General features: G+C 60.5%; 58 protein-coding genes (2 of these 58 only partly in view). 39 read left to right on the plus strand and 19 right to left on the minus strand.

Translation table 11 applies throughout. From position 1 onward, the window contains the following. The 4 genes from KF814_11995 to KF814_12010 all read left to right on the plus strand — a co-directional run. Positions 1–90 carry the 3' end of a glycosyltransferase gene (locus KF814_11995; protein ID MBX3236866.1) on the plus strand. The gene continues 1,212 nt to the left of window position 1, outside the view, so 90 of the gene's 1,302 nt are visible here — the last part of the coding sequence; its start codon lies beyond the left edge, outside the window; it ends in the stop codon at positions 88–90. 57 nt (positions 91–147) lie between these two features. Next, the gene (locus KF814_12000) at positions 148–855 is read left to right on the plus strand and encodes a hypothetical protein (GenBank protein MBX3236867.1); all 708 of its coding nucleotides are present in this window, start codon (positions 148–150) and stop codon (positions 853–855) included. Positions 856–897: 42 nt separating this feature from the next. Next, positions 898–1,116, plus strand: a complete 219-nt coding sequence (locus KF814_12005; protein ID MBX3236868.1) for a hypothetical protein — start codon at positions 898–900, stop codon at positions 1,114–1,116. A 175-nt stretch (positions 1,117–1,291) separates the two neighbouring features. Beyond that, positions 1,292–2,632 (plus strand): ArsB/NhaD family transporter, encoded by a 1,341-nt coding sequence (locus KF814_12010; protein MBX3236869.1) that lies wholly within the window; start codon positions 1,292–1,294, stop codon positions 2,630–2,632. Positions 2,633–2,666: 34 nt separating this feature from the next. Here KF814_12010 and KF814_12015 read toward each other — a convergent pair whose 3' ends face one another. Continuing rightward, the gene (locus KF814_12015; GenBank protein MBX3236870.1) at positions 2,667–3,491 is read right to left on the minus strand and encodes an HAD-IIB family hydrolase; all 825 of its coding nucleotides are present in this window, start codon (positions 3,489–3,491) and stop codon (positions 2,667–2,669) included. A gap of 459 nt (positions 3,492–3,950) precedes the next feature. Here KF814_12015 and KF814_12020 point away from each other — a divergent pair, with 459 nt between their 5' ends. From KF814_12020 to KF814_12040, 5 genes are all read left to right on the plus strand, one after another. Beyond that, a complete protein-coding gene (locus KF814_12020) occupies positions 3,951–8,687 on the plus strand; it encodes a tetratricopeptide repeat protein (GenBank protein MBX3236871.1) in 4,737 nt (1,578 codons plus the stop codon). 297 nt (positions 8,688–8,984) lie between these two features. Then, positions 8,985–9,602, plus strand: coding sequence for an RNA polymerase sigma factor (locus tag KF814_12025; protein ID MBX3236872.1), 618 nt, complete (start codon positions 8,985–8,987; stop codon positions 9,600–9,602). Next, complete coding sequence (locus KF814_12030; GenBank protein MBX3236873.1) at positions 9,599–9,958, plus strand: hypothetical protein; 360 nt, start codon at positions 9,599–9,601, stop codon at positions 9,956–9,958. Before KF814_12025 ends, KF814_12030 begins: the two co-directional genes overlap by 4 nt. Beyond that, positions 9,936–10,256: a hypothetical protein gene (locus tag KF814_12035; GenBank protein ID MBX3236874.1), complete on the plus strand. Its 321-nt coding sequence runs from the start codon at positions 9,936–9,938 to the stop codon at positions 10,254–10,256. The genes KF814_12030 and KF814_12035 overlap by 23 nt, the downstream gene beginning before the upstream one ends. Further along, complete coding sequence (locus tag KF814_12040; protein ID MBX3236875.1) at positions 10,253–10,786, plus strand: DUF3106 domain-containing protein; 534 nt, start codon at positions 10,253–10,255, stop codon at positions 10,784–10,786. The genes KF814_12035 and KF814_12040 overlap by 4 nt, the downstream gene beginning before the upstream one ends. A 10-nt stretch (positions 10,787–10,796) precedes the next feature. Here KF814_12040 and KF814_12045 read toward each other — a convergent pair whose 3' ends face one another. From KF814_12045 to KF814_12055, 3 genes are read right to left on the minus strand one after another with little or no spacing between them, the layout of a single operon-like run. Continuing rightward, on the minus strand, positions 10,797–11,777 hold the full coding sequence (locus tag KF814_12045; protein MBX3236876.1) for a diguanylate cyclase: 981 nt from the start codon (positions 11,775–11,777) through the stop codon (positions 10,797–10,799). Then, entirely contained in the window at positions 11,774–12,610 is an 837-nt protein-coding gene (locus KF814_12050) for an HDOD domain-containing protein (protein MBX3236877.1), read from the minus strand. Before KF814_12050 ends, KF814_12045 begins: the two co-directional genes overlap by 4 nt. Further along, complete coding sequence (locus KF814_12055; protein ID MBX3236878.1) at positions 12,607–12,936, minus strand: hypothetical protein; 330 nt, start codon at positions 12,934–12,936, stop codon at positions 12,607–12,609. Before KF814_12055 ends, KF814_12050 begins: the two co-directional genes overlap by 4 nt. Positions 12,937–13,418: 482 nt before the next feature. Here KF814_12055 and KF814_12060 point away from each other — a divergent pair, with 482 nt between their 5' ends. Next, on the plus strand, positions 13,419–13,670 hold the full coding sequence (locus KF814_12060; protein MBX3236879.1) for a response regulator: 252 nt from the start codon (positions 13,419–13,421) through the stop codon (positions 13,668–13,670). Positions 13,671–13,690: 20 nt separating this feature from the next. On the opposite strand, the gene KF814_12065 is transcribed toward KF814_12060, so the two are convergent. Further along, positions 13,691–14,038 (minus strand): hypothetical protein, encoded by a 348-nt coding sequence (locus tag KF814_12065; protein MBX3236880.1) that lies wholly within the window; start codon positions 14,036–14,038, stop codon positions 13,691–13,693. A gap of 248 nt (positions 14,039–14,286) precedes the next feature. On the opposite strand from KF814_12065, the gene KF814_12070 reads away from it, so the two are divergent. The 9 genes from KF814_12070 to KF814_12110 all read left to right on the plus strand — a co-directional run bounded on the left by KF814_12070 (position 14,287) and on the right by KF814_12110 (position 22,700). Next, positions 14,287–14,970, plus strand: a complete 684-nt coding sequence (locus KF814_12070; GenBank protein MBX3236881.1) for a TIGR00266 family protein — start codon at positions 14,287–14,289, stop codon at positions 14,968–14,970. Between the two features lie 240 nt (positions 14,971–15,210). Then, the gene (locus tag KF814_12075; protein MBX3236882.1) at positions 15,211–16,338 is read left to right on the plus strand and encodes a M48 family metallopeptidase; all 1,128 of its coding nucleotides are present in this window, start codon (positions 15,211–15,213) and stop codon (positions 16,336–16,338) included. 9 nt (positions 16,339–16,347) lie between these two features. Next, positions 16,348–16,839 (plus strand): metallophosphoesterase family protein, encoded by a 492-nt coding sequence (locus KF814_12080; GenBank protein ID MBX3236883.1) that lies wholly within the window; start codon positions 16,348–16,350, stop codon positions 16,837–16,839. Positions 16,840–16,978: 139 nt separating this feature from the next. Then, complete coding sequence (locus KF814_12085; GenBank protein ID MBX3236884.1) at positions 16,979–17,485, plus strand: DUF3015 domain-containing protein; 507 nt, start codon at positions 16,979–16,981, stop codon at positions 17,483–17,485. A gap of 58 nt (positions 17,486–17,543) precedes the next feature. Then, positions 17,544–19,445 carry a DUF4105 domain-containing protein gene (locus KF814_12090; GenBank protein MBX3236885.1) on the plus strand — a complete coding sequence of 634 codons (1,902 nt, stop codon included), beginning with the start codon at positions 17,544–17,546 and terminating at the stop codon, positions 19,443–19,445. A 298-nt stretch (positions 19,446–19,743) separates the two neighbouring features. After that, positions 19,744–20,070: a TRL-like family protein gene (locus KF814_12095; GenBank protein ID MBX3236886.1), complete on the plus strand. Its 327-nt coding sequence runs from the start codon at positions 19,744–19,746 to the stop codon at positions 20,068–20,070. Between the two features lie 104 nt (positions 20,071–20,174). After that, a complete protein-coding gene (locus KF814_12100) occupies positions 20,175–20,807 on the plus strand; it encodes a porin family protein (protein ID MBX3236887.1) in 633 nt (210 codons plus the stop codon). Between the two features lie 36 nt (positions 20,808–20,843). Further along, positions 20,844–21,605: an alpha/beta hydrolase gene (locus KF814_12105; GenBank protein ID MBX3236888.1), complete on the plus strand. Its 762-nt coding sequence runs from the start codon at positions 20,844–20,846 to the stop codon at positions 21,603–21,605. A gap of 165 nt (positions 21,606–21,770) precedes the next feature. Next, positions 21,771–22,700 carry a VacJ family lipoprotein gene (locus KF814_12110; GenBank protein MBX3236889.1) on the plus strand — a complete coding sequence of 310 codons (930 nt, stop codon included), beginning with the start codon at positions 21,771–21,773 and terminating at the stop codon, positions 22,698–22,700. On the opposite strand, the gene KF814_12115 is transcribed toward KF814_12110, so the two are convergent. Both KF814_12115 and tdh read right to left on the minus strand, forming a co-directional pair. Then, the gene (locus tag KF814_12115; GenBank protein MBX3236890.1) at positions 22,697–23,887 is read right to left on the minus strand and encodes a glycine C-acetyltransferase; all 1,191 of its coding nucleotides are present in this window, start codon (positions 23,885–23,887) and stop codon (positions 22,697–22,699) included. The genes KF814_12110 and KF814_12115 overlap by 4 nt on opposite strands. Before the next feature lie 52 nt (positions 23,888–23,939). Then, complete coding sequence (gene tdh, locus KF814_12120; GenBank protein MBX3236891.1) at positions 23,940–24,974, minus strand: L-threonine 3-dehydrogenase; 1,035 nt, start codon at positions 24,972–24,974, stop codon at positions 23,940–23,942. A gap of 88 nt (positions 24,975–25,062) precedes the next feature. On the opposite strand from tdh, the gene KF814_12125 reads away from it, so the two are divergent. The 5 genes from KF814_12125 (at position 25,063) to KF814_12145 (ending at position 29,630) form a co-directional block, all read left to right on the plus strand. Beyond that, entirely contained in the window at positions 25,063–26,205 is a 1,143-nt protein-coding gene (locus KF814_12125) for a TonB family protein (protein MBX3236892.1), read from the plus strand. After that, positions 26,205–26,816: a polyisoprenoid-binding protein gene (locus tag KF814_12130; GenBank protein ID MBX3236893.1), complete on the plus strand. Its 612-nt coding sequence runs from the start codon at positions 26,205–26,207 to the stop codon at positions 26,814–26,816. The genes KF814_12125 and KF814_12130 overlap by 1 nt, the downstream gene beginning before the upstream one ends. 122 nt (positions 26,817–26,938) lie before the next feature. Continuing rightward, on the plus strand, positions 26,939–27,940 hold the full coding sequence (locus KF814_12135) for a zinc-dependent alcohol dehydrogenase family protein (protein MBX3236894.1): 1,002 nt from the start codon (positions 26,939–26,941) through the stop codon (positions 27,938–27,940). A gap of 47 nt (positions 27,941–27,987) precedes the next feature. Next, positions 27,988–28,581, plus strand: a complete 594-nt coding sequence (locus KF814_12140) for a hypothetical protein (GenBank protein ID MBX3236895.1) — start codon at positions 27,988–27,990, stop codon at positions 28,579–28,581. Positions 28,582–28,691: 110 nt separating this feature from the next. After that, positions 28,692–29,630, plus strand: a complete 939-nt coding sequence (locus tag KF814_12145) for an SUMF1/EgtB/PvdO family nonheme iron enzyme (GenBank protein MBX3236896.1) — start codon at positions 28,692–28,694, stop codon at positions 29,628–29,630. A gap of 29 nt (positions 29,631–29,659) precedes the next feature. Here the strand turns inward: KF814_12145 and KF814_12150 are convergent, their stop codons facing one another. The 3 genes from KF814_12150 to KF814_12160 form a co-directional block, all read right to left on the minus strand. Further along, complete coding sequence (locus tag KF814_12150) at positions 29,660–30,451, minus strand: uroporphyrinogen-III synthase (GenBank protein MBX3236897.1); 792 nt, start codon at positions 30,449–30,451, stop codon at positions 29,660–29,662. Between the two features lie 31 nt (positions 30,452–30,482). After that, a complete protein-coding gene (locus KF814_12155) occupies positions 30,483–30,875 on the minus strand; it encodes a four helix bundle protein (protein MBX3236898.1) in 393 nt (130 codons plus the stop codon). Positions 30,876–30,973: 98 nt separating this feature from the next. Further along, positions 30,974–31,819 carry an SUMF1/EgtB/PvdO family nonheme iron enzyme gene (locus KF814_12160; protein ID MBX3236899.1) on the minus strand — a complete coding sequence of 282 codons (846 nt, stop codon included), beginning with the start codon at positions 31,817–31,819 and terminating at the stop codon, positions 30,974–30,976. A 158-nt stretch (positions 31,820–31,977) separates the two neighbouring features. On the opposite strand from KF814_12160, the gene KF814_12165 reads away from it, so the two are divergent. From KF814_12165 to KF814_12180, 4 genes are all read left to right on the plus strand, one after another. Next, a complete protein-coding gene (locus KF814_12165; GenBank protein ID MBX3236900.1) occupies positions 31,978–32,427 on the plus strand; it encodes a VOC family protein in 450 nt (149 codons plus the stop codon). Between the two features lie 60 nt (positions 32,428–32,487). After that, a complete protein-coding gene (locus KF814_12170; protein ID MBX3236901.1) occupies positions 32,488–34,116 on the plus strand; it encodes an MBL fold metallo-hydrolase in 1,629 nt (542 codons plus the stop codon). 32 nt (positions 34,117–34,148) lie between these two features. Then, entirely contained in the window at positions 34,149–35,789 is a 1,641-nt protein-coding gene (locus tag KF814_12175) for a Gfo/Idh/MocA family oxidoreductase (GenBank protein MBX3236902.1), read from the plus strand. 102 nt (positions 35,790–35,891) lie between these two features. Further along, positions 35,892–36,914 carry an NAD-dependent epimerase gene (locus tag KF814_12180; GenBank protein ID MBX3236903.1) on the plus strand — a complete coding sequence of 341 codons (1,023 nt, stop codon included), beginning with the start codon at positions 35,892–35,894 and terminating at the stop codon, positions 36,912–36,914. Between the two features lie 6 nt (positions 36,915–36,920). Here KF814_12180 and KF814_12185 read toward each other — a convergent pair whose 3' ends face one another. After that, positions 36,921–37,733: a polysaccharide deacetylase family protein gene (locus KF814_12185; GenBank protein ID MBX3236904.1), complete on the minus strand. Its 813-nt coding sequence runs from the start codon at positions 37,731–37,733 to the stop codon at positions 36,921–36,923. Beyond that, on the minus strand, positions 37,730–38,851 hold the full coding sequence (locus KF814_12190; protein ID MBX3236905.1) for a glycosyltransferase family 4 protein: 1,122 nt from the start codon (positions 38,849–38,851) through the stop codon (positions 37,730–37,732). Before KF814_12190 ends, KF814_12185 begins: the two co-directional genes overlap by 4 nt. A 206-nt stretch (positions 38,852–39,057) precedes the next feature. Here KF814_12190 and KF814_12195 point away from each other — a divergent pair, with 206 nt between their 5' ends. Further along, positions 39,058–39,486, plus strand: a complete 429-nt coding sequence (locus tag KF814_12195) for a hypothetical protein (GenBank protein ID MBX3236906.1) — start codon at positions 39,058–39,060, stop codon at positions 39,484–39,486. A gap of 21 nt (positions 39,487–39,507) precedes the next feature. Here the strand turns inward: KF814_12195 and KF814_12200 are convergent, their stop codons facing one another. Next, positions 39,508–40,233, minus strand: coding sequence for an HAD family phosphatase (locus KF814_12200; protein ID MBX3236907.1), 726 nt, complete (start codon positions 40,231–40,233; stop codon positions 39,508–39,510). Positions 40,234–40,379: 146 nt separating this feature from the next. On the opposite strand from KF814_12200, the gene KF814_12205 reads away from it, so the two are divergent. Further along, on the plus strand, positions 40,380–42,404 hold the full coding sequence (locus KF814_12205) for a cation:proton antiporter (protein ID MBX3236908.1): 2,025 nt from the start codon (positions 40,380–40,382) through the stop codon (positions 42,402–42,404). A gap of 207 nt (positions 42,405–42,611) precedes the next feature. On the opposite strand, the gene KF814_12210 is transcribed toward KF814_12205, so the two are convergent. Then, complete coding sequence (locus KF814_12210) at positions 42,612–43,700, minus strand: aromatic ring-hydroxylating dioxygenase subunit alpha (protein ID MBX3236909.1); 1,089 nt, start codon at positions 43,698–43,700, stop codon at positions 42,612–42,614. 231 nt (positions 43,701–43,931) lie between these two features. Here KF814_12210 and KF814_12215 point away from each other — a divergent pair, with 231 nt between their 5' ends. The 6 genes from KF814_12215 to KF814_12240 all read left to right on the plus strand — a co-directional run bounded on the left by KF814_12215 (position 43,932) and on the right by KF814_12240 (position 47,885). Next, complete coding sequence (locus tag KF814_12215) at positions 43,932–44,462, plus strand: DsrE/DsrF/DrsH-like family protein (protein MBX3236910.1); 531 nt, start codon at positions 43,932–43,934, stop codon at positions 44,460–44,462. Between the two features lie 35 nt (positions 44,463–44,497). After that, positions 44,498–44,740 (plus strand): sulfurtransferase TusA family protein, encoded by a 243-nt coding sequence (locus KF814_12220; GenBank protein MBX3236911.1) that lies wholly within the window; start codon positions 44,498–44,500, stop codon positions 44,738–44,740. A gap of 147 nt (positions 44,741–44,887) precedes the next feature. Continuing rightward, the gene (ftcD, locus tag KF814_12225) at positions 44,888–46,459 is read left to right on the plus strand and encodes a glutamate formimidoyltransferase (protein MBX3236912.1); all 1,572 of its coding nucleotides are present in this window, start codon (positions 44,888–44,890) and stop codon (positions 46,457–46,459) included. Between the two features lie 23 nt (positions 46,460–46,482). Next, a complete protein-coding gene (gene rpsU, locus KF814_12230; GenBank protein ID MBX3236913.1) occupies positions 46,483–46,677 on the plus strand; it encodes a 30S ribosomal protein S21 in 195 nt (64 codons plus the stop codon). A 66-nt stretch (positions 46,678–46,743) separates the two neighbouring features. Beyond that, entirely contained in the window at positions 46,744–47,403 is a 660-nt protein-coding gene (locus tag KF814_12235) for an endonuclease III (GenBank protein MBX3236914.1), read from the plus strand. An 89-nt stretch (positions 47,404–47,492) separates the two neighbouring features. Then, positions 47,493–47,885 (plus strand): hypothetical protein, encoded by a 393-nt coding sequence (locus KF814_12240; protein ID MBX3236915.1) that lies wholly within the window; start codon positions 47,493–47,495, stop codon positions 47,883–47,885. Position 47,886: 1 nt separating this feature from the next. Here KF814_12240 and KF814_12245 read toward each other — a convergent pair whose 3' ends face one another. Next, positions 47,887–48,306 (minus strand): hypothetical protein, encoded by a 420-nt coding sequence (locus tag KF814_12245; protein ID MBX3236916.1) that lies wholly within the window; start codon positions 48,304–48,306, stop codon positions 47,887–47,889. A 21-nt stretch (positions 48,307–48,327) separates the two neighbouring features. Continuing rightward, positions 48,328–48,687, minus strand: coding sequence for a hypothetical protein (locus tag KF814_12250; protein ID MBX3236917.1), 360 nt, complete (start codon positions 48,685–48,687; stop codon positions 48,328–48,330). A 121-nt stretch (positions 48,688–48,808) separates the two neighbouring features. On the opposite strand from KF814_12250, the gene KF814_12255 reads away from it, so the two are divergent. The 3 genes from KF814_12255 (at position 48,809) to KF814_12265 (ending at position 52,406) form a co-directional block, all read left to right on the plus strand. Beyond that, the gene (locus KF814_12255; GenBank protein ID MBX3236918.1) at positions 48,809–49,243 is read left to right on the plus strand and encodes a hypothetical protein; all 435 of its coding nucleotides are present in this window, start codon (positions 48,809–48,811) and stop codon (positions 49,241–49,243) included. A gap of 91 nt (positions 49,244–49,334) precedes the next feature. Then, positions 49,335–51,980 (plus strand): DNA polymerase I, encoded by a 2,646-nt coding sequence (gene polA, locus KF814_12260; GenBank protein MBX3236919.1) that lies wholly within the window; start codon positions 49,335–49,337, stop codon positions 51,978–51,980. A gap of 39 nt (positions 51,981–52,019) precedes the next feature. Then, entirely contained in the window at positions 52,020–52,406 is a 387-nt protein-coding gene (locus tag KF814_12265) for a metallopeptidase family protein (GenBank protein MBX3236920.1), read from the plus strand. Positions 52,407–52,653: 247 nt separating this feature from the next. Here KF814_12265 and KF814_12270 read toward each other — a convergent pair whose 3' ends face one another. From KF814_12270 to KF814_12280, 3 genes are all read right to left on the minus strand, one after another. Then, the gene (locus KF814_12270) at positions 52,654–54,333 is read right to left on the minus strand and encodes a glycosyltransferase family 39 protein (GenBank protein ID MBX3236921.1); all 1,680 of its coding nucleotides are present in this window, start codon (positions 54,331–54,333) and stop codon (positions 52,654–52,656) included. A 101-nt stretch (positions 54,334–54,434) separates the two neighbouring features. Continuing rightward, the gene (locus KF814_12275) at positions 54,435–55,688 is read right to left on the minus strand and encodes a hypothetical protein (GenBank protein MBX3236922.1); all 1,254 of its coding nucleotides are present in this window, start codon (positions 55,686–55,688) and stop codon (positions 54,435–54,437) included. A 72-nt stretch (positions 55,689–55,760) separates the two neighbouring features. After that, positions 55,761–56,186: the 3' portion of an LPP20 family lipoprotein gene (locus tag KF814_12280; GenBank protein ID MBX3236923.1), read on the minus strand. It continues 114 nt past the right edge of the window; 426 of the gene's 540 nt are visible here — the last part of the coding sequence; its start codon lies beyond the right edge, outside the window; its stop codon occupies positions 55,761–55,763.

Consider the following 56,186-nt stretch of genomic DNA (forward strand, 5'->3'; position numbering starts at 1 on the left):
GCCGAAGGCCGTATTGAGGCATTATCGCAGGCGTTTGAGAAGGACAAATCCTATCTGGTAGCCCGGTGGAACGAACCGCCGGGGAACTGAGGAAACCCGCTCCATCCATCTGAAGGCAGGCTACGGTATGAGCCGGAGGAGGAGACCATGAAGGAATTCTTGGAAAAGGGCTTGTTGGACCCGCTGGAACTGATGGCCCGGCAGGTTCTGGCCGTGTTGCCGAGCATCCTGGCGATGTCGATCATTTTCTTTGCCGGGTTGGTCGTTGCCTGGACGTCCAGTCAGGCCCTCGAGCGGCTGTTGCGCGTTGTAGGGTTGGATCGGTTGTGCGATAGGTTAGGCGTGACCGGAGCGCTGCTGCGCGGCGGAGTGAAGACCGATCCGTCTCGACTCGTCGGGCAGGCGGCCTATTGGTTGGTGATGATTTTCGCGACCGTGGCAGCCTTGGGGGCGCTCAACCTGCAGCCGATCAACGACTTCGCAAAATCGTTCCTCGCCTACGTACCGCATCTCGTCACGGCAGGCATCATCCTGGTCGCCGGGTGGTTGCTCTCCAACTTCGTCTCTCAAGCGGTATTGATTGCGGCGGTGAATGCAGGCTTGCCGCCCGCCCGGTTGGTGGGGACCTGCTCGCGCTGGGGGATCCAACTTCTCGCGGTGGCCATGGCCTTGGAGCAATTGGGCATTGCTCAGAATATCGTGGTGGTGGGTTTCGGGATTACCCTCGGCGGGCTTGTCATGGCCGGTGCGATCGCCTTCGGGCTTGGAGCGAAGGATCTGGCCAAAGATTACCTCGAGCGCGGATTGTCCGTTCGGTCGCGTGATCGAGCCCCGGACGATCTGCGTCATATGTAGTGATTTGGAGAGGAAACGATGTTGCAACGAGAAGGATTGCGAATGGATAAGAAGCCAAGGGATTCCGAGTCAGACGCGAAAGCACGTTTGTGGTTGGGCGGGGAGGCGGTGGTGCCGAAATATCCACGGCGGCGCCAGTGGCCCGTCTTGTTCAACCGGTCATTGACCGGTCTCATGGTTCTGGCCATGGGAGTCGGGTTTGCCGGAGGACTGCTGGTAGGCCTCAAATCCTGCCGGCGCAGCAGTTCTTCTTCCCGCTGAGGCGTGGGGCCTGCTTCGTGCCGGGCTCGCGCCGTTGTCTGTCCCTGAGCGGATGGCCGTTCAAGGTGATCCGCCGATTCTCCTCGACACCCGCAGGATTCCATGGCACCGTCGGCCACGGTGCGTTGGCGGGGAGTTCTGCCCGATCGCTTCCGTCAGCGCCTCGACGTGACCTATGGATGACGTAACCCTTGCGCTTCTCATCTTCATCGCGGCCTACCTCGCCATCATCAGCGAGCGTATCCACAAGACGATCGTGGCGCTGTTGGGCGCCTCGTTGATGATCGTCTCGGGTGTCCTAACTCAAGAGGAGGCTTTTCATTCGCCTGAGCATGGGGTGGACTACAACGTGGTCTTCCTCTTGATTGCGATGATGGTCATCATCAATATCGTCCGAAAGACCGGATTGTTCGAGTGGTTGGCCGTCTGGGCCGCCAAGCGCACTCAAGCGCGGCCGTTTCCGATGATGGCGCTGCTCTGCACGATTACGGCGGTTCTGTCGGCGTTCCTCGACAACGTGACGACGGTGTTGTTGATGGCGCCCGTCACGCTCGAGTTGGCCAAGCGGCTGCAAGTCGAGCCGGTGCCGTTTCTGGTCGGCGAGGCGCTGTCTTCGAACATCGGCGGCACCGCCACGTTGGTGGGGGATCCGCCGAATATCATGATTGCCAGCAAAGCCAGCTTGGGCTACCTGGATTTTCTCGTCATGCTCGGGCCGGTGACGATTGTGATCTTTGTCCTATTCCTGCTGGCGATCTGGATCTTCTCGGGTCGTGGGATGAAGGTGTCGCCGGAGCTGCAGGCTCAGGTCTTGGCGCTCGACGAGGGTGAGACGATACGGGACGCACGCCTGCTGCGCACGTCCCTATGGCTCTTGGGTCTGACGACGGTGGGGTTTTGTTTCCACGGGGTGCTGCACGTGGAGCCGGCCACGATCGCACTGCTGAGCGCGAGCATTTTCATGGTCGCGGGACATGGACGCGGATCGAACAGCGGTGAAGCGGAACTCGACTACCTCACGGAAGTGGAATGGAAGACGATTTTTTTCTTCATCGGCCTGTTCATTCTGGTCGGTGGGCTCGTCAAGACCGGCGTGATCGGACTGTTGGCCAAGCAGTTGATCGTACTCACAAAGGGGAGCGAAGTCGGAACGGCCATGGCGGTCTTGTGGGGATCGGCCATCATTTCGGCGATTGTCGACAACATTCCCTATGTGGCCGCCATGAATCCGCTCATCATCGACCTCGCCAGATCGCTGCATCCCTCCATCAGCGATCCGGTGGCCCTGGTCCATCAACCAGACATTGTGCCTCTCTGGTGGGCCCTGGCGCTGGGCGCTTGTTTGGGTGGCAATGGCACCGTGATCGGCGCTTCGGCCAACGTGATCATCGTCGATCTCGCACGCCGGGCCGGCTATCACATCAGTTTTGGGCGGTTCATGCTGATGGGAGTTCCGGTGATGCTTGGCTCGATGGTCGTGAGCACCCTGTACCTCTGGCTGCTCTTTTTTCGATAAGCAGGTCGGGCGTTCACGCCGGCCCCGAACGCCGTCAGATGCGCGTCAGCACGTCCAGCACGCTGCGATTCCACCCGACGGGTCCCACGCCCGGGGCCTGAATGAGACCGGACATCCGCACGTCCGGATCGTACGAAGTATCGGGCTTCTGCACGAGGATCGGATAATCTACGAGGGCGAGCATCGGCGTATCGTTGAGACTATCCCCGATGCCGATCGTCACGAGCGCCTGCCCCTCCTGCTCCGCGAGCCGACGGTAACATCCAAGCAGAACACGGCTTGCGATGCCCTTATCGCTCGCTCCCATCAAGTGGTAAAACCGCCCGCCTCTGGTGCAACGAAGGTTGCGCGCAGCGGCCGCCTGGCATAACCGTTCCCAAGGTACACCGGGCTCTCGCATGACGAACGGTTCATCGTATTCCCGCTGTTTCGAGAGGAGCGCATCGGAAACGGAGAGACCCGTCAGCCGGGCTATGTCCTCCGCGGATAGATCACCGAATCCCACGAGCCGGCAGTTCAAGGTCTGCCCGAGTTCTTTCAAGGCCAGCCGAAGTCCGGCATAGGGAGAGCCGATTTCAACAACTTGGTACTCGCCTCGCAACACGGACTGTTCGATCGGAAAGGGGAAGTAACCCTTCGGCATGAACAGGCCCCCGCCATTTTCGACCACGAACGGATGCTGATGGTTGAGGCGGAAGCGCAGCGGTTCGATTTCTGAACGTGTCTTGCTGGAGACAAGGATCAAGGAGGCGCCGATCCCTTGGATCCGTGCGAGAGCTTCGTCGGCGGCATTGTAGGCATAGGTGTCGGCATCGAGCAGGCTACCGTCCAGGTCGGTCAGGATCACGATTCGGGCCATAAGTGGAGATGCTCCTTTGACCAGGCAGTATACGGAAGTTTGGCGGTGGGGCAAACCGGCCCCGCGAGGAACCCACCTCTATCGGTTGAAGGCCTCCACACTTAACGGGCATGGGGGCTGGGACCGTCACGCACGACGCGATTCGACGTGTAATTGACGGGGGGCTAGGCGTCCAGTTCTGACACAAGAGAAACCCCGATTTAGGAACGGGCGGCTTTTGCCGAAGAATGTGCAAAATTGGTTGGTGATGATGAGCAGAGGGATCCAGGGGGACTCGAATTCCCGCTAAATTTGAGGGCTGCTCAGGGCAAAACCATACAGTCGATGAGGCACCCGGCTTGCATCGTTCTGATTGTTTTTTCTTCACCTCCTGCTTTGGACTCAGCACTGCCACACCGTACTGGTTGTCCCGAGGGGCGGCGAAATAGCCAAAACCCTGGAATCTGCTAAGGTTATACTGTGCGATCCGACAAGAAATCCCCCCTCAAATCCGACAAAAAGACCCCTCCTAAGATCCAGAAGAAGGGCGTCGTCGGCTACAACAAAAAGTCGGCGTTGTTGGAAGACGCGATTACCCAAATGAATGCCGGCAAATACGGCCGGGCGTCGTCTGCCTTGAAGGAACTCCTAGCCCTCGATCCCCACAATGCCGAGGCCCGGCGTCTGTTTGCCACCTTGCATCTCCGGCTCGGCAGCCTGATGAGCGCGCGTACCGCATTTGAATCTCTCGCCCGCGAGGCCTTGGAGCGGCAGGACTATTGGTTGGCCGAATCCCTCCTGAGGGAATATCTCGTGGCCGGGCCCCGCTGTGTACCGTTCCTCGACATGTTGGGCCATGTGTACGAGGAAAAGGGCGACGCGATGGCCGCAGTTGCGGAGTACGGGAAGGCCGTCGAAGTCCTGTTAGAAGATCCGGATCCGGACAATCCAAACCGGGCCAGTGATCTCTTCGCCAAGATTCGGGAATTGGCTCCGGCCAGCCCCGTGGCATTTCGCTTTGCCGCCATGTTCGATGCCACAACCGGGCTGTTGATCCAGCAGGCGGTACCTCCTGCCGCAGACTCCATTACTCCTTCGGCTGAGCCGGCTGTGTCCGGCGACCTTCCTGCTGATCTGCCCAGCGAGCCGGGTTCTGCCCCCGAAGTTCACAGTGCGAACCTTGAGGTGACCCCGGCAGAGCAGCCTCCGTCCGTCGCAATCGAGCAATCGCTTGAAGTTGCCGAACCAGTCCTGCCGGACACTGCGGCTCCTGTTGAGACGGCGACAGCGGAGGGCAAGAAGCCTCAGACCGAGCCGCCTGCTTTGGCTGATTCGATTTCCATCCCCGAGGGTCACCTCCAAACAGTCTTTGCTGACTCCTCGGAATCAGCGTCCGCTCCGTCGCTTTCGGCAGCGTTGGAGTCAACGTCCGAGGCCATTCGGTCAGTCGAGCCGGTGGCCCCCGCGCAGCCGGTGATGCCCGTAGAAGCAGGGATGCCCGCAGAAGCAGTGGCGCCCGTGGAATCAGCGATGCCGATCGAAGCAGCGGCTCAGCCTGCCAGTGTCCAGCTGAGTGAATCGATCGCGGACCAGACCATCGAGGCTCCAGCAGAGCCGATTCCCTCGCCCATCGTGCCGGAAGTTCTATCCCAGCCCAGCTCAGAGCCGATCGCTGCCGCTCCGTCGAGCCCGGCGCCGATGCCGTGGGACCAAGTTCAGGAAGTCGCCGCGGAGTTGCCGGCTGCTTCTGCTCCAGAAATGAAGGAGGAAGCGCCGGTCGAACCGCCGCGTCCGTCCCTCGAGCTCATCTCGCAACCCAGCCCGTTCCCGATTGCGACAGCGCCGACTGTTCCGGCAGCGATGCCGTGGGATCACGTTCAGGAGTCGCCGGTTTTGGTGTCGCCGCCGACCGATGCGACCTCGGATCGGGTTGAACCGATTGCTCCCTCCGCGCCCTCGTCCGCGGTCTTGGCAGGCGATCAAACGATTCCCCCGATCGCATCGAGTGCGGCCCTTTCGTGGGATGAAATTCTCAAGGCCGTTGAGCAATTCCGAACGGAAGCTTCCTCGCAGCTCGCCGCCCCGCCCGTTCCGGCCGAGGAGCCGACTGCTGGTGCTCCGCGATCTGAAACGATGCCGAATCTTCCGGCGCCAGCTGAGATGGAGTCCCTCGGCGCCGATCACCAGATTGACATGCCGCCTGCTTCTCTCCCGGAAGTCGTCCTCGACGCAACGCCACTATCCGCTCCGATGCCCTGGGAACAGGTTGAGCATGACACCGTAGCCATTCCACGCCTGGAGCGCGAGCCTGAGTTCGGCTCCATGCCCGTCGTGCCGAAGCCGGACACGCAGGACCCGACACTCATTCTACAGCCGCCGCTGGATCAGCCTGACAGCCCCTCGACCGCGCAGGCAGGGCAAGCACCGGATGTCACGAGCGACGCCCCGCCGGCCGAGCCAGCATTGCGAATCCTATCGCTCGATACCCCAGTTGCCGCTCCGTCGCCCATTGAAAAGACGATCCACATTCCGCCCGTAGCCCTGGAACCTGCCGAGGAGGTCCCGTCGGCGGCATCTCCAGAATCCAAACCGGTCTTGGCCGAAGCCGGGCCGGTGTTGGAGTCGGTGGTTGAGCAGCCGGCCGCGCCTATAGACGCACCTGCCCTTGCAACTGCGAAGATTGCGGTAAGTGAGCCGGCACCTACGGTGATTGACAAGCACGAGCCAGTTCCAGCAGTCGCGCAACCCTCTGCGGCTGTGCCGTCGCCCGTCATAGAGCCACCGTCGGAAGACACCTTTACACTCGCAGTCGAAGCGCCCCTCGCAGTTTCACCAGCTGAGCCGGTAGTAGTCGAGCCTGAGGAGGTTGTCCCCGAGCCGCCTGCCTTGCGGCTGGCTACTGAACCTGCCCCCGAACCAGTTCCATTGCCGAAGGCAACGCCTGCACCGCAGCCGGCAGTGATGGCAGCACCGGCCTTTACGTTGGCTCAGCCGGGGGCGAGTGAGCAACTGACACGACCGGCACCGACCTCGCCTGCACTGCCGGAAGCTGTACCTCCTCCGGCGCCTGAGGCAGCAGCGCCGCCGGAGTCAGTCGTTGTCGAGTCTCCGGCCCTCGTGCCGCAAGCAGCAGCCGAGCTCATTGAGATTGCTCAATCTACCGAGGTGCTGTCTCCGCCGCTAGAAACTGCAGCGGTGGAATCGCCAGTCGAGATCGTTCAGGAGCCAACTCAGACTGAAGTCAGCAGGGCGGTGGTCGAAGTAGTTGAAGAGCCGGCGCAGGTGGTCGAGCCAGTCCCAGCGGCAGCGGCACCGGTAGAAGCGATTGAGGTCCAGGCGCTTGAGCCTCCCCCCGCGACTATGAGCCCGCTCGAGGTCCCGACTCCGGCTCCGCCCCAGGCCGCTTCGGTTGCAGAGCCCACGATTTCGGCAGAGCCCGTGGCTCCGCCGCCGCAACCGATTCCTGCTCCGGCAGCAGAAGACAATATAAAAATTCTCTGGAACGATTCTTCAGGACGCACTGCCCCGCGTTCATCCAGTGCCGGCTTGTTTGGCCGATGGCTCAAGAAGCCAAGCGAGGAACCCGCTCCGGAAGCACCGGTGGTCGAGGAGCCGGTCAGCGAAGTCCCCGCTGCAGTGTCCGAAGCGGATTCCAGTGTCATGCGCCGCGAGGCTGCCGCATCGGCTGTTGATGTGCTCTTCGACCGCACCAGCGGACCGCAACCGGCATCGAGTGAGGAGTCGATTGCCAAACCGAAACCGAAAAAGCGGACGGGCGGACGGGCAGCCAATCAGGCGCGCATGGCCGTCACGGTCTTGCTGGGAACCTGCTTTTCCACGACCCGGTCGTTGGTGTTGTCGCTCGTTGCCCTGGTCGGGCTGGTGATCGCGCTGGCGGCTATTGGGATAGGTGCTGCGGGTCTGACGTGGGTGTTCCTCGAAGAACAGCCGAACGGGGCCTATCACAACATGACAGCCGTGCCGCAACGCACACTGCAGGATGCCTCGAAGAACGGGTATTTCATGCTGCTCGGCTTCAGCCTCCCGACCAACCAAGATCCGGTTCTGGCGGGTTTTGAGCGGAAGGTCGATGACTCCGATGCGGAATTTGCGCGGGGCTGTCTGGCCGGGGACGGCGGCAGCGGTGCCGTGCGACAGGGTGCTTCCGCCGACGTGCTGGGAAAATGGTACCGCGCGGGCGACCCGGCCGCTCAGATGAGTGGCGAGCCCTCCGGTGTGAAGGCGTGGATCGGCCAGGCGGATGTCTCGATGGGCCGCTACAGGCAGTGGCTCAAGATGCCGTTTGAAGACTGGGGTTATGGCGAAGGCGCAAGTCCGAATTGTGGCGTGATCTTGTATGCGCACCGGCTCTACGTCGCCGAAGGGTTTGCCCAGGACCAGGATGCCGGGGTGGATCGGTTGGAAGCCGACCTGGGAGCATGGCGTGCCGTGCTTGGTCATGCCAAGACACTGCCGATCAAGATGCTGGCTACGTCCGCCATGAATGACGACATCGCGGTCGTCAGCGGCCTGCTCCTGCGTCCTGATCTCGAGGAGCGCCTGATCGGCCGATTGGCGAAGATGGCCCGCCCGCTCGATCAGGTGGAACAGTCGATGCGTTGGCCCATGCAGAGCCAATTCGTCCAAGCGACGAAAACCATCGATCAAGCCTTGAAGCATGACAAGGGCGAGACACGGCCGTTCTACGTATCGGTCGCTGCTGCGATGCCGCTTCCCAAACAGCGTCGGTTCAACGATTATGCCGAGTATTACGAGGCGGCCGGAAAGGTAGCGTCGGAAGGCCAGTTCAGCCACATTCCCAAACGCGGCCAGTTCGTTCGCACCCCGGCGGATGGGTTCACGGATTACCTCGTGAATCCAATTGAGCACATCATCGGACTTGAGCCGTTACCTGCCTGGGAAACCTACGGTGGGCTGGTGCTTGAGACCGATGCGAGGTTGAGATTGGCCGGGCTTCAAGCCTGGCTGAGACGTACCTCACCGGAGCAGGACCTTCTCACGCGCGTGGCAAAGGCGGGCCAGGCATTTTACGATCCCTTCACGGGGCTTCCCATGCTGGTCAATCTGAAGCGGGGATTGTTTTACAGTGTCGGTCGCGACCTCAAGGATAGTGATGCCTCAGCCCCGGCAGACGTGGTGGCCTCCATCCCTTTGATGCAAGGGCAGGAAGGCAAGCGCAGCGGTAAGGCCAGGTAGCCCTCCCTCAGGCAGTCGTAAGTCCTCACTCTTTGCGGGTGAGTTCTCGCCCGCAACCTCCTGTCAACCAAATGCCTCGTCGTACGTTGTTCATGCCGGGGTCAGATTGCCCTTCAAGGGCTGGTCTTGGACGAAATGCGGCGAACCATGGCACACCAGCGGTCAGGAGAATGGGTTGAGGCGGTCGAGCCGGAATTGTACGGAGTGGTCCGACGGCTTGACGGCGGAGACCGTTGGGCTGAGAATCGGCTGAGTCCGAACCCTGTCCTTGTCGGCAAGGAGAGGGGGTAGGTGGCGATGGACGGGATACAGTCCCGACTCCTGGCCCCCGCGCAGCCCGGCAGCCTCTGCCTGGGCGGGAGGGCGATACTGCTGGAGCAGACCCAGGCATTGGATCGATTTCTTGCGGGGATCGAGCGCCGCGCGTTTCGGATGGCTCATATTGCCACCGGAAACGAGGACGAGGCGATGGACCTCGTGCAGGATGCCATGCTCAAGCTGGTCGATCGCTACAGCCATCGGCCTGAGTCGGAGTGGGGCCCGCTCTTTCATTGCATCCTGCAGAGCCGCATTCGAGATTGGTATCGTCGAACGCGGGTCAGGAACCGATTCCGGGAGTGGTTCGGGGGAAGTCAGGCCGAGGACGATGAAGAAGATCCGCTCGATCGGCTGCCCGATACCTCGGCTGTCCCGGCGGATGAGGAATTGCGGCGGAAGCGTGCCTGCCTGGCTCTTGATCGGGCGCTTCGCACCTTGCCGTTGCGCCAGCAGCAGGCCTTCCTCCTTCGAGCCTGGGAAGAATTGGATGTTGCCTCGACGGCGGCAGCGATGGGCTGTTCGGAAGGAAGCGTGAAGACGCATTTTTATCGAGCGGTGCAGGCCCTGAGAAAACATTTGGGGGAGCATTGGCCATGAGTAAGCGCGTTGACGAAACGGTCGACCCGCTCTCGGCGTCGGCTAAACTGGTACTGGATGATGCTGTTCAGCAACTCGATCGGGACACGACGCTGCGACTCCAGCGGGCCCGCATGCGCGCCCTTGAGGGGGCTGCTCATGGTCGGCCGTGGCTGGCATGGGCCGGCGGGTTGGTGCTCGCATCGGCGGCCATTCTCACGGTCGTACTCTGGGAGGCTCCCACGGCGATCGAGCCCCATAGCCATATGCATTTGCTGGAGGATTTGGACTTGGTGACGTCGACCGAGAACGTCGAAATCTCCGAGGACCTCGAATTCTACGATTGGCTCGCCGATGCCACTTCGACGATCGGGTAATTGGGCGCTGGTCGCAGTTTGCGTGTGGGTTCCCGTAGTCCTCCAGGCCGCGCCGCAAGCGGTGGCGCCGAGTGAAGCCCTGGAGGCAGATTTTCTCGATTTTCTGGAATCCTTGGAGCAAGAGGACGAGCTTCGCGGCGATCCCTTCCAGGAGCCACCGGTCGAACCATCACCTGAAGCGCCTCATGCTCGAGGCCGGGCCGACAAGGAGAAGGCCCTGACGCCGTCCCGGAAACCAGCGCCGCCGGCGCCGGTGAAGCAGGGCTCGGCCACGACAACACCGCAGTCAAAGCCATGATTCGCACACTCTTGCTTCTGCTGGTCATCGCTACCTGTCTTGCCGGGCCTGTCTGGGCGCAGCGGGACGCGAAGGGGGTGCCTTGGAACCAGCTTTCTCCGGATGAACAAACCGCCCTGCAACGGTTCAGCGAGAAGTGGGACCAGTTCCCACCGAATAAGCAGGAGCGATTGCTCAAGGGGGCGCGCCGCTGGAATGCGATGACGCCGGAGGAACGGAAAGACGCGCAGAAGCGGTTTCGTGCGTGGCAGAATATGCCGGATGACCAGCGGCGGCAAATGCGGGAACGGTTCCAACGTTTTCGGGATCTCTCTCCGGAGGACCGCGAGGCGGTGCGGAAGGCGCGCAGGTGGTTCAAGTCGTTGCCGGAGGAGCGCAAGGAGGAACTGCGGAAACAATTCAAGGGAATGTCGCCGCAGGAACGCCGCGCCTATCGAGAGCAATTGCGCCGCGATATGATGGAGAAGCCGGCTGGTACGCCTTCCCCTGCCACTGAACCCTCCCCGAAGTCCTCTGCCGCCGAGGATTGAGCAGGAGGTCTCACTGCTTCGAGGCGGATTCTTCCTGGTGGGTACCGACCCCGGTTCCCCGCTGGTCTTTCACGTAGACGCTGCCCTTCTTCGCCTTCGCGACCTTTTTCAATTCAGACGCGATCTTGCTGACGTCACCGGGGTGTGAAATCTCGCGATGTTGGTTGGTCACGACGGCGATCGAGAGGCTCATGACGGCAAAGCGCTCGTGGTTGCCCTTGCGATCCACGGAATCGATGTAGCCCTTTTGCCGATCCTCCGGGTCGTAAAAGTCCGGAATGACGAGGTCGAAGCGTTTGATGAGGGTTTGGCAGATGGCGTCGATCGTCTGTGGCGCGCTCATGAAGACAAAGTCGTCGCCGCCCACGTGGCCGACGAAGCCGTCGGGGCCCGCCAGTTCACTGACCACCGTGGTGAGGATGCGGCAGGTCACCACCAGGACTTCGTCTCCACGGGCATATCCGTACCGGTCGTTGAACGACTTGAAGTTGTCGATGTCCAAGTACGCCAGCGCGAACGGGGCCTTGCTCTCGATGCGGGCGGTCGTTTCATGCAGGATGGTAGTGTTGCCGGGAAGTCGCGTGAGGGGATTGGCGTCGAGCGACCGCGCCAGTCGGCTGAGGCACAGTCGCACCCGCTGTGTGACTTCTTCTGCCCGGTAGGGGATGGCGATATAGTCATCGATGCCCAAGGCCGTCCAATCCAAGTCACCGACCCGAATGTCACGGATAAGGAAGACCAGCGGCAACCGACCGAGGAAGGGATCAGCCCGGAGGTCGCGGGCCAAGGTTTCGGCCGATCGACCGTTCGTGCCCTCGGCGGCGAGTACCAAACCGGGAGGATCTTGTACCAGTTCGTGTAGGGCGAGCCCCGTTGCTTCACCCACCACGACGTTGAATCCAGCTTTGGCGAGCCACGCCGACAGCCGCTCGATTTCACCCGGATCATTGTGCAGCAGGAGGATGCGTCGGTTGGTGGGCGGGTGGCTCATAGGTAATCGTCGATCGTCTGGAATTCCTCGCTCGCCTTGGCCAGGCAGTCGGCAAGGCTCTGCTCATCCAGGCCGACGAGTTTCCATGCCGCCTGGGACAGCGGCGGGACCAGGTCATCGCCGGAATGGCCGCAGGCCATGCCTTTGACGAGAATGTCGGCGACATGGACGATGGCCGTTTGGAGCTTCGCGTCTTGGGCAGCGGTGGGGGTGTGATGGAGCATGATCGGTTCGCGCAGCGTGATGGGTAGGTGCCAGGCCGACGCCAGCCAGCCGCCGACGTCGGCGTGGGTGACCTCGAACAGCTCTTGCTCCGTTTCCATCAGATAGCGGTCCTGTCCCTTGTTGGCCGCGGTGATCTGGCGGCCGACGTCAGGCCATTTGACGTACAGCACGACCTTCCCGATGTCGTGCAGCAAGCCGGCTACGAAGGCCTCTTCGGGATTCTTCATCCCCGCTTTGGTGCCGAGAATGTGGGCTGTGATGGCGACGCCGAGCGAATGACGCCAGAGTTGATGCATGCCGGCCGTCTTCATCATGTCGAAGGCGGTGGCGCAGAGGGTCAACCCCTTCACGACATTCAAGCCGAGCACGACGACGGCATGGGCCACGGAGGCGATGCGGGAGGGAAAACCGTAGAAGGGGGAATTGGCCAGGCGCAGCACTTTCGCGGAGAGAACTTGGTCCTTTTCGATCAGGATCCCGATCTCTTCGGCCGAGACATTCGGCCGACCGATCATCGAGGCGAGCTTCTGCACGACGTGGGGCAAGGTCGGCAGCTCGCCGACCTGCTCGATGCGTTTCTTGAGATCGACTTTCGTGGTTGGGCTCATGAGGAAGAACCTGAGGCTTCGCCGACGCCGTGCGTGTTTCGCAGGTGTTGCCGGATCGCTTCAAGAATCAGGCGTTGCTGAGGATCTTGGTTGACGCGGGAAAAGCGGCTGTCGAGATCGGCTTCGAGTTCGGCCAAGGTCTTGCCGTCGGACGAGCCGGCCTCGCCCTCGATGTAGACCGAGGCGAGTCCCAGTTGCCGGAGCCGGCCGATCGTCGCGTCGTCGAGTGCGGCCCCTGAGGCCAGCACGACCATCCCTCCGGAATTCGTGACCGGCTTGGCCAAGACCATGCCCGGCGTCAGTTCTTCGAGCACCACGCGCTTCATGCAGCGATATCGTCCATTGAGCGGCGGGCTGCCGAGGCCGCTATCACGGGCCGCGGGAGATCGCGCAGGTCATGAATTCGGGTTCGTGGTGCGTTATCGGTCGAATCCGCCCAAATCTGTAGGGACCCTGAGACGGTCGGTCATTGAAGGTTGATGGGGATCGCCGGCTGGGGTAGCCGAGCGAGGCTCGCCATGAGCCGGGACGGCACGGACATTACTAGGTTATAGGGCCATTTGATTTCTTGACCGTCCAGGTGTCGTTCCCCACACTGCCCCCCATTCCTAACTGCTAGTACTTACTGTGCACGACGTTGCTCCGTGCCTTCAGGGCCTGCCGATGATGCTGCAACCTGAACACCGCCCGGACGAAGCCGGGCACATTCTGGTCGTGGACGACCAGATCTCAATTCGGGAGATGATGAGTGAGTTTCTGAGACACCTTGGCTACGGCGTGACGCTGGACGAGGGCGGGCATCGGGCGATTGCCCTCTATCAGCAGCGGCCGGTTCGATCTCGTGTTGCTGGATGTCGTGATGCCGGGCATGACCGGGATCGAAGTATTTCGTGTGATTCGGAAGTTCGATCCCCAAGCAAAGGTGATTCTCTTCTCGGGGCAACCGTTCGCTCAGCCGTATCGGGAACTGCTCGACGAGGGGCTCCGCGGTTTCATCAAGAAGCCATTCGACTTGGATGATCGATCCAGCCTTTTGGCGGCACAGCTCCATCAGCGGTGACGAATCGAGCACAACGCCCGTCAGTCATTGCCTCGGTGGTCAGGCATCACTGAGAGCATTCCGGCCGAATAAATGCTTGAGCTGTGCCTGGTAGGATGGGCAGACCGTGCATCGCACCGGTAGGGGAGGCGAAAGGATCGACCTGTGCGGGTGACCCAGGCATGCAGCTGCCGGTAGAACGTGCGGGTCGTTCCTCCGGCGATATGCTGCAGCACTGGGGTGACGACGATGGAAGGCCCGGCGCAATCTTCCGCGCCGAAGCATTTGGCGCCCATGTCCCACGCCTGATCCACGGAACGGATCGGGAAGTGATCGTCCAACTCCAAGACAATGGAGTCGGGCTCACGTGGGACGATTGCAGTGTCCATGGCGGCCGGCCCCTACGCCGAAAATGTGTCGTGATGCGCGGATCTTGCCAAGCACGAGCACGGAGTGACCGACGAAGTCGCGGGCGGGATGCGCGTGACTTGACAGGATCACGGACATTCTCGAGAATCGGCTTGCTGTACTCCGCTGTGAAATTTGTCAGCGAAACAATTCTTCAACGGGAGAGCAGAAAGACCGTGTGCCTTCTCACCTCCGGTCTCTGGCAAGCCTTGAGCAAGGAGAACATCGCATGAAGAGTGAAATCTTGTATCCGGGGGCGTTCCCGATGGTTCGGGTGCATCTGAACGACGGCGAGACGGTCAAAGCAGAGTCCGGTGCCATGGTCGGTGCGTCCCCCACGATCGACATCGAAAGCAAGATGGAAGGCGGGTTCCTCGGTGCCTTGTCCCGCAAGATGCTGACCGGCGAGAAGTTTTTCTTTCAGACCCTCCGGGCAGCCCGCGGCGCCGGTGAAGTGCTATTGGCGCCCACGGTGCCCGGTGAGATCGTCATCATGGATCTCGACGGCGTGAACGAATATATGGTGCAGAAGGACGGGTTTCTGGCCGGGGCAGAAGGCGTGAAAATCGAGAGCAAGATGCAGAGCCTGACGCGCGGGCTTCTCGGTGGAGAGGGTTTCTTCATTCTGCGCATCAGCGGGACCGGCCAGTTGATCCTGAACAGCTTCGGCGCGATCCATAAGATCGAGCTCAAGCCGAACGAAGAATACATCGTCGACAACAGCCACCTGGTGGCCTGGACTGCCACGACGACCTACAACATCGAGAAGGCGGCGTCCGGATGGATCGCGAGCCTGACGTCGGGAGAAGGGTTCGTCTGCCGATTCCGCGGTCCGGGGTTGGTGTATATCCAAAGCCGCAATCCGGGGAGTTTTGGGGCATGGATCAGGCAATTCATCCCTGTTTCGGAATAGCGGCTGATGAAAATCCCTCTCTACATCGTTCTCGGCTTCCGACAAATCCTCAATGTCCTCGGAGAGTACACCTCCGGTTTGCGTTCGCCTGTGGCCTTGTCTAGGAGGATTTTGATCGGCCGCTTGAACAGGTGACCGTATTCTCGGGTATCCGAAAGTGGCGTGTGAGCGATTCAGTGAGAATCTGGTCTTCTTATCGGCGGTCGCAAGAAGTTCGATATTGGTGTTGACCGACCTGTCATGATGTCGCCAGCCAACGCGTTGTGTTTTGGTGAAGGTCTTCCCGCCGCCGGCGTGCCTTGCCATGCCGTGGTGACAAGTGATGGGCTGCTCCTCTCGGGAGCGGCCGGGGTGGCTGACCAGTCGATTTCGTTTGCTCAGATCACGGTTGCGGCAGGCGGGCTGGACCATGACCATCTGGTAGTGTCGTGGAGCGACGGTCCCGCAGCGTATACGCTCTACCTAAAGGATCCTTCCGTCATTCTGGCATTTCGTCGCACGGCTCCGCCCGAACTGACTGCGCACCTCGATCGCGCGGCGGAAGAGGTGCGGCGTGCACGTCACCGCCACCGCACCCTCTGGACGGTTGCCGCCGGCATTGTGGTTGGGTTGGGGGTGTTCCTGTGGTTCGGTTCAGACCTGCTGGTGGAGTGGGCCGTCAGCCGTATTCCAGTCGAATGGGAACAAAAGCTGGGCGAGGCCGCCTATCACGATTTTCTTTCCGGCCAGACCGTTACCAAAGAAGGAATGGGAGTGGAGGCCGTGCAGGAAATGACGCGACGGCTGGCGGAGAAGATTCCGAACAATCCTTACAAGTTCGAGGTGTCGGTCGTACAGAGTCCCGTTGTGAATGCCTTCGCGCTGCCGGGCGGATATGTCGTCGTGTTCACCGGCCTTATGAGAAAGGCCGAAAGCGGCGAGGAAGTGGCTGGCGTCTTGAGCCATGAACTCAACCATGTGCTGCAGCGTCACGGGTTGGAGCGGATCGTGAAGACACTGGGACTGGCCGCGGTCGTGACGATCATCTTGGGGGATCAATCCGGCTTGGTCGGTCTGGCAAAGCAACTGGGGGTTGAGTTGGTGACCCTTCGGTTCAGCCGTGAGCAGGAGACCGAGGCCGACCTGACCGGCATCCATCTGCTGCATGAAGCCCGCATTGCGCCGGACGGAATGATTCGCTTTTTTGAACGATTGTCGGAGAAGGACAAGGAACGGCTGGAGTTGTTTTCGACGCATCCCATGAGCGCCGCACGGGCGGAGCGATTGAAAGCCGAACTGGCGGCCCTACCGAAACGAAGTCCGGAGCCCTTCACGTTCGACTGGAATAAGGTTCGCGAGTCGTTGGGGCCGGTAGAGGCCGGAAAGTAACCGGGAGCCATGGCGATGCGACTTGGCGTGGTGTCGGATACGCATGGGTTGTTCGATCGGGCCCTTCTCCGACACCTGGCCGGGGTGGAGAGGATTCTCCACGCGGGCGATATCGGCCGTGCGCAGGTGATTGGACATTTGGAGGCGATTGCGCCGGTCACGGCTGTGTCCGGCAATGTCGATGGCTTCGAGGAGAGCGGATTCCCCGTCGAGCAAGTCGTCGAGCTGATGGGGCATCGGATCGCGCTGTATCATCGGCTGTACGAGGGCGGGCGAATGACCAAAGAGGGGTGGCACTTCCTCGATCGCGTGCGTCCCGACGTCTGCGTGTACGGCCACACGCATCAGCCAAAGGCGGAATGGTTGGACGGCATGCTGCTGTTCAATCCCGGGTCGGCTGGTCCGAAGCGATTCACGTTGCCGCGCGCCGTCGGGCTTCTTGTCCTTGGGACCGATCGGGTCGAGCCGCAACACATTCTGTTGGAGGATCGCGCGGAGTGACCGCTGATTCCATTAGGGAATCGGCCGCAAACTTTTTCGCTCAACATGCCTTGGGCGATTTGGTTATAATGCCGCGCGTGGTGCTCGATGTTTAATTGATTGCACAGGCCTATTCACTCTCATCCGAGGAGGACGTGATATGAAGAAGCTTCTTATGGTGGTAGGGGCATTGATGTTCGTCTCGCAGGCAGGGTTGGCCATGGCTGCCAATCCCGATACGGGGCCGGGGTGCGGTTTGGGCAAGCTGGCCTGGGCCGATTTCAAGAATCAAAAGAATATCGCGCCGCAGGTGATGATGGCGACCACCAACGGCAGTTTCGGCAGCGGGACTTTCGGCATCAGTTCCGGGACCTCCGGTTGTACGAACGACGGACAGGTGTGGGCCGACCAAAGGACCACGATGTTCGCGCTGCTGAATTTTGAAAACCTCACGCAGGAAATGGCGCAGGGGAAGGGAGAGCACCTTGCTTCCTTGGCGACGCTCATGGGCATTCCCGAAGAGCATCACCAGGCGTTCTTTTCGCTGACGCAGGAGCGCTATACGTCGCTGGTACAGACCGGCGAGACGTCATCCGTTGCGCTGGTGAAGGCGTTGAACGATGCCGTGAGCCAGAATCCCGTCCTTGCTCAAGCGGTCACTCGCTAATCTTTCCTGAACGGGGCTCCGGCCTTGCGCCGGGGCCCCGTTGTGTTTGCGCCCCATCGTGCATCTTTTCCTCACGTTCCTGATCCTCCTCCTGTCCGCCTCCGTCGTGTGGGGTGAGGAACGGGTGACCCCCTATCAAGACCGATTGATCGAGGAAGCGACCGCGCGTCGTCTGGCGGATCAGCGGGAATGGCGCCTGCTCCTGCATTATCGAGATGGCTGGTTCGGCGGAATCGAAAGCGAGCAGGACGATCCTGGGTTTTTCCTCTCGCCGAACGGGAAACGGGATCCGGAAGCCGAACTTGCCGCGACGTTGAAGCAGTTTTTCAGCGAGGAGTCGGTCGGCCGTTCGAAGCAACCGGCCCAGTGCGCGTTCATCGCCCGGTATGCGTGGTTGAGCGAGCAACTGCAGTTCGATCCGGCTCAGCTGAAGCCGCTTTCCTGTGAGCGGTTCAATCGCTGGTTCGCCGAGTTTCATGCGAAATCCATTTCCCTGATCTTTCCCGCCGCCTTTCTGAACAATCCGGCATCGATGTTCGGGCACACCTTTCTCCGGATCGATCAGGAAGGCCAGACCCCGCAGACCAGGTTGCTGGCGTACACCATCAATTACGCGGCTGAGGTGGAAGCAGGGTCCGACCTCCTGTATCCGATCCGCGGCATCTTCGGCGGCTATCGGGGGCTCTTTTCGACGATTCCCTATTACTTAAAGGTACAGGAGTACCGGGATATCGAGAACCGGGATATCTGGGAGTATCAGCTCAACTTTACGGAAACCCAAGTTCGGCGTCTCCTGATGCATGCGTGGGAAATGGGCAATGCGTCGTTCGATTATTTCTTCTTCAAGGAGAATTGCTCCTATCACCTATTGGCGTTGCTGGACTATGCGGATCCGTCCCTGCATCTGACGGACCACTTCGTCTTATGGACCGTGCCGGCCGATACGGTCCGACTTCTGTCGGCTCAGCCGGGTTTGGTGGCCGATCGGGTTTACCGGCCGTCCCGGGTGACCCTGATTCGACGGAAACGGGAACGATTGGGAGACGAAGAGTTCGGCTTGGTCAAGCAGCTGGTGGATGATCCGGCGGCGCTGAAGTCCGAGACGCTGACTTCACTGCAACCGGCGCGGCAGGCCTTTGTGTTGGACGTGGCCTCGGATTATTTGCGGTACCGGAGCGAAAACGATCCCGATCGCAGTCCCCTGTATCGTGATCGCAATCGGCAGATTTTGACGGCGCGCAGCGGACTGCGCATTCCCTCGGAGGACATCGAGATCGCCCCGTTCGCTAGGCAGCCTGAATTGGGACATGCCACCTCGCGCGCGGCAGTCGGGGGCGGATGGCGCAATAACGACACCTTTGAAGAACTCACCGTCCGTGCCGGCTATCACGACTTGTTGGACGCTGAACCAGGCTATACCCCGGATGCTCAATTGGAGCTGGTCTCGCTGACCCTGCGCCATTACGACAGGGCCGACCAGGCGCGGATCGAACGGGCGACCCTTGCGAACATCATGTCGCTTTCGCCGATGGATCGACTGTTTCATTCCCCGTCCTGGAAGCTGAATATCGGTCTGCAGACCATTCGGCATGGCGACTGCAAGCTCTGCAGCAACGGCGTGGCATCAGGGGGGATCGGGGTGGCGACTGAAACGCATGTGGTCAGACGCGAAGTGTACTTTGCGTTTGCCGAAGTGGAAGCTAATTACAGCAAGGCCTACGAGGAGCGCCATCGTGTCGGGGGCGGCGCATCCGCCGGCATGTATGCCGATCTGGCGGAACGGTGGCGATTCATGGTGACGGGTACGTATCTTCGATATGCCTTGGGAGACAAGTCGGACGATGTTCGCTGGACGGTGGGGCAGCGTTGGACACTGGCGACGAATTGGGCGTTGCGCCTGGAATATAGCCACCGGGACCACGACAACGACGTGCTGTTTTCCCTGCAATCGTTTTTTTGAAGCGGCCCGACGAGAACAGAATGTTTGAAGGAGCTAGTTGCCTGATCGAGTTGATTAATGGTGACGCATGCCTGAGTGCTGTTGAGCATGTGTCTCGGCTTGTCCGGTCGGTGATGTCTTGCGTCGTCGTTTCACGGCCCTAGGGAATCTACTGCGCCGTCTCCGCTTCTCGCGTTTTTATCCGAAGGCCATTTGACAAGATTCATGAGGTTACCTATACTCCGGCGTCGTAGAGCCCGGCCCTGCGTGGGATAAAGGGCGTGGGCAACTAACCGCTAACCTCGAAGAGGGAGGACTTATGAGGAAGTTTACCGTTCTGTGTTCTCTGAGCCTGATCACTGCTGCGTACCTCAGCCTCACCGGCTGCCAGATCGTAGCGTCCCCGATGGCGGGCGGAATCTACAACGAAACCAAGTACGGCGATGTGGCTACGACCCACAACACGGCCACGAAGGAAGGCAAGGCCTGCGGTCAGTCGATCCTCGGCTGGGTTGCCACGGGTGACGCGAGCGTCTCGGCGGCGAAAGCGGCCGGCGGCATCACCACGGTGGCTTCGGTCGATCACTCGGCGAAGAACATCCTCGGGATCATCGGCGAATGGTGCACGATCGTTAAGGGCAGCTGATCTCCCGGTTCTGTGTAATGGGAAAAGGGTCTTCGGGCCGATGGTCCGGAGACCCTTTTTCTTTCTTCGCCCAGTCCCTCCCGGCATGGTACGGTTAGTTCAGTATGTGGCTTGTTGCCTGCGCCGCCGGACTACTTCTCCTCCTCGGTTTCCCGCCGACGGGTCTGACCGCCGAATTCGGTGACATCGAGCTTTCCGCTTACGCGCTCGGCAGTTGGCCGCGGGATAACGGGATCTTCAACCAAGGTTCGACCGTCGACGTTTCGATCAAGCAGGGCTTCGGGGCCGGGCTGAAAGCGGGGCTGTTCCCGCAATTCACCAATCGTATCCTGGGGCTTGAACTCGATTCTTCCGGCCATGGCGGCGCCTTATCGTTTCCCAACCGGCCGAACAGTCAGGATCACGGCACGGGCCGCTCCAATCTCTTGGTCCTCAATACGATGTTCAATTTGATTCTCCGGTATCCTGGAGAGACGGTCCGGCCGTATGTGGGGATCGGCGCCGGCTGGTCTCACGGCACGTTGCTCAACCCCAATATCATCGGCCGCGCCGACAAGGATTTCGAAACCGCGCGGGCCCTGGGGCATCAATATGTGGGAGGGGTGCAAATCGCGGTTACCCCGAAAGTCTTTGTCTTCGGCGAATACCGGTACTTCTCGGCCAACTATCACTGGGATGGGTTAGCGGTGGACTTCCGTACGCACTATGGGTTGATCGGCGCCGGTCTTCGGTTCTGACAAACTGCATCCGGCCTGAGGCATGAGGGAGATGCCATGAGCTTTCTGGATTCCTTCTTTGTGTATCATCCCGCTCCGTGGGAAGATCGCGACTGGGCGAAGGTCAGCGGCGTTCCCATCGATGAGGTGTGGTTCCAGGCGGCGGATGGGACGAGGTTGTTCGGATGGTACGCCGAAGGGACGGCGACGAACGCAGTCTTACTCTGGTGCCATGGGAATGCCGGCAACATGATCCACCGTCTGGAGAATCTCCGCGCGCTGTACCAAGCGGGGCTATCCGTGTTCCTGTTCGACTACCGCGGATACGGTCGGAGCCAGGGACGGCCGACAGAGGATGGACTCTATGCGGACGCGGTCGGCGCGTATGACTACCTGACCCGAGGGCGCCGCATCAGGCCGGAGCGGCTGGTGATTTTCGGCCGTTCGCTCGGCGGCGCGGTAGCAGGAGAATTGGCGGTGCAGAAGCCGGCTATGGGGCTCGTGCTGGAATCCTGCTTCCCTTCGATTGAGACGGTCGCACGCCACTTTTACATGGGGCTGCCGGTGCATTGGTTCTTGGGGGCGGCGTTTCGGCTCGAGGATCGACTCCGACGGCTCTCTTTGCCCAAGCTCTTCATTCATGGCGACCGCGACGACGTTATTCCAATTGAGTTGGGGCAACGCGTCTTCGCGGCGGCAAAACCGCCGAAGGAGTTTTACGTGGTGCGCGGGGCCGATCATAACAACGTGCCGTCCGTCGGCGGGCAACCCTACTACGAACGATTCACAGGTTTTTGCACATCGGCCCTGCGGCAATAGCGTGTGCTCCTACCGAGGTCTCTTGCCGGTTGGAATGCGACATCTTCCTCGAAAATATGGCGGGTTCCCATACAATTTGATACAGTGCGCCACCGATGATTCGGCGCGCTGCGGCGCGCCATGGGAATAAACGAGGGAATAGTGCAAGGAGGCATGGTGAATCGGATGGGGCGGCGTTGGGCCGGCGCGCTTGCCGGTGCGGTGGGTCTATGTGTGATGGTGGGTTGTGCGGGCACTCAGGCCGGGAAGGTCAATGCGCAGACCATGCCGTCTGCGATGGAGACGAGCGAAAAGGATTCCGACACAATCCTGCCGGCTCCGCCGACCGTACGCCTCGTGGCCAACAAGCCTGCGTCTCCGCCCCCTGCGGCCTCGGCGCCGCCGGAAGATCCGTTTTATGACCCATTTGCCAAGGCCGATGAGGGGGGAGCGGAAGAGGAATACGATCCCTGGGAACCTTTTAATACGAAAATCTTTGAGTTCAATCGTCAGGTCGACCGGTGGGTGTTGAAGCCCATCGCGAAGGGCTACAATTTCATCGTGCCTGATGCCGTACAGATCGGGGTCAGCAATCTTTTCTACAACCTCCGCTTTCCTTCCCGCTTGATCAACAATGTCGCGCAGGGCAAGTGGACCGGCGCCAGGATGGAAGTCGGCCGCTTTCTTCTGAACAGTTCGTTCGGCCTTGGCGGGTTGGTCGACGTGGCGAAGTATCTCAACGTGACGACGCCGGAAGAAGACACCGGTCAAACTCTCGGATACTACGGGGTGAAGCCGGGGCCCTATCTGGTGTTGCCCTTTCTTCCGCCCTTCACCGTGAGGGATTTCGCCGGGTACATGGGGGATATTGCGTTGAATCCGATCAACTGGCTGGTGTTCCCCTTCATCGAGATCGAAGGGGTGCCCTCGCTGGTGGCGCACCATAACCGCGCCACCTCGACGATCGTACAGTTCAGCGGCCGCGTCGGGGAAATCGTCAACGACCGCTCATTGAATCTGGAAAAATTCCAGGGGGTGGAGGAGGCGACGCTGGATCTCTATACCGCCGTGCGAAACGCCTATCTCCAGAAGCGGGCAAGAATGATTCGGGACTAGCGGATGACGCCCAGTTCCTTGCCGACCTTGGCGAATGCGGCGACGGCCCGTTCCAAGTGTGTGCGGGTGTGGGCAGCGGACATTTGGACACGGATGCGAGCCTGCCCTTTGGGCACGACCGGATAGCTGAACCCCACCACATAGATGCCTTCTTGCAGCAAGCGCTCGGCCATTTGTGAGGCCAGCCTGGCCTCGCCGAGCATGACCGGAATGATGGGATGGTTTCCCGGTACCAACGTGAAGCCCGACTCGGTCAACCGGCTGCGGAAGAATTCAGCGTTGTCCTTCAGCGTGGCCCGGAGCGCATCTCCCTGCGCGACCAGTTTCACGGCCTTGAGTGCGGCGGCGGCAATCACAGGCGGGAGGCTGTTTGAAAACAGATACGGACGCGAGCGTTGGCGCAGCAGCTCGATCACTTCCTTGCGCCCGGTGGTGAACCCTCCGGCTGCGCCTCCCAACGCTTTTCCCAGGGTGCTGGTGACGAGATCCACCTTGTCGGCGACGCCGAACAGGTCCGGCGTCCCGCGTCCATGGCGGCCGAGGACACCGGTGGCATGGCTGTCGTCGACCACGACGGCGGCATCGTATTGCTCGGCCAGTTCTACGATTCGATCCAACTTCGCCACGTCTCCGTCCATCGAGAACACGCCGTCGGTGACGATCATTCGGACTCGGCTCGCACGCGATTCGGACAAGCGCGACTCCAATTCCTCCATGTCGCCGTGCGCGTAACGAAGCCGTGCGGCTTTGCAGAGGCGAATGCCGTCGATCAGGCTGGCGTGGTTGAGCGCGTCGCTGAGCACCGCGTCCTGCTCGTCGAGCAGCGTTTCGAAGAGGCCTCCGTTCGCGTCGAAGCAAGAGCTGTAGAGGATCGTGTCGTCGGTGCCGAAAAAAGTGGAGAGGGCGTTCTCCAGCTGCTTGTGCAACCGTTGCGTCCCGCAAATGAAACGCACCGACGCCATGCCGTATCCCTGCTCGGCCAGTCCGTCGGCCGCGGCTTGCTTTACGTCCGGATGGTTCGCGAGTCCGAGGTAGTTGTTGGCGCAGAGGTTGATGACTTCGCCTTGCGCGACACGGATCTCGGCGCTCTGGGGCGAGAGGAGTTCGCGCTCGCTTTTGTAGAGGCCGGCCGACTTGATATCGGCCAACTGCAGCTCGACTGCTTTCTTCAGCGCGGAGTACGCCATTGATGCCGTCACACGGAAGACGTGAAACGAAGAACGCGGGTTCTCGATGTCACTATGGAAACAGGACTACTTTGCCGCATTGACCGGACTTGATCAACTCAAATCCTTTGGCAAAGTCCTTGAGGGGAAAGGTGTGGGTGATGACTGGGCGAATGTTGAGGCCGGCTTTGAAGAGTCCGGCAAGGCGGTACCAGGTGCTGAAGAGGCGACGGCCCGTGATGCCGTGGACGCGGATGCCCTTGAAGATGACCTCGTTGGCCAGGTCGAGCGTGACGGGGTCGCTGGGAATGCCGAACAGGGTGACGCGACCGCCGTTCTTGACGGAGCGGAACGCATGGTGCAGCGCGATCGGGTGGCCCGACATTTCCAAAGCCGCATCGACCCCTTCTCCTTGGGTGATGTCCTGAATGGCTGCGGCAACCGCATCGGCGCCGTCGGTCTTGGTGTTGAGCGTGTGGTCGACCCCGACTTGTTTGGCCAAGCCAAGGCGGTAGTCGCTCACGTCGGTGGCGATGATGGTGGCGGCGCCGGCGGTGCGCGCGACCGCCGCAGCGAAGAGTCCCGTGGGTCCGCAGCCCGTGACCAGCACCGTGTGTCCCGTGAGGTCCTCGACCAGTGCCGCGTCCACCGCATTCCCCAGCGGTTCCTGCACCGAAGCCAACTCGGCGGGAATATCCGGTGAGGTTTTCCAGAGTACGGTTTCCGGGAGCACGATGAACTCGGCGAACGAGCCGTCCAGATCCACACCCAGAATCCGGTAGCGTTTGCACACATGCGCTTGGCCGGTTCGGCACTGGAAGCAGGCACCGCAGGTCAAATGGGATTCGGCCGCCACGTAGTCGCCGACTTTGACGAGCGTGACGTCTGCGCCGACCGCCACGACCTCGCCGCACATTTCATGGCCGATGATGCGCGGCGGGTGAATCCGGCTGTGCGCCCAGGCATCCCAATTGTAGATATGGGCATCGGTGCCGCACAGCGACGTGGCCTTCACCCTGATGACGGCGTCGGTGGGGCCTGGGCTGGGGTCGGGGCGGTCGGTGTAGGTGAGTCCCGGTTGCGGTGCCGATTTGACCAGGGCCTTCATGGCTCCATTATAGCAAGCGGGTGGGAAATGCCCAGTCCTCGAGAAAAAACGGGTTGCACTGATCTCAGCGGCTGAGTAGGATGCCATCATGCCGTTCTGTTGCTTCATTACGCGCCGTTTCCCTTCGGCCGGATCGGCCCTCATTTTTGCGTTGTGCCTGGCGGTTTCTCCCGTCTTCGCCGGCGCACCGTCCTCCTCTTCCACCGCGCCTGCCGCCAAGCGATGGGCTCAGTTTGACTTAGTCAACACCGAGGCCGATGGCACGGTGCAAGCGGGTAAGGATTTGGTGCTTAGTCTGACGTTCGGGGGGGTGCCTGCCGGAACGGAATCCGTCATGGCGATCATCGAGTCCCCCGGCTTTCAGAGCCAGATCGTGTCTCTCAGCGAGGACGAAACGCCTGCCGTGTACCAGGGGACGGCGATCTTGGAACCCAATTCGGTGTTGAAGAGCCGGACGACCGTGCTGCCCAAGGCCGTGCGGGTGCGGGTGACTTTCGCGCGCGCTAAAATTACCGGACTCGAAGAATATCTGAAACGTGATGTCTACGTAACCTTGGGAGACCGGCCTCCGGAGGAAGAAGAGGCCGAAACGGCGCCGGCCGCAGAAGCTGAAACGGCCGAGACAGACTCCGTCGCGGCGCAGAAGGCCATGGAGCATGTACTGACGGTCAATGCCACGATTCCCGAAGAAGACTTGCTGCCGCTCCCGGCACCGGGTGAATCCAAAGCCTACTGGAAACAAGTCGGCGATTTGATCAGCCGGAACTGGGCGCGCCACGTTCGCGCGATCCGGCGGGCTCCCAGCGGCGAGGTCGTCCGGGTGAAGTTCCGGATGTATGCCAGCGGGGTGGCGCAGCTCATTCAGATCGAGCGCGGGTCCGGCGCGCGGGATATCAACGAGGCCGGGCTTCAGGCGGTCATCCATGCGCATCCCTTTCCACCGGTACCGGCCGATTTGGGCAACGACGCGGTGGATGTGCACGTGCGGATGCGAACCGGCGCCAAGGTCGCGGCGCAGGACGTTCAGACCACCGTGGAAAAGCGGCCTCTCAAGGCGACGACGGTTCCTGGTAAGCCGACTGAGAAGCCCGCCGCCGACAAGGCGCCGGCCGAAAAAGTGTCCCCGGATAAGACCGTCATAGAGAAGGGTGCCACGGAGAAACCGCAGGCAGACAAACCGGCAGTGGACAAGGCACCGGCCGAGCCCGGCGCAACAAAGGAGACTCCATGATGCGAGCGAGAGTGAGGGCCAGTGCGCTGGGTGGACTGATTGTGACGCTTTTCGTGGGCAGCATGACAGCCCAGGCGGAGACGGCCCGATACGATGTCGATCTCGATCACTCCATCGTTGAATTCAAAGTCGCGCACATGGTGGTGTCCAAGACGACCGGACACTTCAAGGACTATACCGGGTTCATCGAGATGGATCCGGAGGCCGGTACGGTGAAGGCGCTCGAAGCCACGATCAAGACCGCCTCCGTCAACACCAACCACGAGAAGCGGGACGCGCATCTGCGTGACGCGGACTTTTTTGAAGTCACGAAGTACCCAACCATGACCTACAAGATGAAGAGTTACAAGAAGACCGGCGACGGGTATACCGCGGTCGGCGACCTGACCCTTCATGGGGTCACCAAAGAGATCACGTTGGTGGGCAACTTCAACGGTGTGGCCAAAGATCCCTGGGGCAACATTCGGGCGGGCTTCAATGCCGAAGGGAAGATCAACCGCAAGGACTTCGGGATGGTCTGGAACCGGACGCTCGATACGGGCGGGTTGGTGGTCGGCGACGAGGTGTTGATCAAGCTCGATATCGAATGCATCAAGGCCAAACAGCAATAACAGTCTGGTAATCGTGCCCGTTCCACCGCACAGGTGAAGGGTGCGGCGGAGCGCGCAGGCTACGAAGCGCGGCATGCCCCGGACGGGCATGCCGCTTCCTTCCTTCCATTCAAGTCGATCCCATGCAAGCAATGGTGTTATGCCGGTCCGACGATGTGGCGCGCCACCCGTTGGAGTTGCGTCGGGTCCCAGACCCGGCACCGGGGCCTGGCCAGGTGTTGGTGCGGGTGCGGGTGTGCGGGGTCTGTCGCACCGACCTGCACGTCGTGGAAGGGGAGTTACCTGATATCAAGCCGGAGGTCGTTCCGGGCCATGAAATCGTCGGCGTGCTGGAACAGCTCGGGCCGGGGGTGTCTGGTCTCCGTTCCGGTGATCGAGTCGGCGTTGCTTGGTTGCAGGAGACCTGTGGGAGGTGCGAATACTGTAACAGTAGCCAAGAGAATCTCTGCCAAGGAGCTCGCTTTACCGGGTACCAGGTGGGCGGGGGCTATGCCGAATATGTCGTGGCCAACGCCCGTTATGTGTATCCTATACCATCGGCGTTTACGGATGAGGAAGCTGCGCCGTTGCTCTGCGCCGGCATCATCGGATATCGCGCGCTTCGACTGAGCGGGATTCGCTCCGGTCAGCGCCTGGGGCTCTACGGGTTCGGGGCATCGGCCCACATTGCCATTCAAGTGGCGCGACATTGGGGCTGTTCGGTCTATGTCTGTTCACTGAAAGAGGAGCATCGGGCCTTGGCCCGTGAGCTGGGGGCCGTTTGGGTCGGCGAAGCTGCCGCGATGCCGCCGGAGACGTTGCAAGCGTCGATCATCTTTGCACCGGCCGGTGAGCTTGTCCCGCCCGCCTTGCGGGCGTTGGCCCGAGGAGGGACGCTGGTTCTGGCCGGCATTCATATGTCGCCCATTCCCTCCCTGGACTACGACCGGGAGGTGTTCGGAGAGCGGGTCATCCGAAGTGTGACCGCCAACACGCGTCAGGATGGACTGGATTTGCTGCGGGAGGCGGCAGCCATTCCCATCCATACACATACAGAACCATTTCAATTGGCCGAAGCCAACGAGGCGTTGAGATCCCTGAAGGCCGGAACGATTCGCGGGGCAGCGGTGCTGAGGGTGACATGATCAAGGAAACTGGAATTGTGAAATCGAGGACCGGTAGGATGCATCGAATGTGGCGGCGGGGAATCGTCGGCGGCGGGTTGCTCTGCAGCCTGCTGTTGAGCGGAAACCTCTGGGCATTGGAGTTCACGGCGGATCAAATTACCAAGATCGACGGGAGAATCTCGAAGTCCAACATTTACTATCGCGACAACATGTGGCGGATCGAGCATCACACGATGGGGCCGGTCAACGTCAGCATTGTGCGGAAGGACAAGCGGGTCGTGTGGCTCCTGCTGTCGAAAATGAAGCACTTCAAAACGGTGCCCTATCGGCCGGAGCAGGACCTGCAAGTTTTCGAGAAGCTGGACGGTGAGGTGTCGAGGGAGGAGATCGGGACTGAAACGAGGGAAGGCCATCCGACCACGCTCTATGAAGTGACCGTGAAGCATGGCGAGCAGACGGAGGTCTATTACCAGTGGCTCGCCACCGATATCCATTTCCCCATGAAGTTGGCGAAGAAAGATGGGAGCTGGATCGTCGAATATCAACACGTGAAGCTGCGGGCCGTGACGGATTATCTTTTCAATCTGCCGCTGAATTTTCAGCCGTTGGAAGAGTTCCAAAACCAGGCACCCGCGGAAACAGACAAGCCGAATATGTAGGAGACCAACGACTGGACCGTCGAAGGCGTGAGCCAATCGAATGGTTCGTCGAAGGGAAAGCAATCGGGCAGTGACAGTCTAACCAGCGACGAAGGAGGCATGTCGTGCGAATGGCCGGGTTCGCAAGATTTGGTTTCGTGGTCGGACTCTGTGCATGGGCGGGGTCCGTGTGGGCTTTGGATGTCGGGGATATTCGACAACAGTGGACGCCGCAGGGGAAAAAATTGGCGCAGGAGCGGATCAAGCTGCCTGCCTACGACGAAATGGTTCGGATCCCTGCAGGCCCCTTTACGATGGGTAGCGATCGGAAAGTCGATCGAGCCGCGTATTTGGTCGAGTTCCCACAGCGCCAGGTGTATCTCGACGCCTACGACATCGACACATACGAAGTGACCGCCGTGCAGTACCTGAAATTCGTCCTGGAGACCAAGCGGCCTCCCCAGGTCGATTGGAAATTCGACGGGGGCAACTTTCAGGAGACGATGGCAGGTCATCCCATCATGCACGTCACCTGGCATGAAGCAGACGAGTATTGCCGATGGGCGGGAAAGCGTCTCCCGACGGAAGCCGAATGGGAAAAGGCTGCACGGGGAGACAAGGATGTACGGATTTACCCCTGGGGCAACGAAATGGCAGGGCTGAGCCGAGCCAATTTCGGACGTGGAGGTTTGTCGGGACCGGTCCGTGATCGACCGGAGCGGCTGCTCCTCTATCCCCCCGTTATCTCCGTATTCAAGTACGACAATTCCGTGAGCCCTTATGGCCTGTTCCAGATGGCCGGTAATGTGGCCGAGTGGGTCTCCGATTGGTACGAGAAGGATTATTACAAGACGGCTCCGGACAAGAATCCTAAGGGACCGGAGCACGGCACGCAGAAGGCATTTCGCGGCGGCGGCTGGATCGACAGCACTCCCAGCGTGCGGGTCTCACAACGGAATGGGACAGATCCCAAGACTTCCATGAACTGGCTGGGATTCCGCTGCGCGCGGGACGCGAAGGACGATTCAGCGGTGTCGGAGGCTGCCTCGGCGCAACCCAGTCCCCATTGATGAAGTGGAGGTCGGCGGAGGCTTCCGCATCACCGATCGGCTTTGCGGGCCACGAGGTTCTGCGACTGCTCGGCCGTTTCTTTCACCAGGATTCCCATCTTCGGATGGGAGGGTTCCAGGTCGATCGGAAGGCCGTGGCTTCGCAGCCGCTCGCTGGCAGTGGGCCCAATTGATGCGATGACTGTGTTTCGACAGGCTGCCGTGAAGGCCATCGCCTTTCCTTCCCGTTCCGCTAGTTGCAGGACGTGATCGATTTGAGCGGCGTTCGTGATCAAGATCACCGAGACGCGCCCGGCAATGATCGCGTCGATCAGGCTGCTCAGCGGAGCCGTGTCCTCCGGTAGCATCCACTTATAGACCGGGACGGGAAACACCTCAGCGCCCCTCGTTCGCAGCGCTTCGAGCAAGTCCGGGTTCGACACACCATATTCCTGCACCGCCACACGCAATCCCTTCACCGGCCGGTACTCATCCAACGTGGAGACGAGGTCCACCCAGGTATTGGGTTCGGGAACGGTGAGGGTCGGGGGGTAGCCCAGGGCCTTGAGTGCCGCCACCGGCTTGGGGCCGCGCGCAATCAGCACGGTGTCTTTCAGAGCTGTTCGAATGGCGTCCTGGGGATGGCGTCTGTAGAGGATCTCGAACAGGCTGGTTGTACCGGCTCCGGTGAGCAGAACCAGGACATCGATCCGCTCGGTCAGGAGCTTGGCGCCGAACCGTAACGCGACCGAATTGTCCTCCAACGGAATTTCCCGCAACGCCGGCGCCACGAGCGGTCGCCCGCCGTACCGCTCGATCAGCCGTGTCATTTCAGCCGCCATGCGGCTCTCGAATGCCGCGACCACCAGGCCGTCAAAGGATGATTTGGTGATCTCGTGATTTGATGAAGTACCCGGCATCGTGAAACCGCCGCGGATTCAGGATTTGCGAGCCCTTGTCGTGCGCCGAGAGGCTGAGAAGATTGCGAGAGGTTCCCCTCGCCTCGCTGACAATGGAAGTCAGGTCCTCGTGCGAGACAAGGCCGGCTTCCTCGACAACAATTCCAAGTTTTGAAACAAGCGCTGCACGTGACTGTGCCCGGCAAGCCCTCCGATAGTTGGCCGCGACGGATGCACCTGATCGAAGGAGTCGATTGCCGATGATTCTTGCTCCTGGTCCCTTCGCGAGCAATTGGGACAATCTCACGATCTGGAGTGCGAATGCCTTGGTTCTGCTTCTGAGGTCATCCGTTGGGAAGGTCCCCACGCAACACCAAATCCCGATCGCCGAGTACGACTAGGACCTGCTTCGAGGTCCTAGCCGGCTAATTCTCGCAGTTCACCAGATCACCGCCTCACCAAATCCTACTTGGCCGGTGCGACGTCGGCGGCGCAGCGGAATCCCGTTGACTCATTGCGGACAGTGGGATCGCTCTCCACCCGCGTGAAGATTCTGATGGTGGGGGTCTCGTTCTGCCAACCGGCTCCGCGAATAACGCGTTTGTCGCCGCTGTCCGGCCCTGTCGGGTTCTTCTCCGGACTCTTCTCGTAATACCTGGCATCGTAGTAATCGTTGACCCATTCCCACACGTTCCCTGCCATCTCGTAGGCCCCATAGGGACTCTTCCCCGCTTCATAACTGCCGACGGGCATCAGGGTCTTCTCGCCGATCCACTTTTGATTGAAGTTGAGGTGTTTGTTGGTCGGTTCCACGTTGCCCCAAGGGAAGCGGTAATCGTTGTTGCCCTTGGCAGCCTTCTCCCATTCGGCCTCGCGCGGTAACCGGCGACCGGCCCACTTGCAGTAGGCATCCGCATCGCTCCAATCCACATTGATGACCGGCCGATCGGCGAGGGACTCGGAAATGGAGAGGCCTTCCCACAAGTTTCTGGTGGGGTTCTTCGGATTCTGAGGGACGCGGTGGCTCGTGGCTTTCACGAATTCGAGGTACCGGCCGTTGGTGACCTCGAACTTGTCGATGTAGAAGTCGTCGATGTGGACGATGTGCCGCGGGTACTCGTCACGGCCCCCATCGCGATCTCCGGGGGGCACGCCCATTGGAAAGGGGCCGGCGGGAATCAAGACCATCGGAGCTCCGTCCTTTCCCTTGATTTCCTTGGGAAGACCGGAGTCTGCGGCTAAGACGTGTGATGTAGAGTCGGCGACGATACTCAGAGCGACGAAGGCTGCCACTGCCAGATGTGCGAACATGCTGCTCACTCCTTTGGTTCGAGTCCCAGGAATCGTCTGATCGTATCACAGGCACTGAGGGCGGCGACATGGGGAGTTGCGGGAAACAGCGTACGGCTTGGGAGGATTGACGCGATGCCAACCCCCCACCTACTATACGGCAATCGATGAGCCATCCTATGCACCGCGGACTTCGCCACCTGGCCTTGCGTGTCACCGACCTGAAGCGGTCGCGGGCGTTCTACGAACGCTTCCTCGGCATGCGCGTCGTGTGGGAGCCGGATCCCGAGAATGTGTACTTCAGCTCCGGCAGCGACAACCTGGCTCTGCACCAGATTGCAGCGGGAGAGCTGCCGGACTATCAGCCGGCGAAGGCGCAGCTGCTCGACCATGTCGGCGTGATCCTCGACAGTGCTGAAGATGTGAAGCGCTTGTACGAGGACGTGGCGCCGGCAATCGGTTCGTTCGGAGGGATCATCGTCAAGCCGCCCAAGCAGCATCGGGACGGCAGTTTTTCATTTTACTTCGCCGATCCGGACGGCAACGTCATCCAAGCCCTCTATGAACCCACCATCAGCCGGCTGGAGTGGGTAGAACGTGGAAGAAAAGACGAAACGCGTGAGACGTAAGACGCAGGATTCTCCCACGGAGCATCACGTTCCCCGTCTCACCTCTCCGCTCTAACAATCATGAGTATCTGGGACAAACTGCCTCGCGATCAGTATGTAAGCCTCGTGCCCTGGTGCTGGGTGCAGCTCGAAAGCGGGCAGGAGCCCGGTCCTTTTCCGTTCGTCGCTGGGGTGGCTCCGGAGGTCGTCGCCGGGCTCCACGAGGCGCACAGTCTGCTGGCCAGTTCGATCGACACCGCCATCAGCGATGTCTTTTCCAGACGCGCCTCAGTCGAGGATTCAGGGCGGCGTCGTCGGTTGGAAGATGCCTATGCGGAGTTGGTGAACGCCCGGCCCTATCTTCGACAGCACATCCGTTGCGGCCGTAAGGCGGACGGGACGTTTCAGTGGGAGTTTCCGACTGATCCGACCAAATCCGCCACAGTGACCAACGGGGGATTGCGGATCTTCCATTCCGTCAAGCGGCAGGCCATTCCGATCGGCTTCGATCAACGGCCGCTGGGCCCGATGGTCGGCAAGCTGCTGGGCATGCTCGACGGCACCCATCGCGCCGAAGAACTGAAGACGATCGTGCAGTCGTCGCCGCGCGAAGCGCAGGGCCTGCTGACGCATCTGATGGAGTCGCTGCATCAGTACGACTGTTTGGCCGTTGCTCCGCAGGAAACCGTCCGCACCCACTGGTTCAATGTCGTGGGAGACCGGGATATGTTGCATCTGGGCCATGCGGCTCTGCTCTATCGCCAGCGCGACCAGGTGCTGCTCTTCGACCCTTGGCTGCTCCCGTGGTTCGCCGAATCCTCGGTGCCCTCGCTCTGGGGTTCGTTGCTTCCCAAACCGGCCGCGGTCTTCCTGACCCATGACCATGACGACCACGTCGATCCGCGTACACTGCTCCACCTGCCGAAAGACACGCCGATCATCGTGCCGAGCCGGCGCAATCGCAAGAAGCTGTACTATGACTACTTGGCCTTGTTGCGCGAGCTGGGATTTGGTCGAGTCATCGAGCTGGCTCACGGCGAGAAATGGAGCTTCGAGGGCGGCGCGGTCGTGTCGGTGCCGTTTTTCGGCGAGGACCCCTGCGATCTGGAGATGCCCCGAAATTGCTACCTGATCACGGATCGGGGCCGAAACGTGCTGGTGCATGCGGACAGCGGCCCGACGAACAGCGGACGCTCAGCCCTGAAAGAAGGTGTGATCGCCCAGTTGGTCGGGCAGTATGGACCGATTCCTCTCTTATTCGCCTCGCAACAGCAGTTGTTAGAGCTTCGGAGCCATGCCGCCCATGCCGCCCTGTCACATCCGGGTCAGTGGCTCGAGGTCGGGGAGAACGGGTATCTCACCAATCAGTACCTCGCCGACCTCAGCGCGGCGGCTCAGTCGCGACTGTTCGTGTCCTATGCCACCGGGGGTGCCGATTGGTATCCCGACCACCTCTCCTTCATGTTCAGCCACCGCAATCCGGCGCGCACCGCGCTGCTCACCGCCAATTGGGAACCGCCTGAAAAGCTGAAAGAACTTCTCGCTCCGCAGGGTTGCGGGTATCATTATGCTCGCGCACTGGATCTCTTTCGGTCCTCCGACGACGGGCAGGTTCAGGTCACGTCGGCTGCCGACTCCCTTTCCCCCCTGTCGCTGTATCGGCGGGATCATGGGGATCCACCGTTCATGAAATCGGGCGGGCGCGCCTAGAACTCCGCCCCCAACCCCAAAACGGTGTCTCCATGTCGAGCGATCTCCCTACGGCGTCCGTGCCGCGTGTGGCCGTCATCGGCTCAGGCTACTGGGGCAAGAACCTGGTCCGCAATTTTCACGATCTCCGAGCGCTGGCGGCCATCTGTGACAGCAACGACGAAACGCTTCAGCAATTCGCGCAGCAATATCCGGGCTGCCGCACCTTCCGTTCCTTCGGCGAAGTCCTCCGGGACGAATCGATTCAAGCCGTAGCGATCGCCACTCCGGCCGAAACCCATGCCAATCTCGTGCGCGAAGCGTTGTTGGCCGGGAAGGATGTCTGTGTTGAGAAGCCCCTGTGCCTGTCGGTGGAAACAGGGGAGTCGCTCGTCAAGCTGGCGCAGGATCGAGGCCGAATCCTCATGGTCGGCCATCTCCTCTGGTATCACCCGGCCGTCCTCGCGCTAAAGGCGCTCATCGACAACGGTGACTTGGGGCGGATCCAGTACATCTATTCCAATCGGTTGAATCTGGGAAAGATCCGTCGCGAGGAGAACATTCTCTGGTCCTTCGCGCCGCATGATATCAGCGTGATTCTGGGTTTGCTGGAGGAGATGCCGGATGCCGTGCATGCGCAAGGCGGCAACTATCTCCATCAGCGAATCGCGGATGTGACGGTCAGCTTGTTGTCGTTCCCGAGCGGCGTGAAAGCTCACGTGTTCGTCTCATGGTTGCATCCGTTCAAGGAACAAAAGCTGATCGTCGTGGGTGACCGCAAGATGGCGGTCTTCGACGACCTGGACAAGACGAACAAGCTCATCCTCTATCCGCATTCGATCGAGTGGAAGCATCAGCAGCCGGTGCCGAACAAGGGCGAAGGGCAGCCGGTCGCATTGAATGCCACGGAGCCGCTGCGGGCCGAATGCCAACACTTTCTCGACTGTGTCCGCACCAGGCAGAAGCCGCGCACCGACGGCCGTGAGGGCTTGCGCGTGTTGCGCGTGTTGCAGCAATGCCAGGGGTCGCTCGACGTGCGGCCGTTCCTGTCCGACCCCGCGAAACAGGCGCCTGCGCCGGCCCAGCCGAAGCGTGCCTACTTCGCTCATGAATCGGCCTTCGTGGATGCCGGGGTGGAGATCGGAGAAGGCAGCAGCATTTGGCACGTCTCGCACATCTTGAAAGGAAGCCGGATCGGTAAGAATTGCAAGATCGGGCAGAACGTCGTCATCGGTCCCAATGCGGTGGTGGGCGACGGGGTCAAAGTACAAAACAACGTATCGGTGTATGAGGGCGTCACGCTCGAGGACGGCGTCTTCTGCGGTCCGTCGATGGTGTTCACCAACGTCTTCAACCCGCGCAGCGAGATTCCCCGCATGAACGAGCTGAGACCGACAGTGGTTCGGCGCGGGGCCACGCTTGGGGCGAATTGCACGATCGTCTGCGGCCACACGATCGGCCGCTATGCCTTCGTGGGAGCGGGAGCCGTGGTGACGAAGGACGTGCCGGACCATGCGCTCGTGGTTGGATCACCGGCGCGCATCACCGGTTGGATGTGCGAGTGCGGCGTGAAGCTGAAGGTGAAGGGGGCGAAGCTTGACTGCCCCGTCTGCGGCAGGCAATATCGCAAGGCCGACCAGCGGGTCGTTCCGTTGGCGGATCCTCAAGCGCCGGCCAAGAAGTCCGTCGCCTAGCAGGATGGTGACGAGCGGTTCGATGACTCCGCTGGTTTCCTGCGTCGCGAGGCGTAGCGGATTTCATCGACGACTCTCTTCTTAGAAAGCTAGACAGCCAGGATGGGACAGGACAAGGGATTGGTGTTGGTGACCGGCGCAGCCGGGTTCATCGGATTTCACCTGAGCAAGCGGCTCCTGGATCGCGGCGATCGTGTCCTCGGGCTCGACAACCTCAACGATTATTACGATGTGCGCCTCAAGGAAGCCCGCCTGGCGCAACTGCGCCCGCATCCGCAATTCCAGTTCGTGAAGCTGGAGCTGGCCGATCGGGCCGGGATGCAGCAGCTCTTCGCACAACAGCCGATCAGGCGTGTCGTCAATCTGGCGGCCCAGGCCGGCGTGCGCTATTCCTTGGTCAACCCCCATGCCTACACATCGAGCAATGTCGAGGGATTTCTCAACATTCTGGAAGGCTGCCGCCACCACAAAATCGAGCATCTGGTCTATGCGTCGACGAGCTCGGTCTACGGCGGCAATACGCACATGCCGTTCTCGGTGCACGATAACGTGGACCATCCGGTCTCGCTCTATGCCGCCACGAAGAAGGCCAATGAGTTGATGGCCCATTGCTACGCGCATTTGTATCGGCTCCCCATTACCGGCTTGCGGTTTTTCACCGTCTACGGACCGTGGGGCCGTCCGGACATGGCGCTGTTCCTGTTTACCAAGGCGATTCTGGAGGGGCGGCCGATCGATGTGTTCAACCACGGCAAGATGCAGCGGGACTTCACCTACGTCGACGACATCGTGGAGGGCGTGATTCGGACGTTGGACCGTCCCGCGCAGGCCGACGCGAAATGGTCGAGTGAGAGGCCTGACCCCAGCAGCAGTTCGGCTCCCTATCGCCTCTACAACATCGGCAACCACCAGCCGGTCGAATTGCTCCGATTCATCGAGGTGTTGGAGCAGACCCTGGGAAAGAAGGCCGAAAAGAACTTCTTGCCGCTTCAACCAGGCGACGTGCCGGCGACCTATGCGGATGTCGCGGACCTGATGCGGGAGACAGGCTTCAAACCGGCCACGCCGATCGAAACCGGCATCGCCCGCTTCGTGGAGTGGTACCGCAGCTACTACAAGGTGTGACGTCCGTCAGTCTCGTCGCGGTCGCGACGGTTCGCCGGCGAGGGCTGTCCAGCCGACTTCCGAGACCCATCCGGTTCTCAACCGGGAAAGAAATCGACAGAGGATGGTGAATTGCTCCATGCGGTCGGCCACCTCCATGCAGAGGGGGTGCGCCAGGATCGTTGCCGTGCCGCCGTGCGCTTCAATCGTGTCCACCTGCCGTTCCACGGTTTCCCGCCAGTCTTGTACGGTCGTCCGTCCCTGGAGTCGGTTGTAGGTCGTCCTTCCCACCAGATACTTCCCATGCAGCAGCCGCTCATGGTCCGGTAGCGTGTTGATCGGCAGCGACAGTAGATCTTGGCCGATCCGTTCAGCCGAGCCTTCGACGCCGGTGACGCGGTCCGAGATAATGCGAATGCCACGAGCCGCGAGCATCGGGTAGGTGTGCTGGTCGTGCTTGTAGGCATGGTTGCGCCAGCTGAGGAGCGGCTTTCCGGTGACGGCCTGAATAGCCTCCATGGTGCGGTCGATGTCGCGTTGCTGAAGCTGCTTGGAGCCCAGGTGCGAGCCGGTGAGCTTGCGGGAGAGCCAATGGCGAAAGGACCGATAGGCCGAGAACGTATGGCCGCCGATCTCGCAATGCGGTAATCCGGCGAGCCGCTCGATCGTGTCTCGTTCCTCGATGCAGGCCTTGCCGGTTACGAACAACGTGACCTTAACGCCGAAGTCCGCGGCGATCTCGCAATATCGTAGGGCCAACTGCGCTTCGGATTCCTTCGCGTAGCTGGTGTCGACGCCGCGGTAGGACCGCTGGTGCACATCTCCCGTCAGGCAGATCATCGCAGCTCCCGGTAGACGGCCTCCGTTCGGTCGATGGCGCGCGCCAGGGAAAAATCCGCCAGCACTCGTTGCCTGGCCCGATCGGCCCGCGTCTGGGCCGCCTCGCGATGTTCGAGCATCCACAGCACCGCGTCGGCCACGGCAGCCGGATCTTCCGGCCCGATGAGTGTGCCGGTCTCGCCGTCGGTAAGGAGGTGGGGGATGCCTCCCACGCGAGTGGCGACAATCGGTTTGGCCATGGCCATCGCTTGGAGCAGCACCTGCGGCGTCCCTTCGATTTTGAAGGAGGGAAACACCAAGCAGGTCATCGCGGCCAAACATTCCGGCACGTCGGTGCGGAATCCGGCCAGCACGGTATGGGACCGGAGATTCAGCCGATCGAGCAGCTCATCCGCAGTCTGCCGATCCCAAGGCGGGCCGTCGCCGATGAAGAGAAATTTGGCGTGGGGCCATCGCGCGAGAATCGCCGGCGCGGCTTCCATCACATACCGGAATCCCTTGCCCCGCTCCAATCGGCTCACATAGCCAATCACCGGCTGCGTCGGGTCCAGGCCGAATTCCTTCAGTACGTCACCTCCGCTCACCGTCGGGGCAAACCGGTTCAAATCGATGCCGGCCGGTATTTCGATTACGTGTTCAGGTCGCAGGGAGGGGATCCGTAGGAGATCCCTTCTGGTGTCGCCTGAGGAGGTGAGAATGCGATCGGACAGCGAGGTATAGATGAGGCTGGAGAGGGGATTCGTTTTGATCGGCGTCCCGATATGCCTAGTCCGTACGATCGGAACCCCTCGCAGCCTGGCTGCTGGTCCGCAGATCCAGTGATCCTTCGACGTGTGGGTATGCAGCACGTCTACCTTGTGGCGCCCCAGGAGCTTCCAGAATCGGAGCATGGAGGGGAGCTCGTAGGATTGCCGCATGGAGAGTGTCACCGTGGCGATGCCTTGCGTCTGGGCGCGCTCTGCGAGCTGGGCTCCACGGTTGCAGACGAACGTTAATTCATAGCCTCGAGCTTTGAACTCCGCGGCTTCCTCAAGCATACGGATCTCCAGCCCGCCGAATCCCATCGAGGCGCTGGTGTGCCAGACTCTCAGACGAGGAGTAGATTGGGTGGCGTCCATGCTGGCTGGTGGTGGAGGGAAGTCGTCCTGTGCCTATGCATAGCCTAGGAGGGACAAATGACGCAAGGGGAGATCGAGAGTGAGACACACCTGACACATTTTCGAGACAGCCTCGCGACTGGAGTCGAGTTCGAGCCCGCAGATTTATCAAAGATTTTCGCTTGGCCTGCTTGTTGCTCTCTTTTTCGATGTTGTAGAGTGTGACTATGCACGATCACGTTCCTCAGCCCGCTTCATTCAGTATGACCGGTTCCGCCCTGGTTCGGGGTTGCTGTCTGTTCTTGGCCGTGGTCGCTGGAAATGGCCTCGCATCGGCGGAGGAGGCAACCTCGGAGTATCCGGCCCTTTCGGGACTGCGCAGTCCGATCGGGGCAGAGGGAACCGACAGCCCTCCCGCAGTGGAAGCCAGGCAGGACCTCGTCCGCCAGGCCCCATCCATCAGCGGCAAATTCCAAGTGCGCGATCAGACCTTTCTGCCTTTTGTTGGGGCCGGGTTCAGTGCCGGCTATGCGTCGGAGCGGGATCGCGCTCTAGGGACCGACCTCTCTTCCCAATCCTCAGGTCTGCTCGGAAACGGGCTGTCGAAGGGATTCATGCCCAACGAGTTTCAAATGGGAATTAAGATTCCGTTCTAGCCACTGTCGGCCTCGCCTGCCTCAATTTGGATACCCATTGCCTCGCGTCTCGATTTCTTTCAGGACTTGGCTTGGATCCGCTCCCGCCAGAGTCTTGAGCACGAGCGTGGCTTCTCCCAGTTGCGCGGCAGGGTAGGTGGTCGCCAATGCCAAGACCGGCATCCCGGCCCGCAGCGCTGCCTGAATCCCGGCGCGGGAATCCTCGACCACCAGGCATTCATCGACTCGCAAGAGCGGCGGCTTCGGCGACCGGGCGTTCAATAGGCGGAGCGTATAGTCATATATCGCCGGGTCCGGTTTGCCGATTGGGCAGTCGTCGGCGGAGACGATAATCTCAAAGGCCTCTTCGATGGGTGTCTCCCGCAAGGCATGGAGAATCTGTTCGCGCCGGCCTCCGGAGGCCACGGCCAATCGGACCATCTTGCCGGCCTGTTGGACGAAGTCGACGACACCGAGAAACAGGGCCGGCTTGTGATCGGCTGTATAGGCCCGAAAGAGGTCGGCCTTGCGCGCCGTGATGGCAGCATGGACTGCCGGGTCACATCGCCCGTCCCGCGCCGTGAGCAGGGCCGTGGTGCAGGTGCGTTCGTCCATGCCGAGGTATGAGCCGTAGTACTCGTCCTTGCTCAGGGAGAGGCCCTGTTCCGCCAACGCCGATTGAAAGCACAGGAGATGCGGGGTTTCATCGTCGGCAATGACCCCGTTGAAGTCGAAAATGATGGCTCGAATCCGTCTTGCGCGCAGCATGGCGTTTCCTTTTGGCGGGTCACCATACCCGACGGCGTACAGCGGGACAAGCGGTTCCGCTTGTTCAGCCGGGGTACCTAGGGTATGCTGCCAGTCGGTATCACTCCTGTTCCAACCCCGGACACCACCGATTTTCTTGTGAGGATATGAGCGATTACGCAGTCTTAGGCGATCTCCTCGTCATTTTTGCGGTTTCAACCGTCGTCGTCTTCATCTTCCATCAGTTTCGTTTGCCCTCTATTGCAGGCTTCCTGGTGGCAGGCGCGTTGATTGGTCCGCACGGGCTGCATTTGATTCCCGACGCCTCTCAGGTACAGGCGCTTGCCGAAATCGGCATCGTGCTGTTGCTGTTCACCATCGGTATCGAGTTTTCTTCAGTCCATTTTGCGACCGCGAAGCGCATTCTGGCGGTGGCGGCGCCGGCACAGGTCGGGGGCGTGCTGATACTCGCGCTTCTGGTTGCTCTCGCGGCTGGACTGAGCTATCAGCAGGGTATCTTCTGGGGTTTTCTCCTCTCGCTCAGCAGCACGGCCATCGTCCTCAAGGCGCTATCGGAGCGAGGCGACAGCGATTCCTATCACGGCCACGCGACCGTGGCGATCCTGATTTTCCAGGACCTTGCCGTGGTCGCCATGATGTTGATTACGCCGATTTTGGCGACACCGACCGGCAGCGCGCTGGGTGCGGTGTTGCTGACGCTCGTGAAGGCGGGGGTCGTGGTCGGTCTCATCGTGGCGGCCGCTTGGTACATCGTGCCGCCGTTGCTGCAGCATATCGTGCGTAGTCGCAGTCGCGAGCTGTTCTTGCTCTCGATCATCGTTTTGTGTTTGGGAATCGCCTGGCTAACGTCGCTCGGGGGGCTGTCGCTCGCACTCGGGGCGTTCATCGCAGGCCTCGTCATCGCCGAATCCGAATACAGCCATCAGGCCCTGGCGGAGGTTCTGCCGTTCCGCGACAGTTTCAACAGCTTGTTCTTCGTTTCCATCGGCGTCCTGATGGATCCACGGGTCGTTTTGAACCATCCGTTCGTGGTGGCCGGCCTGCTGGTGGCGGTGATTCTGGGAAAGTTTCTGACCGGGGCCGCCGCGATGCTGGCAGCCGGCTCGCCGCCACGGTCCGCCGTTCTGACGGGCGTTGCCCTTGCGCAGGTCGGAGAGTTCAGTTTCATCTTGGCGCAGGTCGGGCAGGAAGCCGGTTTATTGACCGGGGATTTGTATCAACTGTTCTTGGCTGTGTCGGTGCTCTCGATGGTGGTGACTCCGTTTTTGATGCAATGGTCTCCTTCCCTGGCTCGACGGATCGAGGCGGTACAGCGGATGCGGCGATGGCTGCCGGAACGGACGGCGGCGCATGTGGCCCAGTTGGAAGGGCACCAGGTTCGGATCAAGGACCACGTCATCATCGTCGGGTATGGCTTGAATGGACGCAATCTCGCCCGCGTGCTGGGGGAAACGGAGATCCCCTACGTTGCGCTCGACTTGGACGGGGACACGGTGCGGCGGGAATCACGGCACGGCGTCCCGATCTACTACGGCGACGGGGCCAATGCCAACGTGCTGCGGCACATGCGTATCGACGACGCCAAGGTGCTCGTGGTGGCGATCTCCGATCCCTTCACGGCGCGTCGGACCGTGCAGGTCGCCAAGGGGTTGAATCCGAAACTCCATATCGTGGTCCGAACCCGGTACTTGCGTGAGTTGGAAGAACTCCATCAATTGGGCGCCGATGACGTCGTGCCCGAGGAGTTCGAAACCTCAATCGAAATCTTCGCGCTTGTCCTGCGCACTTACAGCTTGCCGCAGGAGTTTGTCGTGCGAAAGGCGGAGCAGGTGCGGCGGGAAGGCTATGCGCTGCTCAGGCGGAGCGAGATGCCGGAACTGGCTCACCACCTCAGGGGCGGGACGCTCACCGACGTCGAAGTGGAAACCTGCCGCATCGACGAAGACTCGCCGTCCTCAGGGAAATCGCTGGCGGAGTTGTCGATCAGGCCGAGGTCCGGCGCTTCGATTATCGCTTGGACTCGGAACCAGGTCACGCAGTCCAATCCCTCCGAAAAGGTGCGACTACAGTCCGGCGATATCGTCACCCTCCTCGGCTCCCGCGACCAGATCCGGCGGGCCATGGCGCTGCTGAACGAACCAGGCGCAGGTACCAGCCAGCACGTGGTGTGAGGCGGATCTCGTGAAGCGTGGTTCGTCTCGCGGCCGATTCGCTCCGATCTCGTGACGAGATACGCTGCACGAACAACGTCTTCAGGATGTCAAATTGTCCGATCAGCGAGACCGCAGCGAACGGTGATCTGAGGCGTACAACGAGTTGGACGTTGAGGCCCGCCGTGATGCGAGAACAAAGCTGCAGGCAGTTTCACCGGCCTGACGCTAGCTGCGCCAGCGGAGAGTAACCCGCTCCTTCAGCGGATGGTCGAGTGGTTGACCGGTTTGCACGGCCGTGAGGTGGGCGGCCTTGAGCTTGTAGTACCACTTGGCGGGCGTATCGGCGTCGTCGATCAGCATCAGCGCCGGTTTGTACTTGAGGCCCACTGCTTGCCGTTCCATCGCCTGCTTATCCTGTTGCATGAAGACGTTCGCCGCATAGCGAAAAAGCGGCTTGATCAGGGGTAGCCAACGAAAGGCGTTCCAGGCTGCCATGAAATCAATCCGGCATTGCTGGTCGTTGATCGGCGTCACGGTGGCGCGGGTTGAGACGAACAGTGAGCCGCACTGCACGAACTCGAATCGCTGGTTGGGCAGGACGAAGTCGATAGTGGTCGTGAGCGGTCCTCCATAAAACATGTTGAGGAGTTTATAGGGACCGCTGTTTTTGGACGGCGCGTGGGGGACCATGCGGAAGCCATTCGGAATCGGTTCGTAGGTCTTGGCCTTGTCGTGCATGCTGGCTTGCGTCCGCCACCAGGAGCTCTGATGGACGAAGGGACCGTGGGCCGGATCCATGAGGCCGACGATGCCATCGTCGATCGTGCAATCGAGGACCGTCGAAATCTGGAGCGTGCGGCAGGGCTCGGATGGAATCGGCAAGCGAGGGACTTCCGGAACCGGACGATCTGGCTGCTGGGGGTCGGCGAAATACACCCATATATAGCCGTCGTATTCACGGCAGGGGTAGGTGGCAATGCCGATCTTTTCGGGTTTGAGCGGTGAGCCTTCGATCAGGGCCGGTATATGGCGGCAGCGCCCGCCTTTGTCGAACTGCCACCCGTGATAGGCGCATTCGACCAACTCGCCGTCGAACTGTCCGTACGAGAGCGGCATGCCGCGATGGGGACAGATGTCCCGCATCGCCGCGACCTCTCCCTGTTTCGTGCGGCAGACCAGAACCGGCTGACCAAGCAGCACCTGGGTATTCATCTGTCCTGGCGACAACGATGAACTGGTGGTGGCCGGATACCAAAAACCCAAGAGCGGGGCGCTTTTGGTAGGTTTCAATTCGGTGATGAGGTCCGTGTGCATGGGCAGTTAGGGTACCGATCGCAATCCCAGGATGCTGTCGAATTACCGAACGGACTATAGCGATGGAGCTACGGCAGGTCAAGCAAGCGGATGCATGAGCCTGAGGGCTTATGGGCCGCGCCCGGCGGGGTGTTGGGGGCCTGTTTCTTGACAAAAAAAACAGGCGGAGACTATAGTCAATTTCCGATCAGTCGAACTCCGACATCGCCTTCGGGCGACGCGAGGTGAGTGATGAATACCGCACAAATTGAGCCGACTGCCACGCTGGCGGAGTTGCGCGAATCCAAGCCGGACCGTGTCACGATCGTCCTGTTGAGCGGCGATATGGACAAGGCGATGGCGGCGTTCATCATTGCCACCGGTGCCGCGGCGATGGGGATGCAGGTGACGATGTTTTTCACGTTTTGGGGGTTGAACACGATTCGCCGCAAGGGTGCCACGAGTTCGGCCAGTGACTGGCTCCGGCGCATGTTCGGATTGATCAATAAAGGCGGCGCGGAAGGATTACCGTTGTCCCGGTTCCATTTTTGGGGCCTGGGAACGAAGATGATGCAGAAGGTCATGAAGCAAAATCGGATGCCGGGGGTGCCGGAATTGATGGAGACCGCCCTGGATTTGGGCGTCCGCTTCATCGCATGCACGACCACGATGGGACTCATGGGCATTACGAAGGATACCCTGATCGAAGGCATCGATCAGTTCGCCGGGGTGACGACCTACTTGGCGGAAGCCAAGCAGGGAAGCGTGAATCTCTTTATCTAACTGGCGTCTACAAACGGAATGAGTGAAAGGCCACGATGCAGGCTGATGTGAAACTGGATACGCTCGGGTACTTTTGCCCAATGCCGATCATTCTGACTTCCAAGAAGATCAAGGAACTGGCGACCGGGCAGGTGCTGGAAGTCGTCTCCGACGACGAGGGCATCAAGAAGGATATGCCGGCCTGGTGCCAGACCACCGGGCACGAGATGGTGGCGATGGAAGAAGAACAGAGCGCATCCAAGCGCATTTACAAAGCCTTTGTTAAGAAGACGAAGTAGAGGCGAGCACACTCCCGCAGGTCGGGGTGGATGGGGAGAGCAAGCCGGAGGGCAGCGCGAGCGAGCCCCCGGCTTTTTTGTTTCACGGCATTGGAGTGGACCGGGATGTGTTCCCGGGTGGACAGTGGGAGCGAGTAGGGAGCAGGAGTGAATCAAGTCGTCGAGTGCGTGCCCAATTTCAGTGAGGGGCGAAACGAGGAGACGCTGCGGCTGTTAATTGCGGCCGTGCGTTCGGTGGCGGGCGTGGCGCTCTTGGATCAGACCATGGATCCCGACCACAATCGCTCCGTGCTGACCTTCGCGGGGCGCCCCTATGCGGTGGCGGAGGCGGCGTTTCAAGCGGCTCGAGTGGCATCCGAGATGATCGATTTGCGCAGTCATCAGGGCGAGCATCCCCGAGTCGGCGCGGTCGACGTCATCCCCTTCATCCCGATCCGGGGCGTCAGTATGCAGGACTGTGTGCAGTTGTCGCAGATGGTGGCTCAGCGCATCGGCAACGAACTCAAGATTCCTGTGTTTTTGTATGAGCAGGCGGCGTCGCGTCCGGAGCGCACCAACCTCGAGTGGATTCGTAAAGGCGGACTCCGGGCTTTGGCGGATCGGATGGCCGGTGATCCTGCCTGGACGCCGGACTTCGGTCCCAAGCGTCCGCACGAAACGGCCGGAGCAACGGTAGTCGGGGCTCGGCCCCCGTTGATTGCGTTCAACGTCAACCTGCGCTCGCGCGATCTCGCTACGGCCAAGGCCATCGCCAAGACGGTCCGTCAGTCCGGCGGCGGGCTCAAGTGCGTCAAAGCAATCGGCATCAATCTGGAGAGTCGAGGTTTGGTGCAGGTTTCGATGAACCTGACGAACTTTGAGGACACATCCCTGTCTGCCGCATTGGCTGCGGTGCGACGGGAGGCCGAATTGAGGGGCATCGAGGTGGCGGGCACGGAATTCGTGGGTCTCGTCCCTCAGCAGGCCTTGCTCGATGTGGTCCAGCAGGCGCTCCTTGTCGAGCGCTTCGATGGCACGCAGATTTTGGAGATGCGTCTCGAGGCCAACGAGTCCCGCGAGGCGGTCGGCAGGCTCACTGCTCCAGCACCGATTCCGGCTCAGACGAAGGAAAAGCCTGCCGTCGGCAAAACGTCGGTTCCGGAGGGTGCAGGAGTCGAAGGTCAGACGTTGACCGGCGGGAGCGTCGGCGCCCTGTCCGCAGCGTTCGCAGCGGCGCTCGGTGTGATGGTCGCCAAACTTGCGAGAGCCCGCTCAGTTGAAAACCGATTGGCTGAGATTCGAACCAGGCTGCATGAGTTGGTTCAGGCTGACCGAGATGCCTATGCCAAAGTGCTGCAGGCGGTTCGGCTGCCGGCAAAGGATCCCGCTCGTGACCTGCAACGCGCGTCTGGCCTTCTCGGCGCGACGGAGGTCCCGTTGGAAATCGTGAAGCTTTCCTGCGAGCTGATCCCGCTTCTGCGAGGGTTGTTCGATCGGGCGAACCATGAAGTGCATCCGGACCTCAAAATGGGGATTGCACTGGCTGATGCAGTGATCGACGGCTGTCTCGCGATGGTGCAAGAGAATATGAAAGATCAACCAAATCAGAGGCTTATCGGATCGATTCGAACACGATTGGCGGCGGCGGAACAAAAACTTGTAGAAGAAAAAGCGCTGTGCTACACTCCCGCGTCTGACCAATGGTCAAAAAAAATCCTGGATATTCTGAAACTTCGGTGAAGGGGAGTCTAAGGTAGCTGACGATGGAAATTAAGGTCTTCAATAATAACGTTGAGAAAGCGCTCAAGGTCGCCAAGAAAAAGTTGGCAGGTGAAGGACTGTTCCGCGAACTTAAGCGACGCCGGTATTACGAAAAGCCCAGCGTTCGCCGGAAAGCCAAGGAGCGGGAAGCTCAACGTCGTCGGCAGAAGTGGTTGGCGAAGCGTCGGTCGGACTAGTCTCCCCACTCTTCTCTTCCGTCACACATCGGGTCCATTCCCGCACAGTTTCCTGTCGGCAGGTTCATGGAACCGGGCGAGATTCATCCTGCGCTTCGCATCGTCACCCGCGACATCACCCAATGGCAGGAACCTGTCGTCGGGGTCGTGGCCAGGAGGTCGGACCGTGATCCCTTCCTGGTGCTGATCTCCTGCCTGCTCAGTCTCCGAACCAAAGACAAAACGACTGCCGAGGCGAGTGATCGGTTGTTCGCGCTTGCCGCGACTCCTGCCGCAATGCGGGAGTTGTCATTGCCCGCCATCGAGAAGGCCATCTACCCGGTCGGATTTTACCGAACCAAGGCGAAACAGATTCAGAGAATCTGCACCCAGCTGCTCGAGGAGTTCGGGGGGGTAGTGCCCGATACGATCGAGCAACTCATCACACTTCCCGGCGTTGGCCGGAAGACCGCTAATCTCGTTGTAACGGTGGGGTATCAAAAACCCGGTATTTGCGTGGATATTCACGTGCACCGGATTTGCAACCGTTGGGGGTATGTAAAGACCAAGACGCCTGAGGAGACCGAACAGGCCTTGCGTGCCAAGTTACCGCCCCGGTACTGGATTACCTTCAACGACTTGCTCGTTCCTTACGGGCAAAACCTCTGCCAACCCGTCTCCCCCTTTTGCAGCCGCTGTCGGATCGTGAAGTATTGCGATCGGGTCGGTGTCACGAAAAGTCGCTAGCCCAGGGATTTTCCTAGCTCCTTTGTCGGTGTGCCGGCGGTTATATCCCCTACGCGAGGTCAATCAGGCATAGACACAGGAGGTGTACCATGCCCGACATCAATGCGCCCTACTATCCGCAACTACGGAGCGATGCGATCAAAGCCCAAATCGACCAACTCGAATCGCTCGAACGTCGAACTTCAGCCAATCCCTCCTTCGATGCGTTTGACGCGGACACGCAGGAGATCCTCGGCCGGATCTACGGGAAGGACCATCAATACTTGGAGTTCTATCAATATGCCACGCTGGGAGAGGCGGAAGCCTTGGTGAATTTGCCGGAGTCCGCGCAGGAGCCGCTCACGCGGGATCTGACCAAGACCGGTTTGCAACAACGCCGCCAAGTGTTAGAAAGCCTGCTGACCGAATTGGAAGGATTGGAGTCGGCTGAATCGGACTTGCTGGAGGGAGAAGACCGGGAAGATCCGCCCGGCCTCAGCTAACTCAGATAAACAACTTCGTTTCCGCTTGCGCAGTGAGGCTCAAGATTGCCGGGAGCCCGAGGACTTCGTCGACGTTCCGCTCGACGGCACCCGGTTCGACCCCCATATATTCTAAACCGGCGCTGCAGGCGATGAGGCGGAAACGCCCGACCAGGCGGGCTTCGTGAAGCATCTCGCTGATCCTGGGAACCTTCTTCTCTTTCAGCAAACGAGCGACTTGCTCCGCCGAGCCAGCGTATTCCGGTGGGAAGTCGAGCTCATCGATCCTCCCCTCGGCCAATTTCTTGATGGTCCAAAACAAGAGCACCACGATTACGTCTTTACCCATAGCGGCGGCGGTCAGGCCCAAGGTGGCGACCTGATGAAGTTTGTCGTAGGTGGCGTTATGGGCGAAAATGACGAACTTGGGCTGATTCGGCATGGTGATGATGGCGTCGCTGGGTTACTTTGATTGTTGCCGGGTCTTTACGCTGTTCACGAAGTCGGTGATGGCGGCATCGATTTCGGAGGGGCTCATTGATCGGTCATGGGTTTCGCTCTCATCCACGAGATAGCGCGGGCCGTCCTTCTCCTGTCGAACCACCACGGAATTTTCCGGGGTGACCTCGACGCGCATGAACCACTCCTTGTTCCCCCTGGTAATCACCACTTCCTTGCCGAGCCCGATTTTGGTGATTTCGATTTGCAGACCGGCTTCAGTAGTGGACGTCGTGGAATCCGCGGCCTTGGCCGGACCGGAAGAGTGAATGACTCCCAGCATGGTCATTCCCAAGATCAGGGCCAGCAGGGGAAGGCCCATCACGGGCGCAGCATGTGTGGAGCGAGCCTGCATGGGTGAGAATTATAGCCCGAGGTCGTGGGGTACGTAAACCGCCGTTGCCGAACCCTTTTCGCCGCTCGGACCCCCATGCTAGGATGCGCCGATCATGAACGACCTGATGGCCCAGATTTCCTCGTATGTGCCCGGACAACTGCTGATCTGGTTGGCCGTCTCCTCGGTGTTCATGTTCGTCGGGACGCTGGTCGCGATTCCCATCATTTTGATGAGGTTGCCTGCGGACTATTTTGATGTTCGCAAACCTCGCCCCTGGATGGAAAACCATCACCCGGTTCTTCGTCTGATCGGGCACATCGTCAAGAATGTGGTGGGGGCCATTTTTCTGTTTGCCGGATTCCTGATGCTCTTTCTTCCTGGGCAGGGCGTGCTGACCATGTTGATCGGCCTCTCGTTGATTGAGTTCCCCGGGAAGCGAAAGCTCGAGGCCAAGATCGTCGGGCAATCCACTGTGTTGAGCACGATCAACTCGATGCGAGCCAAGTTCGACAAGCCGCCGCTCATTATCGCTCCCGATCCCTAGCATTCGGTCGTCAGCGCTCGACAGAGAGCGTTCGAATGCGCAATTTCGATCCATTCCGCCTTTCCCGCTGATAGCAGAGAAGGTTTTTCCCATGGCGACACTCTACTTGATCGACGGCAGCGCTTACATCTATCGAGCCTTCTTCGCGCTCCCGCCGCTGTCCAATTCCAAGGGGCTCCAGACCAACGCCGTTTACGGCTTCACGGTCATGTTGCAGAAGATTCTGCGCGAACATCATCCGGATTTTGTGACCGTGGCATTCGATGAACGGGGACCGACGCTGCGGCATGAAGAGTTCAAGGAATACAAGGCGCATCGACCGCCCATGCCGGACGGGATGAGCGCTCAGATTCCTCTGATTCATCGCGTCGTCGAGGCCATGGCGGTTCCGATCGTAAAACAGGCCGGGTTTGAGGCCGATGACCTGATCGGAACGTTGGCGCGAAAGGCCGAAGCGGCCGGCATCGACGTGGTCATCGTGACCAGCGACAAGGACATGTTCCAACTGCTGACGCCCCGCACCCGTATCTATGACCCCGTCAAAGAGAAATGGTTTGCGGAGGCCGACTCGTTGATCCGTTTCGGCGTGGAACCGGCGCGCGTGGTCGAAATCATGGGGTTGATGGGGGACACCAGCGACAACATTCCCGGCGTAAAGGGCATCGGGGAAAAAACCGCGGTGAAGTTGATCACGCAGTTCGGCACGATCGAGCAATTGCTGGCGCGTCTCGACGAGGTAACCCCCGCACGCATCAAGCAGCTCTTAGTCGATCAGGGCGAGCAGGCGCGGATGAGCAAGCGGTTGGCGACGATTCAGCTGGATTGTCCGGTGGAGTTTGTCCCTGACCAACTCAAGGCAGCTTCGCCCCATGCTGACGCGTTGCTGGCGTTGTTCCGTGAATTGGAATTCACTACCCTTGCCAAGGCCGTTCAGTCGACACAACCGGTGGTGGAGCAGGCCGCGGTGGTCGTGCGCCGGATCGATGACGCGAAGGCGGCGACGGCGTTCGCTCATCGCCTGCGGGAGGGGGGGGTGGTCGGTGTCCAGGGTATGCTGACCGGGGAACCCGCTGTGCGTGCGCAGTTCCAGGGATTGGCGCTGTCTGGGGGGCCAGGCGAAACCGTCTTTGTTCAGGGCGAACCGGACGCCTGGCCGGATTCGATCAAGGATTCACTGCACGGCGATCGATGGCGGAAGGCGGCCCATGATCTCAAGCCGTTGCTGTTGGCTTGCCTGCGGCAGAGTTTCGAGGTCGGCTCCAACTGGTTCGACACGATGATTGCGGACTATCTCTTGAATCCGAACCGGCGGGACCACACGATTGAGGTGGTGGCGCTCGAGGCGAGCGGTAGGCGGATCGGGGCGGACCAACCGGATCAAAAGGCGCACGCGCCGCAGTCGTTGTTCGACGTGGATGAAGGGTTGATGCATCGGGCGGGCGAATCCGCGCTGGCGGTGGCCGAAGCGGTTCCGGCGCTCACAGAGCGTCTCAAGGAACAAGGCAGCCTGTCGCTGTTCGAGCAGGTGGAGATGCCGCTGGTTCCCGTGCTGGCCGACATCGAACGGAACGGGTTCCTGCTCGACGTTGAGGGGCTGCAGGGGTTGAGCAAGGAGCTGGACCGCGAACTGACCGTGATGATGGGGAGCATTCATCATCTGGCCGGGGGAGAGTTCAACATCGGGTCGCCGAAGCAGTTGGCGACGGTTCTGTTCGAGAAGCTGGGGCTCAAACCGTTGCGGAAGACAAAGACCGGCTACTCCACCGACGAAGACACGCTCACCCAACTGGCTGCGCAGCATGATCTGCCGGCCCAGATCCTCAACTATCGGACGCTGACGAAGCTGAAATCCACCTACGTGGACGCCTTGCCGCAATTGGTGAATCCTGAGACGGGTCGGCTCCATACGTCGCTGAATCAAACGGTTGCGGCGACCGGTCGGTTGTCCTCCACCGATCCCAATCTGCAAAACATTCCCGTAAAGGGCGAGTATGGACTGCGCATTCGGGAAGCGTTCATCGCTCCGAAGGGGCACACCCTGCTCTGTGCCGACTATAGCCAAATCGAGCCGCGCATCCTGGCGCATCTTTCCCAAGACCCGCGCCTGTTGCAGATCTTCGAACAGGGCGAGGATATTCACATGGCCACGGCCGTGGAGATTTTCCGGCTCTCGCGCGATCAGATCACGCGGGAGATGCGGCGGGCGGCCAAGGGCGTCGTGTTCGGCATCGTATACGGGATCAGCCCGTTTGGGCTTGCCGGCAACATCGGTGTGTCCCAAGCCGAAGCCAAGAAGTACATTGAGACTTATTTCGAACGCTACCCCGGCGTGCGGGCCTTGATGGACAAGAACATCGCCGACGGGAAGTCCAAGGGCTACACGACGACGATCCTCGGCCGCCGACGCCCCATTCCCGAGCTGCAGAGCGGCGACCAGACACAACGTGGATTCGGTGAGCGCATGGCGGTGAACAGTCCGATCCAGGGCTCGGCCGCCGACCTCATCAAGGTGGCGATGATCAATGTGCACCGGCGTCTGAAGGCGGAACTTCCAACCACAAAAATGATTCTCCAAGTGCACGACGAATTAATCTTCGAAACACCTGCGCGTGAGCTGGAGCAGGCGAAGGTGCTGGTGAAACAGGAGATGGAGGCCACCGGCTCAAAGCTCGGAATTTCGGTGCCGTTAAAAGTGGATGTTGGAGTGGGGCGTAATTGGCGAGTCGCCCATCCATAGGTGGGCACCACGATACTCATGACGCGTCACGAGATATGCATGTCTCCCCGAAAGCGCGCATTGACGATAAGCGAATCGGAGTTCCAGGACCTGGTGCGGCAGGCACTGGATGGGCTTCCGGAGGAATACGCCAAGTTGATTGTCGATGTCGCGGTGGTTGTGGAGGAAGAACCGACACCGGAGGTCCTAGCCGACCTCGATATGGACGAGAACGACGACCTGCTCGGCCTCTACCAAGGGCAATCCATCGACAAGGACTCCTTCTTCGGTCCCGCCGGCAACCTGCCAGCCAGAATTTCCATTTATCGCGGACCGATTCTCAGGCTGTGTCGAACCAGGCGAGAAGTGGTGCAGGAAGTGCGCGACACCGTCGTGCATGAGATCGGACATCATTTCGGACTCACCGACGACGATATGCCCTACTAGCGGCCGAGAGAAGGACTGGTTGCGGCGTTTTCGGTCGCACCGCAGGGTTTTCGAAACCCTTTTTTGATGAGAGAAGGTGCGGATCTTTTCAAGGAGGGTTTGAGACTGTACGTCGTGAATTGACTCACTTGAGACTATCCGGGTGGAGGTAGCTTCAGAATGTTACTTCGCCCACCTAGCGAGGATCCGTTCCAGCCCCCAGTAGATGCTCTTTCCAACCGAGGCTAGTTCGTTAAGCTCAAACCCATCATTTGGATTCTGCCGCGTGTCTTTGGATCAGGTAGTACGGTTTCCCCTTCTTCTCCAATCCCTCTCGAGGTTTGCCCGTTGCGAGCAGGGTCCATAAGTCGCTGAATCCGAGGGGTGGGTAGGTCACACCACATTCCTCGATTTCGTAACCAGGTAAACCGACAAAGGCTTGATGAAGGGCGCGCGATCCAAGCATGAACGGAAACTGATGGAGCGTTGTCTCGTCCGCTTCCTCCCGAAATTCTTGCAGCATGATTTTCCCGCCGCTGAGCAGCCTAATCTGATTGGCGACCGAGGGACGCAGTCCGACGGCGGCAATGCTGTCAGGTACAGGCGAAAGCTGGAGTAGCCGGCGGGTGATTTCGTCTGCCGGAGAGGTGACCACAACCGGCTTGAGGAATTGTTCGAGCGTGGCGAAACCAGCCATGATCGTGAGGCTGAGGGTGAGCAGGACCGGAAGGCTTCGGCGGCGGAACGTGAGGACATGCAGAATGGAAGAGAGGGCGACGACCATTGAGCCGCCGAAGATGATGCGATGGTCCATCCTTGCGCCGAGGACTGTCAGCAGCCCCCCGACCACGAAGCTGCCGGCTAAAAGCCACTGCACCAGACGAGCTGCGCGGTAGGCGGCGAATTCTTCCCGTGTGAATTGCCGCAGCAGATCGGCCAGCAGGAGGGCCAGGAGCGGATAAGTGGGAAGAAGATAGCGGCTGCGCATTAGATTGCCGAGTGAGAACACCAGAATGCTGAGCCCAAGCCAGCCAAGCACGAACCAGATCAGGCGTCGGTGTTGGTCGAGATAGGAGCGAAGCAGATCGCGCTGCGTCACGGCGACGGCCCCGAGCACCACCAGCCAGGGGGCGAAGAACCTGAGCGGAGTCAGGCTGTAGAGCAGCAGGTTCGTGAATAGGAAGGTCTGGGCGCCTTCGAGCCGTTCGCCGATCTGATCGTCGAACATCGTCGAAATCGCTTGGGGCCCGCGAAGCAGTAGCACGCCGAGAAACCAGGAGCAGGCAACGGCGATGCCGGCCAGCATCCATCCGCGGTGGATCAGGCCGCTGGAATCGTGACCGGATGATGGAGCGAAGCGGGCCATGCCCCATAAGAAGGGCAAGAGCAGCAGCGGGAGGAGCCCCTTCGTCGCGATTGCCAGGCCTGCCCCCACATAGAGCAGCGCGTGCCAGCGGGATTCGTTGCGACCGTTCAGCAACAGTTCCACCGCGCCCCACAGGCTTGTGGTGATGAATAGGCATTGGAGTATGTCCGGCGTCGATTTCGAAGCCGATTCCATGAACTGAATGTTGGAGGCCAAGATTGCCGCAGCTAAGATGCCGGTCGTACGGTCATGCGTGGCGGAGCGCGCGAGCAGATAGGTTACCCACAGGGTGCAGGCGCCGGCGAGGAGAAAGGGCAATCGGGAAGCGAACAGACTGATGCCGAGCGAAAGGTAGCTCGCGACGAGGACCCAATAGGTCAGGATCGGTTTACGGAAGCGAACCGTCCCGTCCGCGTATTTGGGAGTGAGGTAGTCACCCGTGCGGACCATTTCGATGGCGGCGTTGGTGTACCAGCCTTCGTCGAAGTGATAACGCGACAGGAGCGGAAGCGATCCGATCAGTGCGAGGATGAAGCACAAGACAATGACGGCGACGGACGGATGCCGGCTGTCAGATGGCATTGGGGGCGTGGAGGAGGGGGACTTCTCCGGCATCGTAGGCGACACGGGCGAAGAGTGGCACAGCGGATTGGCGGGAGGCAAGCGCTGGTTGAAGCCCGACGTTAGGCGTAGAGGCGAGATACGGTTTCGTTCAGGGTGAACAACATCCGATCGACCCTGGTATAGACGGCGTGGCCGAAGTAATGGTCGCGGACGTTGGCCGAGCCCGTGCAGTCCTTGTAATCGACCAGTAAGCATTGGCCTTCGCTGGGGAAGCGGCAGGCACGGCGCGCGCATTCCACCCAGCGCTCGAATCCGTCGTAGGGTTCCACCATTTCCCACACTGCCTTGTTTGCCGCCTTTGCCTGTTCTGAAGCCGGCACGGCATCGGTGCCCGCGGCCGCCAACTCCTGGACATAGTCGCCACCCCAGGCAATCGGCATCTCCATCGTGACCTGCGGCAGTTCCATCTTCGACAACCACGTCTTGCCGTCGGTCCGCAGATTGCGATGGTTCACGATATGGAGCAACTTGCCCATCCCCGACGGGTCCCAACCATAACGGACGGGCGTTCCGAGGGTGACGGCGTCCAGGGCCGCTCCGTTCATCAAGGTTCCGGCTGCGAGCAACGGTTCGATCCGCTGGATGCGCTGAGCATCGGCACCCGGCTGCGCAGTCGTCAACAGGTCGAGCAATCGCTTGCGTCCGGTGATCGGTGAAGGACAAAGGAGATTCGACGCCAGCGCGACGACGAGGCCTGCCTGTCCATGCGCATAGATCAATAGTCGATCGCCGGTGGTCCACCGTTGTTCAGTCACAATTGCGTGGAGGCGATCCAGCAGGCGGCAGGCTGCCAATGCGCGGCCCAGATGATGATGCTCGCCGGACCACAGCTCTCGCAGGCAGAGGATCGGTCGATCGGTTTTCTGATTCAGGGCCTTGCGGCATTGCTCGACGTAAGCAGCCGTGAAATTGCCTGCGTCGCCGAGTTGCTCGTCAAGTAAGGTTTTCGTGGCATCATCGTTCGGTAGCGGTGGGGTAAGCCCTCCCGGCAGGGGTGTGATGCCGTTGTCGCCTTCACGCATCAGCGACAGCAACGCATCGAGACCTGAGATCCCACGCGAGTAGCCGCGCTTGAGGCCGCCCACCTCATCCAGTCGTCCCATCCCGAACACGTCGGTTCCGGGAATCGATCCATGAAGGAAGAGGATGCCGCGCACACCGGCTCGGCTGAGCTGTTGGCCCAGTTTCCCCATGGCCTCTTGCCAAGTTGGAGAGTCGGGCGTGGCGGTCGCGGCAAATTCAGTCGTTCCCAGTCGCTCGGCGGGGTTCTTCCGGGACAACTCGTCGTGCTGAAAATTGTTTTCGATCGGCATGGGAGGTCTGTCATACCCGAAAGCGGGCGCAGAGTTCAACGGGATGCGAGGCAGGAAATGCGGCGTAGCAATTCAATGAGGGGAGCCGGGGTCCGCTTGGGAGAGGCGATGCTTCGGCATCACTGCGGTGGCGGAACAGGTCTTGGCCTCCTCGTCGATGCGACGGTCGATGATGGTGACGCCCTGGAGATACTCTTGCACGATTTCTTCGCGTATGACTTCGATGTCCTGTTCCGGTTCTCGTCCGGTCCTCTCACGGACCCGGTCGGTGGCATGTTCCTTGATGAGCACACGGATCTGCTTGGCCAGGTCACTCCGCGCGGCCAACTCGGATACCCGCTGGCAGATCAGTTTCCCCTTGGCCAGGTCGCCCTGTCCGTGCCCGACCAATTGTTGCTCGTTGGATTCGATCATCGGCGCCGCGCCCCGTCGTTCTCCTGGCAGATGTGACGGTGGGCGTTCTTGCTCCCTCGTGCCAAGCTGCTGAAAAGCCTGGTC

It is taken from the genome of Nitrospiraceae bacterium (assembly GCA_019637075.1).
Taxonomy (GTDB): Bacteria; Nitrospirota; Nitrospiria; order Nitrospirales; family Nitrospiraceae; genus JAHBWI01.

Bases quoted from the DNA above. Each gene is read 5' to 3' on its own strand.
- KF814_12000 (MBX3236867.1), top strand. From the start codon at position 148: ATGAAGGAATTCTTGGAAAAGGGCTTGTTGGACCCGCTGGAACTGATG.
- KF814_12005 (MBX3236868.1), top strand. From the start codon at position 898: ATGGATAAGAAGCCAAGGGATTCCGAGTCAGACGCGAAAGCACGTTTG.
- KF814_12010 (MBX3236869.1), top strand. From the start codon at position 1,292: ATGGATGACGTAACCCTTGCGCTTCTCATCTTCATCGCGGCCTACCTC.
- KF814_12015 (MBX3236870.1), bottom strand. From the start codon at position 3,491: ATGGCCCGAATCGTGATCCTGACCGACCTGGACGGTAGCCTGCTCGAT.
- KF814_12025 (MBX3236872.1), top strand. From the start codon at position 8,985: ATGGACGGGATACAGTCCCGACTCCTGGCCCCCGCGCAGCCCGGCAGC.
- KF814_12030 (MBX3236873.1), top strand. From the start codon at position 9,599: ATGAGTAAGCGCGTTGACGAAACGGTCGACCCGCTCTCGGCGTCGGCT.
- KF814_12035 (MBX3236874.1), top strand. From the start codon at position 9,936: ATGCCACTTCGACGATCGGGTAATTGGGCGCTGGTCGCAGTTTGCGTG.
- KF814_12040 (MBX3236875.1), top strand. From the start codon at position 10,253: ATGATTCGCACACTCTTGCTTCTGCTGGTCATCGCTACCTGTCTTGCC.
- KF814_12045 (MBX3236876.1), bottom strand. From the start codon at position 11,777: ATGAGCCACCCGCCCACCAACCGACGCATCCTCCTGCTGCACAATGAT.
- KF814_12050 (MBX3236877.1), bottom strand. From the start codon at position 12,610: ATGAGCCCAACCACGAAAGTCGATCTCAAGAAACGCATCGAGCAGGTC.
- KF814_12055 (MBX3236878.1), bottom strand. From the start codon at position 12,936: ATGAAGCGCGTGGTGCTCGAAGAACTGACGCCGGGCATGGTCTTGGCC.
- KF814_12065 (MBX3236880.1), bottom strand. From the start codon at position 14,038: ATGGACACTGCAATCGTCCCACGTGAGCCCGACTCCATTGTCTTGGAG.
- KF814_12070 (MBX3236881.1), top strand. From the start codon at position 14,287: ATGAAGAGTGAAATCTTGTATCCGGGGGCGTTCCCGATGGTTCGGGTG.
- KF814_12075 (MBX3236882.1), top strand. From the start codon at position 15,211: ATGATGTCGCCAGCCAACGCGTTGTGTTTTGGTGAAGGTCTTCCCGCC.
- KF814_12080 (MBX3236883.1), top strand. From the start codon at position 16,348: ATGGCGATGCGACTTGGCGTGGTGTCGGATACGCATGGGTTGTTCGAT.
- KF814_12085 (MBX3236884.1), top strand. From the start codon at position 16,979: ATGAAGAAGCTTCTTATGGTGGTAGGGGCATTGATGTTCGTCTCGCAG.
- KF814_12095 (MBX3236886.1), top strand. From the start codon at position 19,744: ATGAGGAAGTTTACCGTTCTGTGTTCTCTGAGCCTGATCACTGCTGCG.
- KF814_12100 (MBX3236887.1), top strand. From the start codon at position 20,175: ATGTGGCTTGTTGCCTGCGCCGCCGGACTACTTCTCCTCCTCGGTTTC.
- KF814_12105 (MBX3236888.1), top strand. From the start codon at position 20,844: ATGAGCTTTCTGGATTCCTTCTTTGTGTATCATCCCGCTCCGTGGGAA.
- KF814_12110 (MBX3236889.1), top strand. From the start codon at position 21,771: ATGGGGCGGCGTTGGGCCGGCGCGCTTGCCGGTGCGGTGGGTCTATGT.
- KF814_12115 (MBX3236890.1), bottom strand. From the start codon at position 23,887: ATGGCGTACTCCGCGCTGAAGAAAGCAGTCGAGCTGCAGTTGGCCGAT.
- tdh (MBX3236891.1), bottom strand. From the start codon at position 24,974: ATGAAGGCCCTGGTCAAATCGGCACCGCAACCGGGACTCACCTACACC.
- KF814_12125 (MBX3236892.1), top strand. From the start codon at position 25,063: ATGCCGTTCTGTTGCTTCATTACGCGCCGTTTCCCTTCGGCCGGATCG.
- KF814_12130 (MBX3236893.1), top strand. From the start codon at position 26,205: ATGCGAGCGAGAGTGAGGGCCAGTGCGCTGGGTGGACTGATTGTGACG.
- KF814_12135 (MBX3236894.1), top strand. From the start codon at position 26,939: ATGCAAGCAATGGTGTTATGCCGGTCCGACGATGTGGCGCGCCACCCG.
- KF814_12140 (MBX3236895.1), top strand. From the start codon at position 27,988: ATGTGGCGGCGGGGAATCGTCGGCGGCGGGTTGCTCTGCAGCCTGCTG.
- KF814_12145 (MBX3236896.1), top strand. From the start codon at position 28,692: ATGGCCGGGTTCGCAAGATTTGGTTTCGTGGTCGGACTCTGTGCATGG.
- KF814_12150 (MBX3236897.1), bottom strand. From the start codon at position 30,451: ATGGCGGCTGAAATGACACGGCTGATCGAGCGGTACGGCGGGCGACCG.
- KF814_12160 (MBX3236899.1), bottom strand. From the start codon at position 31,819: ATGTTCGCACATCTGGCAGTGGCAGCCTTCGTCGCTCTGAGTATCGTC.
- KF814_12165 (MBX3236900.1), top strand. From the start codon at position 31,978: ATGCACCGCGGACTTCGCCACCTGGCCTTGCGTGTCACCGACCTGAAG.
- KF814_12170 (MBX3236901.1), top strand. From the start codon at position 32,488: ATGAGTATCTGGGACAAACTGCCTCGCGATCAGTATGTAAGCCTCGTG.
- KF814_12175 (MBX3236902.1), top strand. From the start codon at position 34,149: ATGTCGAGCGATCTCCCTACGGCGTCCGTGCCGCGTGTGGCCGTCATC.
- KF814_12180 (MBX3236903.1), top strand. From the start codon at position 35,892: ATGGGACAGGACAAGGGATTGGTGTTGGTGACCGGCGCAGCCGGGTTC.
- KF814_12185 (MBX3236904.1), bottom strand. From the start codon at position 37,733: ATGATCTGCCTGACGGGAGATGTGCACCAGCGGTCCTACCGCGGCGTC.
- KF814_12190 (MBX3236905.1), bottom strand. From the start codon at position 38,851: ATGGACGCCACCCAATCTACTCCTCGTCTGAGAGTCTGGCACACCAGC.
- KF814_12195 (MBX3236906.1), top strand. From the start codon at position 39,058: ATGCACGATCACGTTCCTCAGCCCGCTTCATTCAGTATGACCGGTTCC.
- KF814_12200 (MBX3236907.1), bottom strand. From the start codon at position 40,233: ATGCTGCGCGCAAGACGGATTCGAGCCATCATTTTCGACTTCAACGGG.
- KF814_12205 (MBX3236908.1), top strand. From the start codon at position 40,380: ATGAGCGATTACGCAGTCTTAGGCGATCTCCTCGTCATTTTTGCGGTT.
- KF814_12210 (MBX3236909.1), bottom strand. From the start codon at position 43,700: ATGCACACGGACCTCATCACCGAATTGAAACCTACCAAAAGCGCCCCG.
- KF814_12215 (MBX3236910.1), top strand. From the start codon at position 43,932: ATGAATACCGCACAAATTGAGCCGACTGCCACGCTGGCGGAGTTGCGC.
- KF814_12220 (MBX3236911.1), top strand. From the start codon at position 44,498: ATGCAGGCTGATGTGAAACTGGATACGCTCGGGTACTTTTGCCCAATG.
- rpsU (MBX3236913.1), top strand. From the start codon at position 46,483: ATGGAAATTAAGGTCTTCAATAATAACGTTGAGAAAGCGCTCAAGGTC.
- KF814_12235 (MBX3236914.1), top strand. From the start codon at position 46,744: ATGGAACCGGGCGAGATTCATCCTGCGCTTCGCATCGTCACCCGCGAC.
- KF814_12240 (MBX3236915.1), top strand. From the start codon at position 47,493: ATGCCCGACATCAATGCGCCCTACTATCCGCAACTACGGAGCGATGCG.
- KF814_12245 (MBX3236916.1), bottom strand. From the start codon at position 48,306: ATGCCGAATCAGCCCAAGTTCGTCATTTTCGCCCATAACGCCACCTAC.
- polA (MBX3236919.1), top strand. From the start codon at position 49,335: ATGGCGACACTCTACTTGATCGACGGCAGCGCTTACATCTATCGAGCC.
- KF814_12265 (MBX3236920.1), top strand. From the start codon at position 52,020: ATGTCTCCCCGAAAGCGCGCATTGACGATAAGCGAATCGGAGTTCCAG.
- KF814_12270 (MBX3236921.1), bottom strand. From the start codon at position 54,333: ATGCCATCTGACAGCCGGCATCCGTCCGTCGCCGTCATTGTCTTGTGC.
- KF814_12275 (MBX3236922.1), bottom strand. From the start codon at position 55,688: ATGCCGATCGAAAACAATTTTCAGCACGACGAGTTGTCCCGGAAGAAC.